34 protein-coding genes (1 of these 34 cut by a window edge) are annotated in these 57,671 nt (G+C 38.2%); 9 read left to right on the top strand and 25 right to left on the bottom strand.

Features of this window, described 5'->3' with window-relative positions; all coding sequences use genetic code 11:
* A protein-coding gene (locus tag QP953_RS03720; RefSeq protein WP_309554010.1) for a TIM44-like domain-containing protein crosses the window boundary here: on the top strand, nucleotides 1-286 show its end. It extends 1,265 nt beyond the left edge of the window; the window shows 286 of its 1,551 coding nt (coding positions 1,266-1,551); the start codon falls outside the window, past its left edge; its stop codon occupies nucleotides 284-286.
* Between the two features lie 23 nt (nucleotides 287-309).
* Nucleotides 310-1,446 (top strand): FAD-dependent oxidoreductase, encoded by a 1,137-nt coding sequence (locus tag QP953_RS03715; RefSeq protein WP_309554009.1) that lies wholly within the window; start codon nucleotides 310-312, stop codon nucleotides 1,444-1,446.
* On the opposite strand, the gene QP953_RS03710 is transcribed toward QP953_RS03715, so the two are convergent.
* On the bottom strand, nucleotides 1,441-2,175 hold the full coding sequence (locus tag QP953_RS03710; RefSeq protein ID WP_309554007.1) for a SprT family zinc-dependent metalloprotease: 735 nt from the start codon (nucleotides 2,173-2,175) through the stop codon (nucleotides 1,441-1,443). The genes QP953_RS03715 and QP953_RS03710 overlap by 6 nt on opposite strands.
* A complete protein-coding gene (locus QP953_RS03705) occupies nucleotides 2,172-2,600 on the bottom strand; it encodes a thioesterase family protein (protein WP_052593423.1) in 429 nt (142 codons plus the stop codon). Before QP953_RS03705 ends, QP953_RS03710 begins: the two co-directional genes overlap by 4 nt.
* A gap of 302 nt (nucleotides 2,601-2,902) precedes the next feature.
* On the opposite strand from QP953_RS03705, the gene QP953_RS03700 reads away from it, so the two are divergent.
* Nucleotides 2,903-3,619, top strand: coding sequence for a response regulator transcription factor (locus tag QP953_RS03700; protein WP_052593421.1), 717 nt, complete (start codon nucleotides 2,903-2,905; stop codon nucleotides 3,617-3,619).
* A gap of 92 nt (nucleotides 3,620-3,711) precedes the next feature.
* On the opposite strand, the gene QP953_RS03695 is transcribed toward QP953_RS03700, so the two are convergent.
* From QP953_RS03695 to QP953_RS03670, 6 genes are all read right to left on the bottom strand, one after another.
* The gene (locus tag QP953_RS03695; protein ID WP_309554006.1) at nucleotides 3,712-6,612 is read right to left on the bottom strand and encodes a T9SS type B sorting domain-containing protein; all 2,901 of its coding nucleotides are present in this window, start codon (nucleotides 6,610-6,612) and stop codon (nucleotides 3,712-3,714) included.
* A gap of 296 nt (nucleotides 6,613-6,908) precedes the next feature.
* On the bottom strand, nucleotides 6,909-8,591 hold the full coding sequence (gene ftcD, locus QP953_RS03690; protein ID WP_052593460.1) for a glutamate formimidoyltransferase: 1,683 nt from the start codon (nucleotides 8,589-8,591) through the stop codon (nucleotides 6,909-6,911).
* 426 nt (nucleotides 8,592-9,017) lie between these two features.
* The gene (locus QP953_RS03685) at nucleotides 9,018-9,641 is read right to left on the bottom strand and encodes a hypothetical protein (RefSeq protein WP_052593416.1); all 624 of its coding nucleotides are present in this window, start codon (nucleotides 9,639-9,641) and stop codon (nucleotides 9,018-9,020) included.
* Nucleotides 9,642-9,728: 87 nt separating this feature from the next.
* Nucleotides 9,729-11,321, bottom strand: coding sequence for a sodium:solute symporter (locus tag QP953_RS03680; protein WP_309554005.1), 1,593 nt, complete (start codon nucleotides 11,319-11,321; stop codon nucleotides 9,729-9,731).
* A gap of 17 nt (nucleotides 11,322-11,338) precedes the next feature.
* Nucleotides 11,339-12,853, bottom strand: coding sequence for a hypothetical protein (locus QP953_RS03675; protein WP_309554004.1), 1,515 nt, complete (start codon nucleotides 12,851-12,853; stop codon nucleotides 11,339-11,341).
* Nucleotides 12,854-12,908: 55 nt separating this feature from the next.
* The gene (locus QP953_RS03670; RefSeq protein WP_052593411.1) at nucleotides 12,909-13,898 is read right to left on the bottom strand and encodes a hypothetical protein; all 990 of its coding nucleotides are present in this window, start codon (nucleotides 13,896-13,898) and stop codon (nucleotides 12,909-12,911) included.
* 617 nt (nucleotides 13,899-14,515) lie between these two features.
* Between QP953_RS03670 and QP953_RS03665 the strand changes: the two genes are divergently transcribed.
* On the top strand, nucleotides 14,516-27,166 hold the full coding sequence (locus QP953_RS03665) for a gliding motility-associated C-terminal domain-containing protein (protein ID WP_309554002.1): 12,651 nt from the start codon (nucleotides 14,516-14,518) through the stop codon (nucleotides 27,164-27,166).
* A gap of 288 nt (nucleotides 27,167-27,454) precedes the next feature.
* On the opposite strand, the gene QP953_RS03660 is transcribed toward QP953_RS03665, so the two are convergent.
* Together QP953_RS03660 and QP953_RS03655 are read right to left on the bottom strand one after the other, a co-directional pair.
* Nucleotides 27,455-28,651 carry an FAD-dependent monooxygenase gene (locus QP953_RS03660; protein WP_309554000.1) on the bottom strand — a complete coding sequence of 399 codons (1,197 nt, stop codon included), beginning with the start codon at nucleotides 28,649-28,651 and terminating at the stop codon, nucleotides 27,455-27,457.
* Nucleotides 28,652-28,700: 49 nt separating this feature from the next.
* On the bottom strand, nucleotides 28,701-29,225 hold the full coding sequence (locus QP953_RS03655) for a TetR/AcrR family transcriptional regulator (RefSeq protein ID WP_052598455.1): 525 nt from the start codon (nucleotides 29,223-29,225) through the stop codon (nucleotides 28,701-28,703).
* A gap of 297 nt (nucleotides 29,226-29,522) precedes the next feature.
* Between QP953_RS03655 and QP953_RS03650 the strand changes: the two genes are divergently transcribed.
* Together QP953_RS03650 and QP953_RS03645 are read left to right on the top strand one after the other, a co-directional pair.
* Complete coding sequence (locus tag QP953_RS03650; protein WP_052598456.1) at nucleotides 29,523-30,035, top strand: RNA polymerase sigma factor; 513 nt, start codon at nucleotides 29,523-29,525, stop codon at nucleotides 30,033-30,035.
* Nucleotides 30,028-31,452, top strand: coding sequence for a hypothetical protein (locus QP953_RS03645; protein ID WP_309553999.1), 1,425 nt, complete (start codon nucleotides 30,028-30,030; stop codon nucleotides 31,450-31,452). Before QP953_RS03650 ends, QP953_RS03645 begins: the two co-directional genes overlap by 8 nt.
* A 326-nt stretch (nucleotides 31,453-31,778) precedes the next feature.
* Here QP953_RS03645 and QP953_RS03640 read toward each other — a convergent pair whose 3' ends face one another.
* Together QP953_RS03640 and QP953_RS03635 are read right to left on the bottom strand one after the other, a co-directional pair.
* A complete protein-coding gene (locus tag QP953_RS03640; protein ID WP_052598458.1) occupies nucleotides 31,779-32,456 on the bottom strand; it encodes a glycoside hydrolase family 25 protein in 678 nt (225 codons plus the stop codon).
* Nucleotides 32,449-33,672 carry a macrolide family glycosyltransferase gene (locus tag QP953_RS03635; RefSeq protein ID WP_309553998.1) on the bottom strand — a complete coding sequence of 408 codons (1,224 nt, stop codon included), beginning with the start codon at nucleotides 33,670-33,672 and terminating at the stop codon, nucleotides 32,449-32,451. Before QP953_RS03635 ends, QP953_RS03640 begins: the two co-directional genes overlap by 8 nt.
* A gap of 411 nt (nucleotides 33,673-34,083) precedes the next feature.
* Here QP953_RS03635 and QP953_RS03630 point away from each other — a divergent pair, with 411 nt between their 5' ends.
* A complete protein-coding gene (locus tag QP953_RS03630) occupies nucleotides 34,084-35,358 on the top strand; it encodes a hypothetical protein (RefSeq protein WP_309553997.1) in 1,275 nt (424 codons plus the stop codon).
* Between the two features lie 3 nt (nucleotides 35,359-35,361).
* Here QP953_RS03630 and QP953_RS03625 read toward each other — a convergent pair whose 3' ends face one another.
* From QP953_RS03625 to QP953_RS03580, 10 genes are all read right to left on the bottom strand, one after another.
* Nucleotides 35,362-36,666, bottom strand: a complete 1,305-nt coding sequence (locus tag QP953_RS03625; RefSeq protein WP_052598461.1) for an NAD(P)/FAD-dependent oxidoreductase — start codon at nucleotides 36,664-36,666, stop codon at nucleotides 35,362-35,364.
* Nucleotides 36,667-36,767: 101 nt separating this feature from the next.
* Complete coding sequence (locus QP953_RS03620) at nucleotides 36,768-37,976, bottom strand: macrolide family glycosyltransferase (protein ID WP_309553996.1); 1,209 nt, start codon at nucleotides 37,974-37,976, stop codon at nucleotides 36,768-36,770.
* Nucleotides 37,977-37,994: 18 nt separating this feature from the next.
* Nucleotides 37,995-40,136 (bottom strand): methylmalonyl-CoA mutase, encoded by a 2,142-nt coding sequence (gene scpA, locus QP953_RS03615; protein WP_309553995.1) that lies wholly within the window; start codon nucleotides 40,134-40,136, stop codon nucleotides 37,995-37,997.
* A 234-nt stretch (nucleotides 40,137-40,370) separates the two neighbouring features.
* The gene (cysS, locus tag QP953_RS03610; RefSeq protein WP_309553993.1) at nucleotides 40,371-41,906 is read right to left on the bottom strand and encodes a cysteine--tRNA ligase; all 1,536 of its coding nucleotides are present in this window, start codon (nucleotides 41,904-41,906) and stop codon (nucleotides 40,371-40,373) included.
* Nucleotides 41,907-42,325: 419 nt separating this feature from the next.
* The gene (locus tag QP953_RS03605) at nucleotides 42,326-43,675 is read right to left on the bottom strand and encodes a cytochrome c peroxidase (RefSeq protein WP_309553992.1); all 1,350 of its coding nucleotides are present in this window, start codon (nucleotides 43,673-43,675) and stop codon (nucleotides 42,326-42,328) included.
* 273 nt (nucleotides 43,676-43,948) lie between these two features.
* Entirely contained in the window at nucleotides 43,949-44,749 is an 801-nt protein-coding gene (locus tag QP953_RS03600; protein ID WP_309553991.1) for an alpha/beta hydrolase, read from the bottom strand.
* 172 nt (nucleotides 44,750-44,921) lie between these two features.
* Nucleotides 44,922-45,707 carry a hypothetical protein gene (locus tag QP953_RS03595; protein WP_309553990.1) on the bottom strand — a complete coding sequence of 262 codons (786 nt, stop codon included), beginning with the start codon at nucleotides 45,705-45,707 and terminating at the stop codon, nucleotides 44,922-44,924.
* 293 nt (nucleotides 45,708-46,000) lie between these two features.
* Nucleotides 46,001-47,329 carry a dihydrolipoamide acetyltransferase family protein gene (locus tag QP953_RS03590; protein ID WP_052598470.1) on the bottom strand — a complete coding sequence of 443 codons (1,329 nt, stop codon included), beginning with the start codon at nucleotides 47,327-47,329 and terminating at the stop codon, nucleotides 46,001-46,003.
* Between the two features lie 281 nt (nucleotides 47,330-47,610).
* Nucleotides 47,611-49,992 (bottom strand): TonB-dependent receptor, encoded by a 2,382-nt coding sequence (locus QP953_RS03585; RefSeq protein WP_052598471.1) that lies wholly within the window; start codon nucleotides 49,990-49,992, stop codon nucleotides 47,611-47,613.
* 371 nt (nucleotides 49,993-50,363) lie between these two features.
* Nucleotides 50,364-51,629, bottom strand: a complete 1,266-nt coding sequence (locus tag QP953_RS03580; protein ID WP_309553989.1) for a CinA family nicotinamide mononucleotide deamidase-related protein — start codon at nucleotides 51,627-51,629, stop codon at nucleotides 50,364-50,366.
* Between the two features lie 605 nt (nucleotides 51,630-52,234).
* Between QP953_RS03580 and QP953_RS03575 the strand changes: the two genes are divergently transcribed.
* Nucleotides 52,235-52,825: a D-sedoheptulose 7-phosphate isomerase gene (locus tag QP953_RS03575; protein ID WP_309553988.1), complete on the top strand. Its 591-nt coding sequence runs from the start codon at nucleotides 52,235-52,237 to the stop codon at nucleotides 52,823-52,825.
* Nucleotides 52,826-52,879: 54 nt separating this feature from the next.
* Here QP953_RS03575 and QP953_RS03570 read toward each other — a convergent pair whose 3' ends face one another.
* Nucleotides 52,880-53,749, bottom strand: coding sequence for a hypothetical protein (locus tag QP953_RS03570; RefSeq protein WP_156039835.1), 870 nt, complete (start codon nucleotides 53,747-53,749; stop codon nucleotides 52,880-52,882).
* Between the two features lie 62 nt (nucleotides 53,750-53,811).
* Nucleotides 53,812-55,071, bottom strand: a complete 1,260-nt coding sequence (locus QP953_RS03565; protein ID WP_309553987.1) for a pyruvate dehydrogenase complex dihydrolipoamide acetyltransferase — start codon at nucleotides 55,069-55,071, stop codon at nucleotides 53,812-53,814.
* A gap of 223 nt (nucleotides 55,072-55,294) precedes the next feature.
* Between QP953_RS03565 and QP953_RS03560 the strand changes: the two genes are divergently transcribed.
* The gene (locus QP953_RS03560; RefSeq protein ID WP_052598476.1) at nucleotides 55,295-55,933 is read left to right on the top strand and encodes a hypothetical protein; all 639 of its coding nucleotides are present in this window, start codon (nucleotides 55,295-55,297) and stop codon (nucleotides 55,931-55,933) included.
* A gap of 84 nt (nucleotides 55,934-56,017) precedes the next feature.
* Here the strand turns inward: QP953_RS03560 and purF are convergent, their stop codons facing one another.
* Complete coding sequence (gene purF, locus QP953_RS03555; RefSeq protein ID WP_052598477.1) at nucleotides 56,018-57,463, bottom strand: amidophosphoribosyltransferase; 1,446 nt, start codon at nucleotides 57,461-57,463, stop codon at nucleotides 56,018-56,020.
* Nucleotides 57,464-57,671 lie beyond the last annotated feature (208 nt).

Raw genomic sequence — 57,671 nt, 5'->3', positions numbered from 1 at the left:
TATTTTTGCGGCAGCCATTGATTATACAGAAGATAAAAATGGTCGTTTAATTGGAGGAAACAAACGAACGCCCCGAAGATTTACCGAATACTGGACATTTATTCGAAAAATAGGGGTCGAAAAACCAGAGAGTGAATTTGATACTGCCCAATGCCCCAACTGTGGCGCTCCTGCTGATAAAATGAGCGACACTTCTGTTTGCGGCTATTGTGGCACCAAGACCAATCAAGGTGATTTTTCTTGGGTACTAAGTAATATTGCACAAGACGAGGCTTATCAAGGGTAACCTAAAGAATAAAAAACAACAAAATGACAAACTTAAGTTACTGGGAAAGAGAGACCTTTCTAAAAAATGTAGATGTGGTCATTGTTGGCAGTGGTATTGTTGGTTTAAGTGCCGCTTTGCACCTAAAAGAAAAAGCTTCTAACCTCAATATTGTTGTCGTAGAAAAAGGAACATTTCCTTCTGGTGCTAGCACCAAAAATGCGGGATTTTCTTGTTTTGGCTCTGTGTCTGAACTCTTAGATGATTTGGAAGACCAAGACGAAGACACTGTCTTTGGAATCTTAGAAAAACGATGGTTAGGTTTGCAACGGCTACAACAGCGAATTGGTGTTCAAAATATGCACTATTTTCAGCATGGGAATTATGAGATTTTCAAAGCATCTGATCAAGAACTCTTCCAACAATGTTGTTCCAATATAGCTGCACTCAATCAAAAACTAAGAGACATTGTAGGTCTAGACAATACATTTAGTATTGCTAATCAAGCTATTGATACCTTTCAATTTGGGGGTGTTCAACAACTTATCTGGAATAAAGCCGAAGGACAAATACACACAGGGAAAATGATGCATAATTTACTAAAATTGGCACAACAACAAAACATTACGATTCTAAATGGCGTAACCGTTCAGGCTATACAAGACAATGGCAATCAAGTTGAAGTAATCACCCAAAACTCTTGGTCTATTATTGCAAAAAAGGTTTTAGTTGCCACCAACGGTTTTGCCAACAAATTATTCCCTCAACTAGAAGTATTCCCCGCTCGCAATCAAGTCTTGATAACCAAACCCATTCCTCAACTTTCGATTAAAGGATGTTTTCACTACCACAAAGGGTATGTCTATTTTAGAAATATTGACAATAGAATTTTATTGGGTGGCGCAAGACACTTAGACTTAACAGGAGAGACAACCGCTGAATTTGGTTTTTCGGAAACCATCCAAGATTATTTAACCAACTTTCTCAAACACACCATACTCCCTCACCACCCAGTAGAAATAGACTATTGGTGGAGTGGTATTATGGGAATTGGTGCTGCAAAAAAACCTTTGGTTCAAACTATTAGCAAAAATGTTGTTGTTGCCGTAAGAATGGGTGGTATGGGCATTGCGATTGGTTCTTTAATTGGCGAAGAAGGTGCCGAATTATTGGCTTTATAAAAATGGGATACGGTAACCATTGAGTTTTTTATCCAACTGCTTGGCTCCTGGCAATAAATTCTCTAAATGACTCCAAAATGCCGCGCTGTGATTTTGGTGTTTTATGTGCGCCAATTCATGCAAAATAACGTAGTCTATCAAGCTGTCGGGCAGCAGCATTAGATACAAAGACAAATTGATGTTACTTTTAGAAGAACAACTCCCCCATCTCGTCTTGACATTTTTTATTCGGATCGTATTGATGGCAATTCCCTTTTGCGTTGCCAAGGTTCTAGTCCTATTGGGCAAGTAATATTTCGCTTCTTGTCTCAAAATTTCTATCATAGCTTCTTGAAGTTGTTCTTGAACTTCTGATGAAGCAATCTTCCACGTTTTAGGCACTAATAAATCAATTTTATCCTCCCTACCTTTCGCCACCATGGTTGTTTGGTCGTGAGGTAGAATGCGAAGTACTTTTGTGCGAACTTGAAACCTGCTATCAAAAGACAATAACTTCTTTTTTTGGCTTTCCTTGACTTTTTTCAATTGAACTTTGACCCAAGCAATGTTTTGATGCAAAATAGGTTCTGCCTTTTTGTACGGTAAGGATTGAGGTAGTGTTACGATGATTGAGCCATCGACTTTTACTTTTAATGTAACGCGTTTGGAACGAGGATTTTTTTTAAGAATAACTTTCCCTACTTCGGGATGCATCAATACCTTTTGGTTCGGTTCCAATTTTTTGATCATAATAATGCATTGATTTTAGCTACAACTTCTTGAGGAAGACTTGCAATTTTCTTTTCGCCATAATCAAAACATAAAATACCTGTTTTAACGCGAGCAACCTCTCTGTTCGTTTGAGCATTCGTAATTTTATAGTACAAATCAAAACCAATACTAGTTAAGTCATCAATACCAATTTCAATTTTTAATTCATCTCCCTCATGCGACTCTGACTTGTACAAAACAACAGCATCTGTCATAATAATTCCCTTGCCAGCTAAGGTCAGTTCTCCATATCCCCAACTTTTTAGGAGATCAACTCTTGCCTGTTGAGCAAAAATTAACATCATTTCATTCCCAACATGCCCTCCATAATTCAAATCAGTAATACGAACCCTTACACTAGTTGTAAAAACATACTGTTTGCAATCTTTTAGCTTTGCTCTCATTCTTAGATACCTTATTTATGATAATTAATTACAGCCAAAAATACATGAAAGTTAATAACTTTTGTACCTATTGCTATAGATGAATTTTGAAACCCAATTATTTTTTTTCAAAATAAAGACAATATTTTGCTAGTGAAAAGCGTTTTTAAGGCTTTTTTTCAAAAATAGTCTTAACAAAATCCTAAGAAATGCATTTTTTTTTGTCAAAACACAGAACTCGCACTCTTTTTGTAGAGTACTTAGAATCCCATATATTATAATTTAAGAAACATTACTACTCGCAATAAAAACATAAATGTATTATGGACACAAAAGGTAAAATTCTATTAGTAGAAGATGACAAGAATTTTGGAGATGTGCTTTGTTCTTATTTAGAAATGAACGACTATGATGTTATTCTAGAAATGGATGGAGAAGCAGGTTTAAACCGATTCCAAAAAGACACCTTTGATTTATGTATTTTTGATGTGATGATGCCGAAAAAAGATGGTATTACTCTAGCCAAAGATGTACGTGAAATCGATCAAGCAGTGCCGATTATTTTCTTAACTGCTAAAACAATGAAGGACGATATTATCAAAGGCTTCCAAGCTGGAGCTGATGATTATATACCCAAACCATTTGCCCCCGAAGAATTGTTGTATCGTATTCAAGCAATTCTTAAAAGAAGCCAAAAACCCGAACGAAAAAAACAAGAAGCCAAAGAATTTAACATTGGTAAATATCATTTTAATTATCCATTACGTATTCTTACTTATGATAATAATGAGACTAAAGACAAGCTTTCACCAAAAGAATCAGAGTTATTGCGTATGTTTTGTCTTTATATGAACGATATTTTACCAAGAAGTATTGCCTTGAAAGAAATTTGGGGAGAAGACAATTACTTTACAGCACGTAGTATGGATGTATTTGTTACCAAACTTCGCAAGTATTTAAAACAAGATGATAAGATTGAGATCATCAATATTCATGGTAATGGTTTCCAATTGAGAGTTAGTGAAGAACAAGCTGTTTAGGTCTTCTCAATACTTTCTATTGCAAATAAAGAATGCAGGTATAACATTTTAGTTACACCTGCATTTTTTTTAGAAGTTTTACAACCAACTGATTATCGAATCAATGTGAATTCCCCTTTTCTTACTTGAGGCTCTGCGTTAGCTCCTAGTTGATACTCTACTATAAATAAGTAGACTTCTGCTGGTTGTTCAACGCCATTAAAACGCCCATCCCATCCCTGATTGTCTAAATTATCTCCATTGTAGATTTCTTGCCCCCAACGGTTGTAAATTCGGAATGTAATAATATCATTGCCATCTAAACCTGCTGGTCGATACAAATCATTTACACCATCACCATTAGGTGTAAACGCCGTTGGCATTCCATGATAAACCGACTCTACATTTAGATATACACTTGCCGTGTCTTGACACGCTGTGCTATCACTTGCGGTCGCTGTTAATGTCAATACATATGCCCCTGTTTCTCCCGAAACAGCAGTAGTAGCATGTGCTGTAGGCATAGCAAATGTTACGCTGGTACTTGGGCTAGACCAAAGATACGTTACTCCTTGGAACGATTGATCATTCCCTCCATTGATGTTAACTGCTGTTCCTGATGTTATGGTTGTTGTTATTTGTCCTATATTAGCTATAAATGGATTAATTGTCGGAACAAGTGGGCTCTTAATAACTCCTGTTTGTACATGTGTACATCCCAAAGCATTGGCTACCGTTACAGAATATGTTCCTGCCGCCAAACCAGTAACACTTCGACTTGTTGCCCCATTACTCCACAAATAACTATAATTGTTAGGAGTGTTGATTTCCATTGCTCCAATAGGATTCAATGCACAATCTACTAAATCCGTCAAAATAACCAATGGCACATCATTGCTATCTACTGGAATACCTGGGTTAACAAAAATGCCATTCGCTTCAGCTTCACAACCTGCTAAGTCAGTTACCGTAACAGAATAAGTACTTGAAGCCAAATTCGTTGCTGTCGCCGTCGTCTGGTTATTGGCGGTTACATCCCAAAGATAGGTATATCCTGGCGTTCCTCCTGTTGGCGTTACGGTTGCCGTTCCATCATTTGAGCCACCACAACTAACGTTTGTTGTGTTATAAGCAATATTAATCGCCGAAGGCTCTGTTAAAACTGTGGATAAAGAAGCAGTACAGTTATTGTTATCGGTCAAAGTCAAACTATACCCTCCCGCAGGCAAACTATCTAAATCTTGAGTTGTAGCCGTATTCGACCACAAATACGTATAAGGCGTTGTTCCTCCTGTATTATTAATAACAATTGCCCCTGTACTATCTCCATTACAACTAGGGTTGGTAGAATTAGCTAAAGTTAACGCAATTGCTGCTGGTTCATTCAATACAGTAGATAACGTATCTTGACAAGCTCCCGAAGAAACCGTCAGTTGATACACTCCTGCTCCAAGGTTTATCAAGTTAGCTGTCGTATCTCCCGTATTCCATTGATAAGTATAATTGCCTCCCGCAACTGAGCTAATCGTTCCTGTCGTATCGCCATTACAAAGGGGATCGACTGAAACTAAATTAATGCTCAAACTATCAACGATTACAACAATAGAATCCATAGTTGTACAAGCTGTACCTACTGTTGAAACTATATATGTTGTCGTACTTGTTGGGCTTGCAAATGGGTTCTGAATCGTATCATTACTTAGCGTTCCTGATGGTGCCCAATTAATTGTTGTAATATTGGTATTAACTTGAAGTTGTACAGAATCACCTGCACAAATAGTAAATGTATCTACTGGTATAGTAAAGAAAGGTTCCTCTATTGTATCACACAAAGTTACCTCACAAGCATTTGAATCTGTTACGGTCACACAATAGCTACCGCTCAACAAAGAATCTAAATCTTCGGTTGTAGCACCAGTTGACCAATTAAATAGATATGGAGCAGTTCCTCCCGTTATGGTCAAATCAATAGCACCTGTTGTATCTCCTGTACAAGAAATATCTGTACTAACAGTATTGGCAATTAATGGTGTCGGTTCTACTAGTGTATAACTTACGGTATCTGCACACCCACCACTAGTTGTCATAATAACCGTATAAGTTCCTGCTGGAATTCCTAATAAATGCTCTGTCGTATCGCCCGTATTCCAAAGGTAACTCACTGTAGTACTATTGTTTGAAACATTACAAGCGTTTAAGGAACCTCCAACTTGTGGAACCCAAGCTCCAGAACCGTCGGGGTCTCTTATCAAAGAAATATCATCATTGACTACAGCAGGTGCTGTCTCAAAAGCCGTTGCGCTAGGTAATACAACAGAACTTGGACATCCTGGTGCGCCGATTGTGTTAATTACGGTTCCTGCAGAAGGATAATTGTTGCCCGTAGTAGATGGATTTCCATAAATGACTCCTTCCAAAAAAGTCCCCAAGGCATTATATAAGGCAATGTACTCTCCACTATTACCTAAGATTAACAATCCACTTCCACTAGATCCATCTGTAAAACAATTACAATTTTCGGCATCCAAATCAAATGTTCCTGTTCCCCATATAGAATCATTCCCAATGGTAAATAATCCATCGGGTGGAATAATCGATCCAGCAGGAAAGGTAATTGTCCAATCTCCATCTGTTAGGACATAACAACTAATATCTGTTCCAGGAGGTCCAATCAATTCTATATACTCGCCCGTGTATGGATTGCGCCCATCTTGAACAGAAGGGTCATACAAAAACTCATTGATAGCGACAACCGCAGACGAACAAGCCGAAGTATCTACAACTGTTTCTGTATAAATGGCTCCTGTGCTATCTCCATTACAATTAATAGACACAATACTATCAATACTTATGTTACAACTATTTGCTGTTGTACTTTCTGGTATTGGCAATTGTGATGGATTGTCAATTGTTGTAGAATTAAGTGCATTGTGGGGAATTTGTAAAGGGGATTGTGCCATTAAGTATGCGGTGCAAAGCCCCCATACCCAAATCGTCAAGAATAGACATTTCATATGATGCATTTTTGTAGAGATAATGGTTTGTTGTGTTTATGAATAGTTCCGCAAAGATAATAAGAGTCTATTAATTTTTTGCCTATTTTTTAAGATAAAGCAAGGTTGGGATTTTAAGTCGTTTGAGGTCATTTACTTAAAAAATATTATGGTAGAATGAGGCTCTATCTATGAAAAAACAAGGGTTCTGTAATACAACAAGAGCCTAAAACAAGTCTCTATTTTCTAAAAAAAAGACTTATTTTAAGCTCTCAACACCTAATTTTTAAACCTTACTTAATGTACGTTTAAAGTTGTTATAACTTGCTATCTACAATTTCTAAAACACGTTTTTCGGTTTCATTAGCCTCCTTCAACAATTCATTGGCTTTGTCTAATGTAGTAGTTACATAGGTTTTGTCTTTCAGTCCCCCTAAATTGATTTTGACATTTAGGTAAGCACCATACACTGCCGTTCGAGCACACAAAGCGCCTACCCCTGCATCTGTTACAGAATTAGGATTGCCAATTTCTGCCATTTTTTGAATCATTTGCATACTTTTAAGAGCCGTTTCCATTACTTTTAAGGGAACTTCTACCGCATATTTTGTAGCTTCTTGAATTGCTGTTTGGCGAGCTGCTTTTTCAGCATCATTGCCTTTGGGCAAACGGAAGGCATCCATAATTCCGTTAAAAGATTTGGTATCTTCATCCACCATACGCAACAACTCTTTTTTGATTGCTTGCCCTTCTTCTGCATAATTGGAGAACTCTTCCCAACGATCATCCCAACCACGTTTGTGCGAAGACAAATTGGCAACCATGGTCCCCAAAGAAACACCTAGTGCTCCTACATAAGCGGAGATAGAACCACCTCCAGGTGCAGGACTTTCTGAAGCTGTTTCGTCTGCAAATTCAGGCAATGTCATATCTAACAAAGGCGTATCTTCTTCCGCTGCTAGTAAATACTCTATAATTTTTTTATTAGGATCAAATGGTGTCAACTCATCCAATCCCATTGTTTTAACCGCTATTTTGATAATCTCTGCTTCTGAGATACCTGTAGAACGATTTTGTTTTTTTAAGAAATATTTTCCAGCATCCAAAATGACATTTAAAGGCATCAAACCTACTAGCTCAGATCCAGTTACACGCAAACCTCTTGCATTGGCAGATTTGCAGCATTCCTCAAACACAATGTGAAATGGGGTTACTTTTATGTCTGTCAAGTTCATAGAAACTTGAGCAATGCCATATTCTTCGATATACCAACCAATGCCTTTTACCGCTTTACAAGCTCCTGGCTCACGCAGTGTTTCGCCATTTTCATCGGTCATAATTTTTCCAGTAATTGGGTCTCCCTCTCTTTTAACACGACCAGCCTCTCTAACATCAAAGGCGACAGAGTTGGCTCTACGAGTAGAAGTGGTGTTCAAGTTAACATTATAAGCAATCAAAAAATCACGAGCACCAATAGCAGTAACACCTGCTGTGACATTTAAGCGATTGGGACCATAATCAGGATTGTAATCATCTTGTTTAAACTTAGACTCCATTTTTTCATATTCTCCTGCTCGAATATTTGCTAAGTTTTTCCAGCGACTATCGGTCGCCGATGCCTCATACAAAAAGACAGGGATATCCAAGTCCGCTCCAACACGTTCACCCAACTTTTTGGTGTAAGTTACGGTTTCTTCCATCGTGATATTGGCAATTGGAATAAAAGGACAAACGTCGGTAGCTCCCATTCGAGGATGTTCTCCGCTATGTTGACGCATGTCAATCAATTCAGATGCTTTTTTAATTGCTTGATATGCGGCTTCTACGACAGCGTCAGGCTCTCCAACAAACGTCACTACAGTTCTATTGGTTGCTTTCCCAGGGTCTACATCCAACAACTTTACGCCTTCTACGCGCTCAATTTCGTCCGTAATTTGTTTGATAATTCCCATATCACGCCCCTCGCTAAAATTGGGGACACATTCGATCAGTTGTTTCATTCTAAAGTTTTTATGGTTGTCTAATTTTTGAGGTTTGAATTTAACATATTCAAATGTAGTAAGTCCTATTTGTTTTTCACTACTTTTAGTATAAAAAGTATTTTGTGTGTTGGCATATAATGGTAGATATCTAATTATTTTGCAGCCCAAACTTTATGATAAAAAATTAACGTCGTAATTGTTTTTAATCTTTGGCTAGAGAAATACTATAGGTACTTTGTTCTTATTTAGGTTCTGTGCTATTCAAAAAAACAATTCAAAAAGGGTTGGGTCAAATAGAAAAGAAGCCATATCTTCAAGATAAGACTTCTTCTCATTTCACTGAACGATAAATCTAAATTGTCAGACCACATCGTGACTATTACACATAAAACGCACAAAATTTGTAATTTTAAGTTTTGAGCTACAAACCCTATCTTTTAGAAATCATTCTATTGTTGACAAGCGTAATTCCCATATTCTTCGGATTCCTTTTGCAACTACAAGAAATTCATTTTCGTCATATTCATCTGTTTTAGCATTATTACACCAAAAACAGCTGGTAACACAATTTTCATTAGAATATTCTAAATTTGGCCATTTTCGATCAATTTCGAACGAATAACCTCTAGTTTCGTGTTTATTTCTAATAAGTCGATGTTTTCGCAGGAGTTCTATTTCATTTTTAGACACTTTGCAATAATGGCATTTACTTCCATTTTTTAAACGCTCAAATACATCTTCACTAAAAATAGTAGGAAAGCTTTTTACATAATCTATTTTTAGTTCTTCAACCAGTCTAGAATTAATACTTTCCCATTTTTTAATTTCATTATAGATTTGGTTTACCGTTTTTTCTTGTACAACAATATCATCATAATCTTTTTGCCAGTAAGAGCTTTCATAATCACGAATAATTTCACAGTTTTCTTTTAAGTCAAATCTTATAAATTCTAATTTGATATTAGCCTCACTAATCGTATTAAGAGTACCCTTTACACTAAGTGAGAATAAAAAGATATTCTTTTTTGTATTAAAACTTTCCTTTGCCTTCTGTTTATAATTACTCATTAACATTGTTTTATTTATTCAATTAATTATACTAAACTTACAACATACTGTATATAAAACCATCACTTGCAAAAAACTAAGCCACCACTACTTCTTTTTTGTAATCATCATCAAACCAACAACCGTCAATGCTCCATTCACCAACAACAACTCAAAACCAAACTTATACCCCCAGAACAATACCTCTGAATAAGTGGTGATTAAAAAAGTTAATACAGGAGCTACCAAACAAACCCAAGGCACCAATTTATCCCTTACCTTTCTAGTCGTAAATAAACCAAAGGCATACAAACCCAACAATGGTCCGTACGTATATCCCGCAAATTTAAACAAAGCCACTACAACAGAATCGTCATTAATCAGCCAAAAAACAACAATAACGCAAAAAAGCACGATTGAAAATCCAATATGTACCCAATAACGTGTGCGTTCGCTAGGAGTAGCTTGCGCAATAGCAGCAGCCTTAGTAGGACTGTCCAAAATATCTTCTTGGTTTTCTAAAGAAGCATTCGTAGCAATATTTTTATTGGTTTTAAGTCCCAAAAAATCGACACAAAAAGAGGTCGTGAGGGCTGTCAAGGCGGAGTCTGCACTCGAATAGGCAGCCGCTACCAAACCAACAATAAATAACACGCCTACTTCCCACGGCAAATATTCTAAGGCAATGGTTGGATAGAGACTATCTGCTTTTTCATAAGAGATACCATTTTGCAAGGCATACATTGCCAATAAAGCCCCCAACATTAGAAAGAAAAAGTTAACAAAAACCAACACAATACTAAAGCTAAACATATTCTTTTGTGCTTCGCCAATATTTCGACAAGTCAAGTTCTTTTGCATCATATCCTGATCCAATCCAGTCATGACAATGGCTATAAACATTCCTGCCAAAAATTGTTTAAAAAAGTTGTTAGGGTCAGACCATCCTCCTTCAAAAAAGAAAATTTGCCCCAAACCTTCTGATTGAATGTTTGACCATAAATTCCCTGCTGAAAGCCCCAATGCATCGGTCAACTCTACCACCGTCATTGTTACCGCAATGAGCATAAACAAGGTTTGCAAAGTATCTGTCCAAACAATCGTTTTTATCCCTCCTTTAAATGTATAAATCCAAATTAATACAATGGTCAGTAAAGAAACCATCCAAAAAGGGATTCCCCAAGGTTCAAACACAAACAGATACAAGACCATCGCTACTAAATAAAGTCGAAACGATGCGCCTATTATTCTAGATAACAAAAAAAATGCAGCTCCTGTCTTGTAAGAAGCCTGCCCAAACCGTTGTTCTAAATAAGTATAGATAGAGGTTAGTTGCAATTTATAGTACAACGGCAACAACAATAAAGCTATGACAGCGTACCCTGCCAGATAACCTAGCACCATCTGCATATAAGAAAATTCCATGTTAGTGGCTTGGTTGATGTCTGCGCTCAAATAAGCAGCGCCAACCATCCCTGGCACAGAAATAAAGGTAACTCCCGACAATGAGGTGCCTATCATTCCAAAGGCAACCAAGTACCATGGCGAAGCACGATTGGCATTAAAAAAATCTTGGTTGTTGGCTTTTCTACCTGTCCAAAAGGCAATTATCATCAATAAGGCAAAATAGCTTCCTATAATTCCTAAAATTAAGCTTGGCGTTAGACCACTAGTTAACTGTCCTCCTATTACTTCATCCATTATTTTACGTTTCAACGCTAAAAATTCCGATTCAATGCGGCAATTGTACAATCTTGCAATTTGCTATCAAACCAATCTACAAAATTAAATAAGATAAAGAAACCTTTTTGCCCTTCTTGCACAGCTACTTTTTCCATTTTCTTTTTGTATTCTAATAATAATGCTTCTTCTACAACAACAGAACGATTAATTTTTTTCTTAAAAAATTTTAAAAACAAACTGGCTACCTCAAAAAATGCATGCTTTCTGTATAAACGGATGCGAGTTGATTCTAAGACATTTTGAATGTATTGAGAAGCACCTAAACCATCATGAATTAACAAATGAGCAATTTTTCCCATATTCCGATAGGGTAATAAATCTGAGGGTGGAATTTTTCGTTCTAGCCACTGCAACCAATCAATAGTCTCGTTGTATTTCCCCAAACAAAACGTCGTGTTCATAAATACAATTAAAGCATGTACCAACAAATTGCTATCCCAGTGCTTCTCTGTCTGCTGATAAAAAGACCATAGTTGATCTATTTGATGATAAGCAGGTCTATAATGTCCCTGTTCTACACGAGCATATAATTGCGTTACTTTCTCGGCTATTTCTAATTTAACGGCATAAAAATTGGAAGTAAATCGTCCTTTCCAATAGTCATTTTCTTGCATTTTTTGCACCAATAATTGATGGGCAGCATAGTTTTTATTACGCAATAAAATCCACAACAAATTACGATGATAGGCATACACTAAAAAGGGCGATATATGTGCTCCAAAGGCATCTTTATCCAATAACCCCAAACGTCTTTTTTCTGTCAATAATAACGATTTGTAATCTTGCAAACCATAGTACACATAAACTAAGATGGTCAATAACAATCGGCGTTTCAGTTGGTTTTGTTCCCTCTTTAATTCTCTTTCACAAGGAGATAAATATTGTAACAAGAATGCTTTGTGTTCTGCTGTTCGGGCAAAATTATGTTCTAAAAAAAACAAGCGCAATTCGTATATTTTTTCTTTTAAATCGGCAATATGACTTGTATACGTCAAATGCTTGACCATGGAGTCTTGAAGCTGCTGCTTATGCCCTAAAACCTTATTGTAATTCATTTCCTCCGTAATCCAATCCTCCATCAAATCATAAATTTCCAACATTAAGCCATAATAATTGTATTGCTGAGCGATCTTTAAAGCTTTTTGTAGCAACTGCCTTCCTTGATGATGCAGTCCTCTATCTCTCAACATTATATATTGTTGAATAGCGTGCAGTACAGCATATCGTGGGTGTTTATTTTTTTGAAAAGCAGCTAAAGAAGCCAAAACTAGTTGATACAAATGGTGCTGAATTCTCGTTAATGGCGATTTTATCTTTTCTTGCTCTAGGCACTGTCTCAAAGCACCGCTATCGTAGGTAGACTGAGTACAAATAAGATCAAAAAGCCGCTCGTAAATAGAACATTCCTTGTTGCTATTCACTTTAAAATAACGTTTTTCACTCTTACTCATAGAGTGTATCAATTCGTGTAATTGTTGCCCTTTTTTCATGATACCAATTCCGTTAAACAAGCAAAACACCACCTATTTTAATCCATCAAGCCACTTAAATCAGACCGTGGAATACATCTTCTAAGATTAACTTAGCCATATTATGTGTTCGTCTTTCTGAAAAAGTATGGTGGTACCAATATGGTTCCCCATTGATTTCCAATGCCCAAGCTGTTTCTGGGCTAGGGGCTTGAGTGTGATCAAACGTCAATACATCTAGAGCAAAAATACTTAGATTCAAATGAGTGGTAATACGAGCAATCCATTCATTGTAAGCAGGATGAATTTCATCTGTTATATCAATAGACGTTGCTCCTTGCCCCATATTCGCAACATATTTTAGTTGCACCTTTTGCCCCTCTTTAGGAATTGTTTTCAGATTTAAGTTCTGCGCTTTTAACAGTTCAAAAGAAGCCACATCTAATTCAAGCTTATTTAGTGGATTTTGAGCTTTGATTTCTGCTTGACGTAGGGCAACTAACTCTTCTATTGTTAACCGACCATCTCCTGTCACGGTTGCAGGCTTTCTGACACAAGCTGCCACAATTTTTCCACCAATAGCTTGGAGTCTCAAATCACTTCCAGCAACTTGCTCTTCTACCATAAATTGAGCGTACTTATGTTTCCACAAATTCCAAGCATCAATCACCCCTTTTTCAGTCTTAATATTCATAGTAACCCCTTCCCCCTCTGCACCATTTAGAGGCTTACAAACATACGTTTTGTCTTGCTCCATAAATGCCTTAATTTGGTTCTTTTCGGTCACCCCATCCCCAAAAACTAGGCTTTTAGGGTGCGATATCTTCAATCGTTCAAATAAATACTTCGAATACTGTTTATTACTGGCTGCAAAATAGGCTTGATAACTTAATTGATCTAGAGGTGTTGCACAATTACCAAATACAACTTCTTTTTTGCCTTTAATCAACAGCAAGTTTTCTGTTGCACAATCATTTAGCAGGTTTACGGTGATACCTAACTTACGAGCTTCTTTGATTAACTCTTCTTGAATCCGTTCCATATTTTGTTTCTTATTGAGGGGCATATAAAAATACTTTAATATCAAAAGTAAAGAAACAGAAGAGTTTAGAATATTCTATAAATTTTTACATAAAAATTGTACTTTCGTAAGTCTGCTGTCACTTTAATTGTACAATTAAAATAATTTAATAATTTTTTAAACTAAAAAAAACAGCCCATTTAGTCATTCAGCAAAGCCAATCAACCACACTCAAACAACTGATAAACAAACTAATAACACCCTAAATACTTATTAAAAAAAATCTAATTGTTATATAAATCATAAAATTTAACTACTTGATTGAAAAAAAAACCAAAAAAGCTACAAATTATTATCTTAAATATCGTTACCTTAATAGCCTTGTAATGATATTTTTATAAAACCAAAAAACTTATTTTAACTGATAATATCCCTCCAGTTAAAAACGTTAAAATTAAGTGAAATAAAAAATCATACTCCCCCTTCCGTATGCGACTTATAACAAACATCACCGAAGAACATATATTTAATAAATCCGAAAATCATTTAAATTCCAAGTTACCCAACCCATCAATTAAAAAAAACACATTTTCACACCAAGAATCTAAGCTTCTTAAAGACATCAAAGAAATTATTTGTTAGTCAAGACAAAATTTTAATCTATGCGATTTCATTTACACTTCTTCATTCAACGTTTATGGTTGATTGGAGCACTATGGCTCGGAATGAGTACCTTCAGTTCCGCCACACACTATACAGGCTTTGTCATAGAGTACGACTGTATAGGTCCTAACCAATATTTGGTTACACTAAATGTTTATAGAGATTGTAATGGCGTTAGTGTTGGAAACACTCAAATTGTAAACTACAGTTCTGCTTCTTGTGGAGTGTCTTCCAGTTTAACTCTTACATCTCAATCCGTTACAGACATTACCCCACTTTGTCCATCCCAGACAAGCGCATGTGGAGGAAGTGGCAGTATTGGAGTAGAGCTACATGTTTTTCAAGGCACTTTGACGCTTCCTTCTGGCTGCAATGATTGGGTGCTTTCCTCAACTTCTTGTTGTCGTAATAATGCGATCACCAATCTAAGTGGTCCAGGTAGCAACAGTATCTACGTACAAACAACGTTAGATAATACGCTTAACCCTTGCAACAGCTCTCCTTCATTTGCCAACAACCCACAACTATTTGCTTGCGTAGGTCAAACAGTCAATTACCAACAACTAGCATCAGATGCGGACGGAGACTCTTTAGTTTACTCTATGACCAACTGTTTACAAGGTGCTGGTTCTTCTGTTACATACGGAGGTGGTTTCAGTGGAACCAACCCATTAACCGTTCCAATTACTTTAGACCCACAAACAGGAGAAATTCAATTTACAGCGAACCAACCTCAAGTAGCTGTTTTGTGTGTACTTGTAGAAGAATATAGAAATGGTGTTTTGATCAGTACAATGGTTCGAGATATCCAATTCAATATAACCAACTGTAGTAATACCATACCCAATGTTTCTGGTATCAATGGCAGCCCCACCGTTTTTGATACAACAGTCTGTGAAGGTGGTTTAATTTGTTTTGATATCAATGCTGCGGATACAGACGCAGGGCAAAATATCACGATGACATACAGCAATAACATACCTGGTGCTACGTTTACACAAACGGGCTCAGGGGCTTCAACAACAGGAACTTTCTGTTGGAACACCTCCATCGGAGATCAAGGAACCTATGTTTTTGTCATAACAGCCGAAGACGATGCCTGTCCTATCGTTGGGCAGAATAGCCAATCTTTTACCATTGTAGTAGGGCCTAACCCCAACCCTCCTGTCAATGCAGGACCTGATGTCCAGATATGTGAAGGAGATACAGCAACTTTAACAGCAACCACAACAGCTCCAGGCGGAATGATTAGTACCTTTTCGTGGACACCTACAGCTGACTTGACAAGCCCTAGTACAGCATCAACAGGTGCTCATCCTTCTGCTACTACTAGCTATACGGTTGCCTTAACCTATACCGATGGCTGTGTATCTATGGATGCTGTGAGCGTAATGGTTGCAGATGACCCTACAGCTTCTGTATTTCCTACTACAGCAGAAGTATGTGGAGGGGCAAACTTTGTCTTAACAGGAACAACCGATCAAACAGGCATGAATTTTCAGTGGTTCGACCCTAGTTCGGCTCCTTTAGGGGCAGGAACTGTTACTGGCACTTCTTCTTCTATCCCTGTTTCTGTGCCTACTGCTGCAGGAACTTACCCTTATGTTCTTGAAGTTACCAATCCTGGTACGGGTTGTATTACTACAGATACAGCATTCTTGGTCGTTGGGACTCCCCCTGCACTGCCTAGCTGTGTTAATATATATGTTTCTACAACTGGTGCGGTCGCTAATCCAGGAACCCAAGCAAGTCCTACGACCTTAGCAGAAGCCTTGAGTCGTGCGGCTTGTAATAATGCTGTTATAAAAATAGCAACAGGAACTTATAATATTAATAATCCACTTACCATAGGAAGCTTTGTTACTTTAGAGGGTGGATTTGACCAAGGAAATGCTTGGACAAAAACAAGTACCCCTGGTGCTACAATTATCAACAGAACAACAGCTAATCCAGAAGGTGTCGTTAACGCACAACGTCTGGTAGCCTTTTATGGAAATGGTGCAACAGGTTTCCGTTTCCAAGATTTAACGATTAGAACAGATAATGCCAACCAACCAGGAATGTCTACCTACGGTATGCACATGACATCCTGTTCCAACTATGATATTGTTCGATGCCAAATTCAACCTGGTAATGCAGCGGCTGGTAGAACAGGAAATGCAGGTACTAATGGAGCCCCTGGGGCCAACGGTATTAATGGTCAAAATGGTGATAATGACGACGAAAACCGCAACGGTGGTGGTGGTCGTGGTGGTGCTGGTGGTGGCGGTACTGCCTTTGGTAATGGTGGTGGTTGTTGTACAACTGGTGCCAATGCAGGGCAAAATGGTGCTGCTCCCACTGGAATCAACGGTGGTGGTGGTGCCGGAGGAGGTTCTGGTGGTGGAGAAGATAGAGATGGAGCTAGTGGTGGTAATGGTGGTGGTGCTTTAGGTGCTCCTGGTGCTGGTGGTCAAGAAAGTGGCTGTAACAGTAGCTTAAACTGTGGTTCAAGCGAATCAGGACGCGACGCTCAAAATGGAGCAGACGGTACAAATGGTACTGGTGGTAGTCCTGGTCCTGTGGGTTCTCATATAGGAGGTTTTTGGGTTCCTGGCGGTCAAGGCGGTGCAGGAACAAATGGTACTGGTGGCGCTGGCGGCGGCGGCGGTGGCGGTGGTGCTGGTGAAGGTGGCTTCTTCTGTCGTGATGGAAAAGGATCCGGCGGCGGTGGCGGCGGTGGCGGCGGTCAAGCCGGTACTGGTGGATTGGGTGGATTAGGTGGAGGTTCATCTTACTCTATTTACCTGTTCCTAAATGGTACTAATGGCAATTTCACACAATCAAACTTAAACGCTGGTGCTGCTGGTGCCGGTGGTGCTGGTGGTGCTGGTGGTAATGGTGGTAATGGTGGTAATCGAGGTTTGGGTAGTACTTACCATGGTGGTGAAGTTGGTTGTGGTGGAGACGGCGGAGATGGCGGAGACGGCGGAGACGGTGGACAAGGTGGTAGTGGCCAACCTGGCGAAAATAATACTATTTTCCAGTCTGGTGGCTCTGCTCCAGTATCAACAGACATCACTTTTAACTTAGCTGCTCAACCAGTCATTCAAGTTTCTAATATCAATTGTACCGATGTCAATGTACAATTTCAAGATATGGCAACAACAGGAGCTACTTGGGACTTTGACGCTACTACAAATTTTGCTACCCCTGCAACAAGTGGCACCAATCCTGCAACAACAATCTATTCAACCATAGATCGTTATACAGTAGGATTAGGCTCTAACACTTACGCTGGGTTTCATAATATTTCATTCGAGAATACTATCGTTCCCAATATCCTAAGTAATGCTACTGTTGTTGGACCTGATACATTCACCGTTTGTGAAGGGGATTTCACCAATTTCGAAAGCCAATTCTTTGCAGATGATTATGCTTGGAATTTTAATGGTGCTATTCCAAATCCAGGAAGCATCCAGACAGTTAATAGCCAATTTAACACACCTGGATTCTATCCTATAACGTTGTCGATTATTACAGATTGTTGTGGTTTATCGCCTGAAGATACGGTTTACTTATATGTTACTCCTCGCCCAAGTGTGACGGGTTCTGGCGATGTAAGCATTTGTGATGGAGATACGACTACGCTAACACTCACAGGGCTAACAGCAACCGATTCAGTTGTTTGGACACCGACTACAGATATGATCTCTATGACACCGTCTGCAGTTATAGTCAACCCTTCAACAACAACGACCTATACAGCTACAGTTTACTCTGTAACGCCGACACCTAGTACACCTATTGTTGCTTGTCCTGTCGTTATCAACTTTACAATTACAGTTAATCCAACTCCTTCGGTTAGCTTTACAACTGTAGATCCGACTTGTAATGGCAATGGTTCTGCAACAGCAACAATTACAAATCCAACAGGGCTATACAATTTCAACTGGTCTAATTCCTTTAATACCAATGCAGCGGTAACCTCAACCAACTCAGGTTTGTCAGTTGGTGCTTACTATGTAACGGTCACAGAAACGGTTACAGGCTGTTCTAATGTTGATAGCGTTTCTCTTTTCCCTGGAATTGGTGCTCCTAATGTATTTGTACAAACAACTAGCCCTGCTACTTGTGGCAACACCAATGGTAGTGTTACGGTTAATACCAATGGAGGAACTCCTCCTTTGACATATACATGGTCTGATATTGGAGTTGGTCCTCCAACAAGAACAGGATTACCTGGCGCTAACTATAGTGTAACCGTAACAGATGGGTTGGGTTGTACTTCAAGTGTGAATTTTGATATTACACAACAACCTGCGCTGGCTATTAATTTTGTAGACTCAACCAACCCAGCTTGTATCAACTCTGGAAGTATCGAAATAGAAGCAACTGGAGGAACACCATTTGTTACTTACTTATGGAATAACAACGAAACAACCCCTCTAATTAATAACTTAGGAGCAGGTAATTATACCGTTACAGCAACAGATGCCAATGGTTGTACTGCAACAGCAAGCTTTGTTTTAAGCAGCATTACACCTACCATGAATCCTGTTGCCAATGGTACGCTACTATGCCCTAATGACACAACAGGAATTACTGTCAATGCTAATGTGGGTGCTCAACCCTATGTGTACAACTGGTCAGGCGGTAACTCTGCTACCTTCCCTACCAACCAAGATGCTGTTACAGGAGTGACCGCAGGTAACTATACTGTTACCGTGACAGACGCAACGGGAACCTGTACCATTACAGGGGGAGTTAATATTGCTGCTCCTCCAACATTTTCTATTGCAGTAGATAGTACAGATATTGACTGTTTTGGGAATGCCAATGGAACGGCTACAGTTAGTAGCACTGGTGGCAATGCACCAATTGGTTTTGTCTGGAGTGCTGGTGCTCAAACAACACCAACTATTACAGGACTAACACCAGGTAACTACATTGTTACAGCTACTGATGCTAGTGGTTGTACCCTAATTGATAGTACAACTGTTAATCAACCAGCTAGTCCTTTAACGGCAACAATGACAGATTCAACCAACGTAAGTTGTTTGGGCGGATCGGATGGCGATGCCACTGTTACACCTAGCGGGGGCACTAGCCCTTATAGTATTTTATGGTCTACAAATGCTACTACCAATCAAATTACAGGGCTAACACCAGCAACATACACCGTCACAATAACAGATGCCAATAACTGTACAGCAGTAGCTACAGTCACCATTACAGAACCTGCCACGGCGGTATCTGGTACAATCACCATAGATAGTACGGTAAGCTGTTTTAGTGGCAACAATGCTGGTATTCACATCACGGCTTCAGGAGGTACACCTTCTACCATTAACCAAGCTAATGGAACAGGATATACCTACACTTGGACCAATGGTTCTAACGATACTTCCTCAGTTAACCTAGCTGCTGGACAACATTGTGTTACCATTACGGACTCTCTAGGTTGTTCAGAAATTGTTTGTGTGACCTTGACAGAACCAACTGCCATTGTGGCTAATTTGGACAATACTAATAATGTTTCTTGTAATGGCGGAAATGATGGTAGTGCTACGGTTTCCGCTTCAGGAGGTACGCCTGCATATAACTTCGTTTGGAGCAACACACAAACAACTGCTGCTGCTAATAACCTTACAGCTGGAACATACAGTGTTACTATCACAGATAATAATGGTTGTCAAGATTCTATTACCAACATATCAATTACAGAACCTACTGCTATTACTTTAACTGTTACTCCTACCAATCTTGCATGTAATGGCGCTTCCAACGGGTCTGCTTTAGCCAACGCAACAGGAGGTACAGGGGCATTTAATTACTTATGGGATGCTAATACAGGAAATCAAACGACAGCAAATGCAACCAATTTAGCAGCCAATACCTATAGCGTAACAGCAACCGATGCGAACCTTTGTACGGCCGTAGCTACAGTTACCATCACAGAACCAACAGCCGTTACAGCGACAATGGTTGATTCTAACAATGTAACTTGTTTCAACACCAGTACAGGTGATGCTACTGTTTCAGGAAGTGGAGGCGCTGGTGGTACCTATAACTTTATTTGGTCAGATGGACAAACAACAGCACAAGCCGTTAATTTACCAGATGGCTTCTATAGTGTTACAGTGACCGATTCATTTAATTGTGCAGCAGTAGCTACAGTCACGATCACAGAACCCACCGCAGCAGTATCTGGCACAATCACCATAGATAGTACGGTAAGCTGTTTTGGTGGCAACAATGCTGGCATTCACATCACGGCTTCAGGAGGTACACCTTTTACCATCAATCAAGCTAATGGAACAGGATATACCTACACTTGGACCAATGGTTCTAACGATACTTCCTCAGTTAACCTAGCTGCTGGACAACATTGTGTTAACATTACGGATTCTCTAGGTTGTTCAGAAATTGTTTGTGTGACCTTGACAGAGCCGACTGCCATTGTACCTAATTTGGACAATACTAATAATGTTTCTTGTAATAATGGAAATGACGGTAGTGCTACCGTTTCTGCTTCAGGAGGCACACCTTCATACAACTTTACTTGGAACAATACACAAACAACGGCTATTGCGAGCAACCTAACAGCAGGAACATATAGTGTTACCATTACAGATAATAATGGTTGCCAAGATTCTATTACCAATATATCAATTACAGAACCTGCTGCTATTACTGTTACCATTCCAACACAAGTCAATGTTTTATGTAATGGGGAATCAAATGGTGCAGCAACTGCTTTAGCTACAGGTGGTACTGGCTCTTTCTCTTATATTTGGGATGCCAATGCCAACAATCAAACAACGGCAACAGCCTCTAACCTATCTGCTGGAACATATAGCGTTACCGCAACGGATGCCAATGGCTGTAGTGACTCTACCAATGTAATTATTACTGAACCTTCTGCCGTTACCGCTTCTATTGCTAACTCTACAACCATTACCTGTAATGCTGGGAATGATGGTACCGCTACCGCTGCGGGTGCAGGTGGTGTAGGAACTTATAGTTTCAACTGGTCAGATCCTAGTAATCAAACAACTGCAACAGCTACTGGTCTAACCGCAGGAACTTATACCGTTACGGTTTCTGACATGAATGGATGTAACGACACTATTAGTGTATCCATTATAGAACCTACGCCTGTCTCTGTATCCATCACAGCGCAAACTAATGTTAGTTGTAATGGTCTAAACAATGGAGATGCTACTGCCTTAGGCACAGGAGGCATTGGAACAATTGGCTACTCATGGAGTATTGGAGGACAAACAACAGCAACAGCAACCGGTCTAACCGCAGGAACACATACTGTTACGGCAACCGATGCTAATGGCTGTAGCAACTCTGCTAGTGTAACAATTACTGAACCTGCCCCTCTCACTGCTACCATTAGTAGTTCAACAAGTATTACTTGTAATGGTGGTAATAATGGTGCAGCGACAGTCTCTGCAACAGGCGGTACAATTGCTTACAGCTATCTTTGGTCTGATGCTAATGGACAAACAACTGCAACAGCTTCTAACTTAACTGCAGGAACTTATACCGTTACAGTAACAGACGCTAATAGTTGTGCTACAACAGCTTCTGTAACAATCAGCGAACCTTCTGCAATTACTTTAACCAGTAGTGTAACATCTAATTACAACGGCGTTTCAATTAGTTGTCATGGCGTTTGTGATGGAGAATTGACTGCAAATGCGACAGGAGGTACAGGTTCCATAAACTATACTTGGGGAGCAGCAGCAGGCAATCAAACAACAGCTGTCGCTACTAATATTTGTGATGGAGTCTATTCTGTCATTGCAACAGATGCAAACGGTTGTACAGCAAGCTCTGTTGTGACAATCACCGAACCCAATGCGGTTTCTGCTTCAGCAACTAGTACTCCAACATCTTGTAATGGTTCATCTGATGGAACCGCTACAGCTATTGGTACTGGAGGAATTGGCTCATATACATTCGTCTGGGACAATAATGCAATGAATCAAACAACAGCTACAGTAACTGGATTAAATGCAGGAACCTACTTAGTGACGGTAAGTGACTTAAATGGATGTAACGATACAGTTAGTGTTATAGTAACTGAACCAAGCCAATTAACAGCATCCATAACTACTGCACAAGTAAGCTGTTTTGGTGGTAATGATGGAACAGCCACAGCTGTTGTAGCTGGAGGAACTCCTGGTGTTCCTTCTTATACTTATAATTGGGGCTTTGGAGCAACAGCTTCCGCAACAAGTCCTGGGCAAGCAATTGGTTCTTATACCGTAACTATATCAGATGCCAATGGTTGTTCGATTACAGAAAACTATACCATTACACAGCCATCTCCATTAAACTTTACAACCGCTCGTACCGATGTGTCTTGTAATGGTGGTATAGACGGAAGTGCCACGATCAATGTAAGTGGAGGCGTAGGAGGCTTTAGCTATGTTTGGAATAGTAACACACAAACTACTGCTACGGCAACAGGTCTATCAGCTGGTCTACATTGTGTAACAGCTACTGATGGTAATGGCTGTACAGTAGATACTTGTATCCAAGTAAACGAGCCAGCCTTGTTAACCAACATGAGTTTTGCTGTGACTGACGTTCGTTGTTTTGGTGGTAACGATGGTCAATTGACCGTTAGTGCTACAGGAGGAACACAACCCTACTCTTACGCTTGGAGCAACGGACAAACTTCGGCTACTGCTACAGGCTTACTTGCGGGCGTTTATGGAGTTACAATTACGGATGATAATGGTTGTACTTTAATTGGTACGGGTACCGTGAATCAGCCTACTCAACTCACATTAAGTTTCACGTCTGATTCTGTGGCTTGTCTTGGTGGTAATGACGGAAGCTTAACGGTGGCAGTAGTGGGGGGAAATAGCCCTTATACTTATCAATGGAATCCTGCTGCCAACAGTCAAACTACCGCCACCGCTAATAATCTAGCTGCTGGTAATTACACCGTTACCGTTACGGATTTTACAGGTTGTACCATTACAGGTAATGGAGATGTCTTTGAACCAGCGACAACATTAACTGCCGCCATTATCAACCAATTAAATCCATCTTGTTATGGAAGTTGTGATGGTAGCATAGAAGTAGATGCACAAGGAGCAACACCAAATTACACCTATCAATGGAGCAACGGACAAAATACAAGCATCGCCACCAACGTTTGTGCTGGAGCACATACCGTAACGGTAACCGATGCCAATGGTTGTAGTGTGAGCACAGGTTCTGTCTTAACCGAACCAACAGCTATCACATTAAATCCACAAGTTCTAAGCAACTACAATGGTGCTGCCATTAGTTGTACTGGAGCTGCCGACGGATCGGTTGGTGTGGTTGTGGCTGGTGGAAGTGGTGGTTACAGCTATGTTTGGAGTCCACAAGGACAAAATACCGCCAACATCAATGGTTTGGTAGCGGGGACTTATTGTGTCACCGTCACCGATGTAGCCGGTTGTCAAATGGATACTTGCATTACCATTGCTGACCCAGTACAATTAGCAGCCACCTACACCGCTGTTGATGTCTTGTGTCATGGAGATGCCAACGGACAAATCTTAGTCAATGCCACTCCTGGAACAGGAACCTTAGGAGTCAATGGTTATGAATATAAAATTACAGGACCAGGTCAAACAGGCAATGTCTTTAGCAATATCAATACTTACAACAATTTAGGAGCAGGTTCTTACACCGTTTTTGTACGAGATGGAAACAACTGTGAGATTGCACTGCCCATCTCTATTGGAGAACCCGACTCTGTTTTAATTGATTCCGTTATCGTGACAGATGTTTCTTGTCACGGGACGGCAACAGGAAGTGCGACAGCTTATCCAAGTGGTGGTGTTGGCAACTATACTTATACTTGGTCAACGACTCCTGTTCAAACAACCGCTACAGCGACTGGTTTAGCAGCAGGCGTCTACTCCGTGACGGTCGCCGATGCCAATGGTTGTGATCGAGTGGATGTGTTTAATGTCAACGAACCAACCGTTTTAACAGGAAGCATTAGTGCTGATCCTATCGACTGTTTCGGTGGCACCACCAGTGCTACAGCACAAGGTAGTGGTGGAACACCAATTGGCTTGACCGCTTATGTGTATCGTTGGTCGAATGGTAGCAGTGCCGCCACGACCATAGGATTAAGTGCAGGCGTACATTGTGTGACGATCACCGATGCCAATGCTTGTACACATGTAGAATGTGTGACGATTACTCAACCCTCAACGGCAGTAAGTGCTAGTATTAGTGCCCAAACCGATGCTAGTTGTAATGGCACGGCAACAGGAACAGCCACGGCTCAAGGAACTGGAGGAACCAGTCCTTACACTTATCAATGGGATGCCGCAGCAGGCAACCAAACCACAGCAACAGCAACAGGTTTGAGTGCAGGTATTTACACAGTCGTGGTGAGCGATACGAACAACTGTACGGCACAAACAACCGTCACGATTAGTGAACCTTCGGTTGTTTTGGCAACCATCAGCAGTACAACTCCTGCCACTTGTAATGGACAAGGGACAGGAAGTGCGACAGCCACCGTTAGTGGTGGTGTTGGACCATACACCTATCAATGGGATGCTGCGGCAGGCAGTCAAACGACGGCAACAGCGAGTAATTTAGCTGGCGGTACTTATGTCGTTACGGTAAGCGATGCGAATGGCTGTACTGGAATGGCTACGGCAATAGTAACACAACCAACCGCTGTGCAAGCAACCATTATTAATACAACCGATGTTTCTTGTCATGGTGGTAATGATGGAACAGCCTCCTTGGCAGTACAAGGAGGAACACCAACGAGTGGGTACACCTTCCAATGGAGTGGTGCTCCTGGACAAAATAGCCCGAATGCCACAGGCTTATCGGCGGGTGTACAAACTGTTACGGTCAGTGATGCCAATGGTTGTTTTGATATTGATACCTTTACCATCAATGAGCCAAACGATGCTTTGAGTGGTTATATTACAGCTGCCAATGCGCTTTGTTTCGGTTCTTCTACTGGAGAATTGGGAGCGGTTATCACAGGAGGAACAAGACCTTATCAATACGCATGGAATAGCACACCGGTTCAAACAACTGTTGTTGCCGATAGTTTACCCGCAGGCACCTACAACCTAAGCGTGACGGATGCCAATGGTTGTTCTTTAGAACTAACCAGTACGATTGGAGAACCCACAGAATTGACAGTTAGTGCCACCGTTCTACAACATGTTTCTTGTTTTGGAGGAAGTAATGGAGCTGTTGCCGTAAATGCTACCTCTGGTGGAGTTGGACCTTACACCTATGTTTGGACTGATCCAAGTGGACAAGTAGGATTAAATGCGTCGAATTTGAGTGCAGGAGCTATTTCGGTGCTTGTTACAGATGCCAATGCTTGTACGGCAATGGCAACGGTAACCTTAACAGAAGGAACGCCCATCACGGTAACAGAAACAGTGAGCAACATCAGTTGTCATGGTTTGACCGATGGTTCCATCAACATTACGGGTTCGAACAAAGTATTGGTGAATTACAGCTGGTCAAATGGAATGGTGAGCAATCCTGTGACAGGCTTGGGTGCTGGTAATTATACGGTAACGGTAACGGATGCCGATGGTTGTCAAGAAACGTTTAACTACACGATTACAGAGCCTGCTCCAATTAGCTTGAGCATAGCTTCAACGAATAGCATCTTGTGTTATGGAGATGGCAATGCAGCTGCACAAGTGACAGCAACTGGCGGAACGAGTCCTTACAACTACAATTGGTCCAATGGTGCGACAACACGTACAGCGAGTAATTTGACACCAGGGACTTATGATGTAACAGTGACCGATAGTAGAGGTTGTTTTGAAACGATTACTATTTCAATTACGCAACCAGATGAATTGACCATCACAGGAAACACCTCAGGCACGTTGTGTGCAGGGGATCAAACAGGAACCTTGACCGCATTTGGATCAGGAGGAACAGTGACAGTTGGTTTGTTAGAATACAGTATTGATGGTAGTACGTGGCAAAATGGCAATATCTTCTCTGGCTTGGCGTCAGGAATTTATACCTTGTCGGTTCGAGATGAAAATGGCTGTGTTGCCGACACCATGTTGGTGGTAGAAGATGCAGATCCATTCTTTATCACAAGTATGACAGGCGATACAACCATCGAATACTTGGATAGCTTGACGATAGCAGCTAGTTTGAACGATACGGTTGGAGTGACTTACAGTTGGCAACAAATTTCTGGGGCAATGGGCTTGGTAACAGACAGCAGCTTTAGCTTTGGAGTTAGACCACAGGATGCGGTACAATATCAATTTACAGCAACAAATAGCAATGGCTGTTCAGTGGATAGTATTGTCATGATAGAAGTAACCAAACTAAGAAGAGCGAATGCTCCAACAGGCTTTACGCCAAATGGAGATGGGGTGAATGATTACTTCTTTATTCAAGGTGGAGCAAAAGTTCAGACCGTAACGATCTTTAGAGTGTACGATAGATGGGGAACTTTGGTCTTTGAGGGCAACAACTCAGAGATTAATGTACCAGAGCAAGGATGGAATGGAATCTATCGTGGTCGTCCAGCTCCTTCTGGAACATATACTTGGTATGCTGATGTCTTGTTTAAAGATGGACATACAGAACAACTTAAAGGTAGTGTTATTCTACTTAGGTAAAATACTTGCCATATAATTTTAGAAATTAGCGCCCAAAACGATTTTCGTTTTGGGCGTTTTTATATATTAATATACCTATCTAACTCTCATTGACAAAAATTAATATATTATAAATAAAAATAATAAATAAAAGAACCTTAAAATAAAGTCTTTGAATAAAAACGCATCTTAAAATATCTTTATAATATCATTTTTACTCTGTAAGAATATTTGCTAATAATTACTAAAATTCATAGGGTTTCATTTTAGTGTGAAGGGGTTGTCTTGTGGGGAGGCAATCCTTTTTTATTAAATTTTCGTCTCTTCAAAAAAATTCACGGCACCTAATTGTTTTGTAACTAAAGGAACAAATGGTTTTTTGAATAACATTGGAGCCAATAAATTTCTAATCCACATCGAAAATTTAGAAGAAGGCAAATAAGAGCCTATATTCTTGACGGCTTTCTTTTGTAATGAGTGAATCAATGGTCTTAATTCTTCTTCAAATTTTTGATATGCCACCTTATACGCCCCATTTGATTCTACTAATTTTTGAGCCAATAAATAAGCTCCTGTCATTGCCATGGAGGCTCCTTGTCCAGATAATAGAGTGACACAATATGCAGCATCTCCAATTAATACCGTTCGCCCTTTTGCCCAACTTCCATTAATTCTAATTTGAGCAACTTCATCAAAATAAATTTTATCTAGTTTCGCAGCCGTCTCTAAAATTTCAGGTACTGGATGGGAAAAGGTTTTAAATTCGTTTTGGAGTAATTTCACTTGTTCTTGATGATTCATGCGAGGTAATCGCTCTTCTTTTTTGAAAACGAAAACACTAGAATTCTGCTCCAAAGTAGCTTCATCTATAGTATACGTCATAACCTGTAAGTTAGGAACCATCATTGCCAAAACCTCTTCTTTTTTTATTTCCAAAGGCACATTATGTTCTAGTGCAGCTACATAATATCCCAAGAACAGTTGTTCTACATTCTTAGCATCAAACACTAAGTTTCGAACATTTGAATGAATACCATCTGCCCCAATTAATAAATCAAACTGCTCTTTTTTTCCTCCATCAAAAGTTACCCCAATGCCATTAGTATTTTCTTCTACTTCATGAATGGATGTCTTGTAGCGCAAATCAATTACTCCCTTCACTTTTTGGTACAACACATCTACCAAATCCGTCCTCAAAAAATTGAATAGTTTGCCTTTTTGAGAATCTCTAAAAGCTGAAATATCCAATGTCATACTTTTCTTGCCTTTATCTGTATATTGTTTGACAATGGAAGAACCATGATCTTTTTCTTTCAAGGCATCCAACAATCCCATTTGTTCAATTACATGTACTCCAGATGAAAAAAAGTCAATCATATACCCACCATCTCTCAAACCACTAGCCTTTTCTACAACAGTAGGTTTGAAACCATTCTCTTGTAAAAAATAAGCCAGCGTTAATCCAGCTATACCTGCACCAGAAATTAGGATTTTTTTATTTTTCATTATTATTAATATTTAGTAGTTAGCTACACTCCTGCATGTTTTTAATAGACTAATGACTATACTTGCTCACTAAGTATTTTTCCATTTCACCTAACAAAACATCATCTTCTGTTGTAATATATTCTAATGTAATTCCATCCAAAGTAGCGAGTAAAATCCTAGCCTCTATATCTGATACTTGCTGAGCAGGATTCATTAAGAGATGTGTAAAAGTATCTAACAACTCTACTTGCTGTTTGCCTAGCATCTCTTTGACAATTTGGGGAGTTTCTGGATGTACCACCAATAAGGTGCATAACCGTATAAGATCCTTTTTAGACTTCAACATTTGGAAATAGACTTGTAGTAATTGATCCATTTGTAAAGTTTCTAGATCCATCAAAGATTGTGTCATCTCCCCCAATGTTTCACCAACAACTGCCCTTAATAGATCTTCTTTGTTCTGAAAATGATTATAGGTAAGACCTTTGGATACCCCTGCCTCTTTTGCAATTTTACTTATAGATGTCTCTGTATATCCATGCTTTGCAAATAAATTCAAAGCTGCGTGTATGATTTTTTCTTTTTTTGTCATGCTTATTATTTTTATGACCGACCGTTCATTTATAAAAATAAAACAAAAATAGAAAGAAGTCAAGTTAGTTCAATTAAAAAATAAAAAACCCAATTACTAGCCCATCACAAAAACATCAAAATCAAACTATTACAAGCTAAAAAAAGTACACTTTCAGGTTTCCTAACGAATTATTTTGACTTTTTATCGAAAAAATTTGATTGCGATGTAACTTTTGAGCAATCTTATGGCACTTATAGATGTACGGACTTATGAAAGAGCATAAGTTCTTAAACAAAAAACTGTTCAATTCGCTACATGAATCATCACCAAAAACAACAATACTTTTTACGGCTTTATGAGCCGAATCATACCAAGTTGTTGCGTTACTGCGAGTCTATTTTGAGAGACCCTGTTAATGCACAAGATTTGGTTAGTGAGACAGTATTGATAGCTTATGAGCAATTGGACAAGTTAAAAAAAGAAGCATCCTTTAATTATTTTTTGTTTGGTATTGCGCGCAACCTAATTCGTCGTCTGCAGCGACGCAAAAAATTTTGGGGTTTATTTAATACAGAACAAGCTGAAAAAATTGTTGCACCTACTAGCCCAGAGCTAAATGAAGATGTACAGTTATTATATCAGGCATTAGATCGCTTACCAGCCGCTCAAAAAGAAGCCTTAATTTTATTTGAGATATCTGGTTACAACATCAAGGAAATTGCTGAGATACAAAACAGTAGTATTTCTTCTGTCAAGGCAAGACTGGCACGAGGACGACAAAAATTAGGTAAAATTCTGTCACCAAAAACAACATTAGCTTATGAATAAGAATTTGGATCATTTGTTTGAGCAAGCTCGGAAGTCTATGCAATCGGAGATGCCACTCGAAGAGGTGCAACAACTTATTCATGCCCAAGCGTCACCATCTTTATGGACTAATCAAAAAATTTGGATTATGAGTACATCGATTATAGGTATAATAACTATTGGCATTGTTTGTTGGTTCAACCCTTCTAATACACCTACGCCAATTTCTGAAACGGAGACCACAACTAAGCCTCCTCGTGTAGCAGAACATCACATATCTGCGCCTACTCCCCCAAATACTATTGTATTGCAAGATGCTATTCCTGATAATATCCCCCTGCCTATTATTACTAAGGTGGACCATTCGTCAACTCCCATTCAACCTATACAATTAACTTCTCTAGAGCAGACTCCTGAAATTCCATTGTTGGCTCAAAAAGTTGATTTCCTAGATTCTCTGGGACCGAAAAAAACGTTTACAGAATATACATTGGAAATTCGGAAAGAGAATTCTGAACAAGAAATTCAAAAATTAAAAACAGAGCTCGCTAATTATGGGATCCATATGGATGTAAAGATTCTGAATTATGATAATAATAACAAAATCAAACGATTCAAAGGGCAATTTAAAACGGATAGTTTGTTTTGTGGTTCTAGCATGAATAACTATGAATTTGATATTAGTGGTTCTTTTAAATCCATGGAATTTATCTTTAGAGTTGCTGAAAATAAAAATTTAAAATACTTGAAAATTCAGTCTGAGAATTTTGAGGAAACAATAGAATGCTATGACGATGAAGTTATTTCTAGTACACAAGAAGCTCGGAAACTAAGACATCAAATGCACGAAGAAATGGCTAGAGCCCAAAGAGAGATGGCCAATGCTCAACAAGAAATGGCCAATGCTCAAGTTGAGATTGCTAGAGCAAGAGAGGAAGTTGCTCGATTGAGACATAGAGAACATTCTAAAGCAAGAATAAGAGAATTGGAACGCCTAGAAAAAGTAGATTGGGATAAAATCGAAGCTGATATTGAAAAAGCAATGCAAGAAGTAGAACTTGAAGATATTGACGATGAAATCAAAGACGCTTTGGATGATTTGGATGTTATTATCCTTGATAAAAACTTCAAGGATGACATGAAAGCCCTACAAAAGGATTTAGCTAGAATGCGCATTGACCTTGATCGAGAAGTTAGAGAAAAACTAAAAGAGCGTCTCCATAATCACAACCGAACACGAGTCTACACAGTACCTAGTCCTGATGAGCCAGTTATTATTGTTGAAAAAGAAAAAGCACCTGCGGCTCCAAAATTGGAAAAACGTACTGCCAAAGAATTAAAAGAGGAGGCTAAAGCGATGGAAGAAGCGGCTAAAAAATTGCAAAAAGAAGCTAAAGAAAGACGAAAATTGGCAAAGAAAAAAGCCAAAGAAAAATAACCATAACCAACCAGGGATTGCCCAAACCAACTCAATCCCCCAAATAAAAACCGTACTTTAATAACAGTTTTTTGAGTGAGGAAATGTGAGCTATTCCTTGATTTTTGTACCATTCTGTTGAGTAATTGCAGGAACTTTAGGGTTTATTTTAGCGGATTGAGCACCTAAAGAGAAGGAAGATTATTCTACTAAAATTAATCAAGATAATAGCTCACTGCTCCTTTGGTAAACGGAATATTTTACTTCAATTAAAGAGTAATGAATTCGCTTCAAGCAAAAGAGAACCACAATTTTGCTAGAAGGGCAACAAAAGGTTGCCCTTTTTTTTATGGTATGCACAAAGCTTGTAATTCTGCTCGTGTCCCCACAAATACATTTTTATCTACATAACCTACAATTCCTTCGAGTTCTTCCGTATTGCTATATTGCCAAAACAACCAATTTATATCTTGAGGTGGTTCTTTTCGATTATAACGAGCAATCCAAACAGGATGATCAGGGAATGCTCCTTTTAGATGTTGTTCATAAACTTTTAAGGAAGTATATATTATAGGTCTTACTTGATAATGTTCCTCTACAAAACTTAACCAAAGTCGCACTCGTTCAATCAAAGTCGGCATACTCACATTCTTAAAATCTTCTACATCCAAAACTGGTGGCAAATCCCCCTTGCTTAACTGTACTTGTTGCGTAAAATTTTTGATTTGCCATTCAATACTAACATTTGGTCTAAAAAAATGATACGCTCCTCTTATTAAGCCAACTTCTTTGGCTTTTGACCAATTGTTTTCAAAAATTGAATCTTGATAATCTGTACTTTCAGTAGCTTTTATAAAAGCAAAATGTATCTTATCTTGCTGTGCAACTGTTTCCCAGTCAATAATTTTTTGATAATGAGAAACATCAATTCCTTGTATTTTATACTGGTCGGCATCGTGCGTACAGGATATCAGCATAAAAAAAACGAGGCATAAAAAAGAACTATATACAAGTAATTTAAACATTCTGAAAAGGTGGGGTTATTTGAATTAATGACTGTACGTGTTCAGCAGCAGCTTGATACCCTCCCGCTCGCCTAAGAGCAAGATTCATCTTTTTTAGGTGTTGGGGTATGATCTTGTTTTCCATTAGTTGTGCCGCAGCCTTTCTGAGTTTGGCTGCCGTCAACCAATATTTACTTAACCAAATTCCTAATTGTTGCTCATGTATGGCTTTCGCAACCATAAATTGATCCGATACTTGAGGAATGACAAGCATGGGAACTTCAAAATAGATTCCTTCGTGTGCACTATTCATCCCTCCATGAGTTACAAATAAAGAAGCTTTAGACAAGACCTCTAATTGAGGCGCATAGTTACAAATAATAAAGTTATCTGGAGCCTCAAAATCTTCTATTCTCAACTGGGTACTAATATTCATCACGACCATGTAGTCGGTTTCTGCAAAGGCTTGAATACACTTTTGATAAAATGCTTTATCGGATAAAATGGATCCTAGAGAAATGTATATTATGGGTCTGTTTTCTTTTTCTAATTTATCATAAGGAAAGCTTTCCTCTTTTGGGGTGCTATGCACATTTATGGTAGCTCCTGAAAAAAAATAATTATCAGGAAACAATTCTATTTGAGGTTGAAATTCTTTTGCTGTAAACACCACACAAGGGAGTTCTAAATCTCCTACTAGAAAATCATCTAATTGATGAATCTTATAAGGAGTATAGGTCTCTTTTAAGACTTTCATACTACGCCCTATCCTTTTAATCTGTCCAAAGGTTTTAATAGGTGTTCCCAACATTTGGAGTTTAGAATTAGGTGGATCTTTTACCCCCCTACGAATAGCAAAGCAAGGACAAAACACAACGATTGGCAACGCTACTTGCTCTGCCACCAAACGCCCCCATACAGCGAATAAATCAGTCAGTACATAATCGTATTCTTGCTGTTTTATCTCTTTTAATAAGTAAGGCATTACCACTTCTGTCGCCTCTAATAGATCTGCAAAAAAACCTAACAAGCTAAAGTTCTTTAGAGTCGATTCAGCTAGTAACTCATGAGGCATTGCTCTAAAATTGGCTCCTGTGGCTTCTATTTTTTCTCGAAATTCCTCAGTACAATAATAATCAATTACAGCTCCCTTTTCTATCAACTCCTTAACAACAGCCAACGTTGGATTGACATGACCATGTCCTGGGATGTTGAAAAATACTCCTTTAGATTTCATATTCTATTTAATATTAAATTAATACGTGAAGTCGCATTAGATATTGGGGTTTTAGTATTTTGCGTTTTCCCTTTTCTTCTTTCTAGCACCTCTACAAGATCATTTTCACAAAACATATCAACCTAATTATCAACATTATACAAAAATGACTTCTTTTTTAAGTTATTAATTCCAAAGCACTCAAAAATCTCTAAATCAATACTCATTTAGAATTTGAAAAATGCCCTCTTGCACCTCATGACTTAACTCTGCTAGCCCCTTTCTATAGAACAAAAGAAAATATAAGACTAAAACTAAACTAATATACGACTGTTTTTAGGTCTGGTCTTATATTCCCTCATATTTTATCTAATGCAAATTTCTTTCAAGAAAAGAATCAACCATTATTACAAATCATCAAACCATACAGCTATGAAAACGCTATTAATTTCCCTTATTGTAGGAATTTCCCTCGCTACCTTCTCTAATGCACAAAATGTTGGAATTGGCACCCATACACCTGCCCCTAGCGCAAAAGTACATATCTCAGATCCCAATAGAGGTCTCTTATTACCTCACGTTTCTCTGGTTGCTGTTACGAATACGACCACACCTATTAATATGCCTGCTACGGGGCTCTTGGTTTGGAATACAAATCCAACGGTAACGGGTGGTAATGGCACTGGTTTTTATTACTGGAACGGCAGCTTATGGACACCTTTGAAATCTAATGCAGGAGGTAACAATGGGCTTAGTTTAGTTGGCAGTAATATTGAATTAGGAGGAAACTTGACGCATGGAACCACTGTCAATTGCAATGGAGAAGCACTTACCTTTGAAGATGCCTCTGGAGACTATGGATTTAACATTACCAATGGTGCTACTATTTTTGCTTTGATGTATGGAGATAACGCTAGTATTTGGTGTGGCTTAAATGAATTGAGAATTGCCACTCCTGACATTGGTGCCAGTGCAATGGTAGGTCAAGTTTTACAACTTCGGAATGCAACAACAGGAGAAGTTCGTTATACCTCTTATCAGTTCCCTATTGGGAATGGTAGTAATGGACAAGTTTTGACAACTGACGGTTTGGGCAATCTTACATGGCAGCATATAAGCAGCACTACAGGGTGGCAATTAACTGGAAATACAGCCACCAATCCAAGCCTCCATTTCTTGGGGACTACAGATGCCAATGACTTGGTGTTTCGAACCAACAATACAGAACGAGTACGTATCCTCGCAACAGGAAGGGTCGGTATCAATACTACACCTAATTTTTCTGCTCAATTACATGTAAATGGCAATATCATGATTAACAGCGACCAACGCTTGATTGTCGATGGTAGCAATTTTGATAATTGGTTATACCACGATAGCGGTTTGAATGAACTTCGCCTAGAATCTCCTTCCGAAACGGTTCATGTAACAGGAGATGTTGCGAGAATTTCGACAGGTACTGAAAGTATTTATCTATCAGGCGGCTTGGGTGGTCGTTCTTCTATTGGTGTTAATACGCTAACTCCAACTTCCTTATTCGATATTAATGGTAATAATGGTTATAACCAATTCAGATTACGACAATCGTACACCCCTACTAATTCCTCTGATCCCAATGGCAATACAGGGGATATTAGTTGGGACAACAATTATATCTACATTAAAACAAATTTAGGTTGGCGAAGAAGCTCATTAACAGCCTTTTAGTTTTTAAGCAGGAACCTCATCTTCCAAACAATCTACTACCGCCTTATTTTTAACTTTTCTAACGATAAGGCGGGTTCCTTTATCATAAAAGAAATAAGACCATGCCCAATTCACAAAAACAACTAATCTAGAACGAAAATCAACCAATAACATCAAGTGAACAAACATCCACATTAGCCAAGCAAACCAACCTCCAAATTTAAGCCGCTTCATATCGACAACGGCTAAGTTTCGCCCAATCGTTGCCATTGTTCCTTTATCTTTATAAACAAAGGGTAACATCTCCTTTTCTTTGGCTAAGCGGTTGAAGTTTTTGCCAAGGTGTACTCCTTGTTGTACAGCAACAGACGCCAACATTGGATGCCCATAAGGCAACTCTTCTGAAGTCATCGCAGCCACATCTCCTATCGCAAAAACATCTTTATAACCATTTATTTGATTCCATTCATTGACCAAAACGCGCCCCATGTTTGTAGTTTGACTAGCATCTAACCCAGCTGTTGGTGCCCCTTTAACTCCCGCTGTCCAAATCAATGTCTTCGCTTTAAACGTCTCTTTGTTGGTATATACCGTTGTTCCATCATAATCTTGGGCTCGTATGTCCAACCAAACATTGACCCCCATTTTTCTAAGGAAACGTTCTGAATCTGCCGATGCTTTTTCGCTCATACCAGGTAGCAAACGATCGGCTCCTTGGACTACATGAATTTGCATTCTTCTAATATCCAAATCAGGATAATCCTTGGGCAAAATATACCGTTTTAGTTCTGCCAAAGCACCAGCTAGTTCTACCCCAGTTGCGCCCCCACCTACAATAACAAAATTCATTAAGGCATCCTGTTCTTGTACATCCGAACTATTCAACGCTTTTTCAAAATTTTGCAGAATAACCGAGCGCAAATTTAAGGCCTCTACTAAGCTTTTCATAGGCATCGAATGCTTCTCTACATTCTCCATTCCAAAGAAGTTAGAAACGGCACCTGTTGCCATCACTAGATAATCATAATCTAATGTCCCAACGGAGGTGTGCAATAGTTTTTTTTCGGCATCAATCTCATGGACATCTGCCATCCTAAAATGGAAGTTTTCTTTTTTGTTGAATACTTTCCGAATGGGATAAACAATAGAATCAGGTTCTAAACCAGCACTGGCTACCTGATACATAAGAGGTTGAAAGGTATGGTAATTATTTTTATCAAAAAGAACTACTTGATATTGGTTGGTATTAATACTCTTGGCTAGTTTTAGCCCTCCAAATCCACATCCAATAATAACAATTCGAGGTAAATCTCTGTGTGGTACATTCATGCTCTTGCAATTTATTTTAGTGGGGATTAGGGCTGGCTATTTTCTTTTCTTAGAGAACAAAAGATGGTGCTTTTTAGTTCTTTTGTAATGCTGAAAATCAATTAATTTTTAACCAAAACACACTTTTGTATAAATGCCTGAACTTCGTCTGCTGCTTTCTTAAAACCGCCCGCCGTTCTCAAAGCCTTACTCATGCGTTTTAAATTGCTTTTAATCACTTGATTTTCCATTGTTTCCTCTACCGTTCTCAACAGTTTTTTTGCCGATAGTGTCTTGTGATTTAACCAAACGCCCAACTGTTGTTCAACCACTTGTTGTGCTACTAAAAACTGGTCACCAAATTGTGGTAATACTAATAACGGCACTTCAAAGTAAATCCCTTCGTGTGCACTATTCATACCTCCATGCGTTATAAACAAATCTGCTGCTGCCAACACTTGCAATTGGGGGGCAAAATTACAAAGTATAATATGTGACGGAACCTGAAAGTCTGAAGCATTTAAATATTTACTAATATTTAAAACAATCAAAAATTTAGAAGTTTTAAATGCTTCTATACACATTTTAATAAACTCCTTTCGGACAACCACTGACCCTAAAGATATATAGATGATTTTTCTATTCTCTGGATTGTTTATAGAAAAATTAGAATCGGATATTCTTGCTTCTATGTCAATATTAGGTCCTGTAAAAAGATAGTTAGAAGGAAAAAGTTCGGACTGAGGTTGAAATTCTTTTGCGGTAAATGTAATACAAGGTTCGCTTACTTCTGCACTCAAAAAATGCAATACATTGACAGAAGGTACGCCATATTTTTTTTGTATTTTTTTATAAATTGCAAACAACCGCACGCCATTCTTCAATGATCGCCCCAGACTCTTTATTAATTGTAATTTAGAATTGGGCGGTTCTTTCATTTTTGGGTGCAATGCAAAGGAAGGGAAAAACAAAATTAAAGGCAAATTCAACTTTTCTGCCAACAAACGTCCCCAAGGCGTGTACATATCTACCAACAGGTAATCATATTTCCCTTTTAGAATAATGGCTTCTATTTGTGGCAACACCTCATAACAGGTCTCAATCAAATCTGCAAAAATCTCCAACAAATTGACGTTATCATTGGTAACATGTACCAATTCATCAGGGAAAGGGATAAAATTAGCTCCTGTGTGTTCTATGGCTGGTCGAAACTCCTCTGTACAACAGTAATCAATTTGTTCCCCTCTCGCTACCAATTCCTTTACCATTGGTAAAGTTGGGTTTACATGTCCATAGCCTGGTATATTAAAAAAAATCCCTTTCGCCTTCATCGTATTTTATGGTTATAACTATTCTTCCACAGACTCTATCAAAATATCCAAAATAGCACTAGCCGCTTTAGCAATGACAGTTCCTGGACCAAATACCCCTGCTACACCTGCTTCGTACAAATAATCGTAATCCTGTGCAGGAATAACACCACCAGCAACTACCAAAATGTCTGGGCGTCCTAATGATTCTAGTTCCCCTATAATTTCAGGAACCAATGTTTTGTGCCCACCAGCCAAAGAAGATACGCCTAAAATATGAACATCATTTTCTGCGGCTTGTTTTGCGGCCTCTTTAGGTGTCTGAAACAAAGGTCCTATATCTACATCAAAGCCCAAATCAGCAAAACTAGTAGCGATGACTTTAGCACCTCTGTCGTGCCCATCTTGCCCTAATTTAGCTACCATAATACGAGGACGGCGCCCTTCCAAACTAGCAAACTGATCAGCCAAAGCTTGTGCTTTTTTAAAGTTATCATCCATTGCAATTTCTTTAGAGTATACACCAGAAATAGATTTAGTATTGGCTTTGTAACGACCAAAAACGACCTCCATGGCATCTGATATTTCTCCCAAGGTAGCACGGACACGCGCAGCCTCTACTGCCAAGGCAAGAAGATTGCCTTTTCCTGCTTTTGCAGCAGCAGTAATTTTTGCTAAAGCCGTTTCTACCGCCAGAGTATCTCTTGTTGCTTTAATTTCCTCCAAACGCTTGATTTGAGACAATCGTACGGCCTTGTTGTCCACCTCTAAAATATCTAACGGATCTTCCTTCTCTAATTGAAAAACATTGACACCGATAATTTGATCTTTTCCACTATCAATGCGAGCTTGTTTACGAGCAGCAGCTTCTTCGATACGCATTTTAGGAACGCCAGTTTCAATTGCTTTTGCCATTCCCCCCAACTCTTGCACCTCTTGAATATGCGCCCAAGCTTTGTGTACCAACTCATTGGTCAAATATTCTACGTAATGAGAACCTGCCCATGGGTCAATTGCCTTGGTTACCTTTGTATCTTTTTGTATATAAATCTGCGTATCTCTAGCAATTCCAGCTGAAAAATCAGTTGGCAAAGCAATCGCTTCATCAAAAGAATTGGTGTGTAATGATTGTGTTCCTCCCAATACAGCAGCCATTGCTTCTATACAAGTACGAGCTACGTTATTAAATGGATCTTGCTCTGTCAAACTCCAGCCCGATGTTTGGCAATGCGTTCTTAACATCAAGGATTTTAAATTTTTAGGCTCAAATTGTTGAATCAATTTTGCCCACAGCATTCGTCCAGCACGCATTTTAGCAATTTCCATAAAATGATTCATCCCAATTCCCCAAAAGAAAGACAAACGAGGCGCAAAATCATCTACTTTTAATCCTGCCTTTAACCCTGCTTGGATATACTCTAGCCCATCCGCCAATGTATAAGCCAATTCAATATCTGCTGGCGCACCAGCTTCATGCATATGATAACCACTAATAGAAATAGAGTTAAACTTCGGCATGAATTGAGACGTATACTCAAAAATATCAGCAATGATTCGCATTGAGTGAGCAGGTGGATAAATATACGTATTACGCACCATAAACTCTTTTAGAATATCATTTTGAATCGTTCCTGCCAATTTCACTTGATCCACACCTTGTTCTTCTGCTGCAACAATATAAAATGCCATAATAGGCAATACAGCTCCATTCATCGTCATGGATACGGACATTTGATCCAAGGGAATTTGGTCAAATAGAATTTTCATATCCTCAACGCTATCTATGGCTACTCCTGCCTTTCCAACATCACCAACAACACGTTCATGATCAGAATCATAACCTCTATGAGTTGCCAAATCAAAAGCCACCGACAAACCCTTTTGTCCCGCAGCTAAGTTTCTTCTATAAAAAGCATTACTCTCTTCTGCTGTTGAAAAACCTGCATATTGACGAATAGTCCAAGGACGTATGGCATACATCCCTCCATAAGGACCTCCTATATACGGAGGCAAGCCCGAAGTAAACTGATGGTGTGGAATATCTTTAGTATCCTTTTCCGTATAAATTTGTTTGAGGTCTATTTTTTCAGACGTTTCCCACTGCTCTTTTCCTTCAACAGTAGGGTTACAATATTTAGACGGCTTGGTAATATCTATTTTTGAAAAATCTGGTCGATCCATATCCTTGATATTTTTTTTCCAAAGGTACACTTTTTTATAGAAATTTGAATGGGAATTCTCGTCTTGCTTGTGCAATTATTTTAACCTCAATGCTTGGCAACACAGAGTACAACAACTACCTATTTATAAATAGAAAAACAGCACACAATTTACACTGCATACTGTTTTTCCTTTATAATCTATTTTTTTGTTATAATCCTCCTTTTGAACGCTGCTTTGGCAGCATTACTGCTTTTAATTTTTAATCCAAGAAGCACCTTCTTTGGAATCTTTGATTTGAATACCGATTTCTTGCAATTTATCTCGAATCAAATCGCTTGTTGCCCAATCTTTGTTGTTACGTGCTTCTTGACGCAACTCAATGATCACTTCCATTGCTTGATCCAACAAGTTATTTTCATCTTCACTTTCTCCTTCTTTATCCTCATCTAATAGACCAAATATTTCAAAAATAAAATCATGGAAAACTTGCTTCATTCTAGCTAAGGTAGCTTTGCTAATATTGCTCATCTTCATGCGACCATTTTGAATGGCGTTAATCTTAGGAATCACAATATTTAGTTTTGCTAAAGCAGCAGCTGTATTAAAGTCATCACTCATAGCTTCAAATGCTAGATCCAACATTTTGTTGATTTGATCATCATCATCCGTCAATGCTTCCTCAACAGTATATTCTAAATCATTTAAAATATGATATGCTTCCATCAAACGATGGTATCCTTTTTCGGCAGCTTGTAATCCTTTATCTGTAATATTTAAGGTACTCGCATAATGCGCCTGTAACATAAAGAAACGAACGGTCATTGGGCTATACGCTTTGGACAAAATATCGTTGTTGCCAGTAAATAACTCCACAGGCAAAATTGAATTTCCTTTGCTTTTGCTCATTTTTTTACCATTCAAAACCAGCATATTGGTATGCAACCAATACTTAACAGGTTGGCATCCACAAGCCCCTACATTTTGAGCTACTTCGTTCTCATGATGAGGAAATTGCAAATCCATTCCCCCTCCATGTATGTCAAAATGCTTTCCTAGATACTTTGTACTCATAGCTGAACATTCCAAATGCCAACCAGGAAAACCCAAAGACCAAGGCGAAGGCCATTTCATAATATGATTTTCATCTGCTTTCATCCAAATAGCAAAATCCGAAGGATGGCGTTTTTCGCTTTGATTTTTTAAATCATCTCTAGTCTCCGTCAACAGATCTTCTTGTTTTTTGCCCGATAACGTACCATAATCATATACGCCCGTATCCTCTTTAATCAATTTCTGAGTATCAAAATAAACAGAACCATTCATTTCGTACGCATAACCATTGTCTATAATAGCTTTGACCATTTCAATTTGTTCAATCAAATGCCCTGTAGCAGTAGGTTCGATACTTGGGGGCAAAGCATTTAGTTGACGCATCACATCGTGAAAACCATTGGTGTATTTTTGTACAATTTCCATTGGTTCCAACTGTTCCAAACGCGCCTGCTTCTCAATCTTGCCCTCTCCTTCTTCGGCATCATCTACCAAATGCCCCACATCTGTAATATTACGAACATAACGAACCTTGTACCCTAAGTACATCAAATAGCGGTAGACCAAATCAAATGAAAAGAACGTACGACAATTTCCTAAGTGCACCTCATTATAAACAGTAGGACCACAAACATACATTCCGACATAGCCAGGTGTTAGTGATTCAAATTTTTCTTTCTCACGTGTCAACGTATTGGTTACCGTCAACTCATACTTAGGTTTAAATTCTTGTTCCATCGTACTTTTTGTTCATTGATAATTATGATAATAATTGTTTAGACCTATTGTCTAGTGGTTAGCAAAGCTAAAAAAAACTGTTTAGAAATTAACGAAACAGTCTTTAAACATAGTAGTTCGTTGATTAGCTCCCTGCGGTCGTGAGATCGCTATCGCTTAGTTGTTTACTTTTTTACCAAAAAGATAAAAAAGCACATTTATATTAGTTTGATAATCAAAATTTTAAAGTTTAGCTTCGCTGCTACTGCGTGGTTTCAACGAACTATTGTAAACAAAAATAGTTTTCTAAATTGTAAAATTCTAATTTAACCTTAGAATGTATTCACTAGTCCATGAATTCTTTTAGTCTATTATGCCCATTAGAGCGTAATTTTTTATGTTGTGGCTCTCTTCATTGTTACAGCTTTTGTACTTCTCCATTAATTACAACCCAGATCTATTTTTGACTGTGCATCGGCATTTGGGAAACAAGCACCTGTAGGTAGGCTGCTAGGTACATAACGATCCAAATAATCGTCGTGCAAAGCATTGTCAATAAAATCGGCAATCTGATCAACTTGTTCCTCTGTCAATCCTAAAGGGACAAACATAGGAGACAATCTATTGGCAGGCACATTAGGGTTTTCGGCTATGCCTTTATTTTTATAATCAACCATTGCTCGCACAGAACCAAAAGAGCCGCCATGTCCTTCAAAAGGCGAATCTCTAACATTGTAAAGTTGAGGAACTTTAAAACGATACATATCCGCTGCGTTCCCTGTAAAACCACCACGTCCCAATGTTTCTATACTATCTATAGATGTATTGTATATCGGGGCACTAGTATTTTGATACAAATCTTTTGTTCCAAAAGCATGAAAGCCTTCTGTTGCTAAGGATGGTCCATTGTGACAACGGTAACAACCTGCTTCTCCAAAAAACAACAACGCACCTTGCTTCTGTTGATCGGTCATAGCCGTATAATTACCTCTAACCCATTCTTGAAAAGGGGCTTTGTTTGCCATAACAGTGCGAGAATAAGCAGCTATTGCCAATCCTGCCATCTTATTAGTATAACGCTCCGCAACTGGTACGGTAGGAAAAGCAGCATCAAACAAATCTTTATAAGTGGTTCCTTGAATGACCGCTGGGTCCATATTTTGGCGATGTCCTTTTAAGGCGACAATACTTTGAGTTTCGACCCCTTCAAACCCCAAGTGATTTTTAGAAAAAGCAGGTCCTACCCATCGTGCCTCTGTTCCCAAATTAGAGCCAGTAGCTCCCATCGAACCGTTCCATCGCATTACTTTTTGATACGCAACATTAAGCAACGAAGGAGTTCTGGTTTCTTGTACATCTATAGAATCCAATGGGCAAAGTGGGTCTACTACTCGACCTTCTCCTTGTACTCCAAAACCTGTTCCACCATCAGCAATTCCCTGTGCCATTCCCGCTTGAAAACCAGCCGCTGCATGGTGACAAGTAGCGCAAGAAATTGCCTTCATGCTTCCTGAAAATTTTACATCTACAGCAAAAGCAGTTTCATGATAAATGAGCTTACCCAATTCTATTTTCTCTGCTGTTAACGGGTTTTTAGGGTCTTGGGGAATATTTTCCAAATCATCACTATCTGGAAGTTGATAATAGCTAACACCTTCACCATAAGATGAGGTTTTCATTTGCTGAATCAACTGTTCATCTAATGGATTAAGTGTTTCTTGCTGACAGCCTATTTGGCTTAGTAGTATAGGTAGTAGCAACAAAGCAGCAAAACTGTATGTCTTTTTCATGTGTCCAGTTATTTAAAGTCTTTTAACTCCTTTGAATGGACGTACAAATTAGAGGGGGTCTATATTTAATCCTTACAAAGGGGTCTTTTTAATGAGTTAATTAATAATTATTTTGTGTTGTTTTCTAAAATCATGACTTCATCCAATTTACATTGTATGTATAACGTGCTATCCTGCTAATATATAAGCAGTCAATACTGATTTACTAAAAATTTTAATATAGAATAATTGCTTGGTAAAAATTAGATCAAAAAATAAACGAACCCAACAGTATCAATTCTTCAACACTAAAATATGTTCTTTGATAAAACATTTTAGTTTCTCTAAAAAACGTTGTTTCGCTTGAATATGTGGAGCATGCGCACAATTGTCAATTTCCCACACTTCTGTTGGGGCTTCCAAATAATCGGCAATTAAGTGCAGTTGTTTCAAAGTTGCATATTCATCCTCTTTTCCTTGTACCAATAAGGCAGGACAGTTTATTTTTGGCAAATAATGCGTAACATTCCAAGACTTAAATTCTGGATTCAACCAAGTATTGGCCCATGCCCAAAACAAATCATTTGCTTTGTTGCCATGATATCGTTCCAATTTAGCTCGAATATTATTTTTATCGTAATTAGAGACAGCCTCTTGTATTCCTTTTATAGTTATTTCTTCTACCAGCACGTGCGCAGCAGCTGTTATCACCATTGAAACAGGATAAAGAGCAGCATAAATTAAAGCAATTGTAGCCCCATCGCTATGCCCTATCAAAATAGGACGGTCAATTTTTAATTGTTGCAATAATTGAGAAAGATAAACCTCTGCTTCAACCTCTAGATAATTTAAAGGTCGTGGACTGTTTAAAGGATCAGATTCTCCATGCCCTTGTCGTTCGTACATTATTATATCTAGTCCCGTTGCTTCTGCCACCAAATTGGGAAAGTCTTTCCACAAATCAATGCATCCTAGACCTTCATGCAAAAATACAATGGTTGGTGTATCGTTGTTGGTTCTCTTCTGTTTTAAATGCCTTACACGAAGTTTTTTATCCAATATGGTTACAAAACGATCTATTCTTTCCTGCTTCATTTTTGAATGCTTGTTGTTAAATTTTTGGCAAGATAGAGAAAATGCAAAAGCGACACAAACAAAAGGTCTGTATCGCTCTTTATTCTTGTAAGCCACTTATGGCTTTTAATGTTTGTCTATTGTTTTAACGTATGAAATTCCCTTACAACACAAAATAGTCTAGTAAGTGATGTTAGTTCATTGTAATATTCATAGACCAAAGACCATAGGATACGGTTGCTGTAGCATCACAAGTGTTTGGACCGTAATCAATTTTTCGAACAACGCCACCACCAGCAGGCTGTACCTCTACAACGCCTTGTTGTACCCAGTTACAGCTATTCGCTTTGATAACGGGAGTTGTAATTTGTGCGGTATATGCATTTCCATTTCTAGTAGTCCCATTGGCACTTCCTGTTAATTGCCAAACATCATCTGTAATATCCAGAGGCGTACTGGTACCATCTATCCATGCATACTCTTTTACTGCGTCACGATGTATGACATCTCCAGTTGGGGTAGTTACTTGTCCATTCGTTACTGTAGAACGAAATGTTGGATTTCCATTCACAGTACCTAAGTTTTCAATAACATTTGTTCCCGCAACTTTATACCCATTTACGGTATAATCTGTTGTAGTAATCGTCACCGTAGTACCTGTAGCATTCCAGCGACCACTATACACCGCTGTGATTACTCCAGAACGCACACGACCATCTCCACATCCTGTTGAGGCATTAAAATCGGCCGTTACTGTTATTGGAAATGTTGTGCCACTAAGCGTCAAGTTAGCACAAGCTCTTAAATTATTATTATCATTAGATTCACCACTCATAGCATTGTAGACATCATCAAAAGCCAAATCAGCCATTGTATCATCTGTAGAGTATGTCCAGTCTGCGGCTTCTTGTTTTTCGCAAGCAGTTGTTACTAACAAAAGCGTAGCAATGCTCAAGGTAAAATAACTCAGTAGTTTCATAATATTACTTTTTTTTAAGATAGGGATTAAATAATGCGAATGTGGTTCAAGTTTTTCGGGGAGGAATATAGTTTTCCCGTTTAGGTTAGACTATTGAGATGTCTATAAGTTTAATTTTTTTTCTAGTAATTTCTTTTTTTTTCTTTAAAATAACAAATTCAATACCAATCGAAGCATTCAGGGGCTTAATTATTCACAATGAGTTTTTTATGCGATTTACAATAAAAAAAGCCTCATCATTAATTATTAAATGACGAGGCTTGTAATTCTTTAACTATAAAAGTTAATTATTCTTAGATGCTTCTATTCACATCGAATTTTTCTAGGTAATCTGCTACTCGGCGCAAGAAAGAACCTCCTAACATTCCGTCTACTACTCTATGGTCATAAGACAAAGACAAGAACATCATGTGGCGCACAGCGATGACATCACCATGTGGTGTTTCCATAACAGCTGGTTTTTTGCGGATAGCCCCTACCGCCAAAATGGCTACTTGAGGTTGATTGATGATTGGAGTTCCCATTACATTACCAAATGTTCCTACATTAGTTAAAGTAAATGTTCCTCCCTGAATTTCATCAGGACGTAGTTGGTTGTTTCGAGCACGGTTTGCTAAGTCGTTAACATTCTTTGTTAATCCAACCATATTTAGGTTTTCTGCATTTTTAATAACAGGTACAATCAAATTACCAGTAGGCAAAGCTGCAGCCATCCCTATATTAATATCTTTATAACGTACAATTTGATCGCCATCAACAGCAACATTGACCATTGGGAAATCTTGAATGGCTTTCACGACAGCTTCCATAAAAATTGGAGTAAACGTGATTTTTTCGCCATGACGCTCTTGGAAATCTTTTTTGATGCTATTTCTCCAGTTAACAATGTCCGTTACATCTGCTTCTACAAAAGAAGTAACGTGTGGAGATACATGTTTAGACATCACCATATGATCGGCAATCAAACGGCGCATACGATCCATTTCAACAATCTCAACATTTCCGCTTCTATTAACAGGCGGTGTTTTGAATTGAGGAGCTGCAACAGTATTATTAGCAGCAGTAGGTTGTGACGTTTTAGCTGTAGTAGTTGGTGTCGTAGCAACAGGGGCATTGCCTCTATTTTCGATGTAAGCCAACATATCACTTTTAGTAACTCTACTGTTTTTGCCTGTTCCTGTAATTTTTTCTAGTTCTTCTAATCCAATGCCCTCTTCTTTTGCCATACTCTTCACCAATGGAGAATAAAAGCGATTAGAAGAAGAAGTATCTAAATTAGCAGAAGGAGTAGCCACAGTACCGTTATTTTGTGCGGCAGGTTGTTTTACCTCCTCAGAAGTTGTTTCCACGACCGCAGGAGATGCTTGAACCTCTGCTGCACTATCTGTTTCAATCATAGCAATAGCAGCACCAACAGCGACGGTATCACCTTCTTGAAATAGGATTTCTACTAGCTTACCCTCTACTGGAGAAGGTACTTCCGTATCTACTTTATCTGTTGCAATTACCACCACATTTTCATCCATCTCAATCGTGTCTCCAACCTGTTTTTCCCAAGTAAGAATGGTTGCCTCCATAACACTTTCGCCCAGTTTGGGCATTATTAGCTCGACTTTTGCCATTGTACTAAAATATTTGGTGTAAAAATCCTAATTCAAGCGCAAAAGTAACAAAAAACATGAATTTATAATAATAAATACCGAGCTTTTATCAAAAGCAGTTCAAATAAAAATAATTTTTAGATTTTACAAAACTATACTTTTACCGAACATTACCATTTTTTGCTACTCTCAAAATCTATTTTTCAGAATTTTATTTGGTTCTTTTGTAAAAACAAGCTGTATAAGGCATGTATCGCTATTGCATCAATATTTTTAAATACCAAATACTAAACGCATACTTATTAAAAATAAACTTGATAAAATAAGTTGGGAATAATACCAAACTGTTGTGTCCTAACAATTTCTTCTGTTGTAGGGTTGTAACGAACTTCAAAATCATTGCGAAAAGCAGCTACATTTTGCACAACTAAAAAGATATGATGTGAAATTCGTTTTCTACGGTGATTAAATCGAGCACCAACACGTACATCGATTCGTTTGTATAATCCCAATTCTTGGCTATAAGCTTGATCTTCCAATAGTACTTCTCTACCTGCACGCTTAGAAGCTTCCAAATCTATTGGCGTATAAGGCAGCCCTCCATGCAAATTGAATCTAAAATCACCGTAAATTACATTTTGCTTTTCTTTTCCTATTTTAAATTCTTTCCCCATTACTAAAGAGGTTACATATTGAGCATCGAAAGCACTTCTACGCCATACTTCATCACTACCTTGGTACATGGAACGCTGATAAGCTGCTGACAACAACCCATACAGACCTTTGTTAAAGAATTTTTCTACTGAAATTTCGACACCATAATTTAAGGATTTACCTGTACTTTGTAGCCCCGTTGAGTCAGGGTAGATGGCAAAATTTCCATGATTAACTATAGAAAAACTATTACGTTCTCTATCTACCGCTAGATTTGTATTGTATGAGACATAGGCATTCGCTTTGATACCCCAGAAACGAGCTAAATAAGTATCATAAGACAATGCCAACTGATGGCTCCTATTTAATCCTAACTCTCGGTTACTATCATCATAAGTTCCATCCGCTTGTTTCTTTACCAAAAAAGCAACCGCAAAAGATTGAATTTTGCTTGTCCAGCCATATCCTAAGCTAATTCTATGACGTTTCCCCACTCGCCAATCTAATGCAAGCCTTGGTTCTATTGCCCATGAATTCTTATTCAAAGACCAATACATTCCTTGTACACCTAAAACAAAAGCAAACGCACTTGAAAATTTATATCGTGCCTCAGCAAAAGCATTTGCTAACACTTGAATATCATCCGCCATAGAATGCAATTCGTTTCGTCTACGCCACTCTCCTTTCACAGATATAAAGTGAACATATGCACTAGCCCCTCCTCTCAATACAAATTGAGGACTAAACTTTTTGCTCAGTAGTGTTGAGATACCTGCACGTTGACGGAAATTTCTAACAGTAAAAAATGGCACTAAAGTATCGGGAAAAATCGTATCACGGTGCAATTTATAATCTTCGATTAAATAAGATAGTGTTGTTTTGAGAGACACATCATTTTCAAAATGTTTTAGATGGTTCAACCCTGCCAACCCAAAACCAGTATTAATATAAAAGTTAATCCCTGCATTGACAAATGCATCCTCGTCTATTGCTCCTTCATCCAAAACGGCAATATCAGAAAGTCCTCCTACTCCAAACAAGGAAAAATGCCCTGCTTTCTTAGTAGGAATATCAATTTTAAAATTAACATCATAATACCTAGGCGTAGCATTGGTTCCCAAGCTTAATCCAATTTGCTGTAAAACGTCAAAAATACCTGCACGAGCAGCTATCGCATAAGAAGCACCTTTCTTTTTAAAAGGTCCTTCTGCAATAAATTCTGCTCCATACACACTCAACAAAGCCGAAAATTCATGACGTTGGTTATTTCCTCGACGCATATTAATATCAAACATTCCTGCATACACGTTGTTGTATCGAGCAGAGAAAGCTCCATTCACAAAATCCGAAGAAGCCAATAAATTGTTATTTAGCAACGGGAATAATGCCCCAGTATTTCCCATTGTAGCAAAATGATGAGGATTTTCTACAGGTACTCCCTCTATCATCCATTGGATACCATAAGGGCTATATCCTCTAGATACAATATAGTTTTGCGCATCGTCTGTATTTAGTAAGCCAGGATAATTAGTTACGGCTCTCGCTGGTCCTCCAAATCCTGTAATGTATCGATTCGTTTCTTCTATATTAAAGGGTCGAGCACTCACCACATTCATCTCATCAATGGTTATCATTTTAGCATTCTTGATTCGACCATCTGTTGTTGCTTCTATGGTTGCAATTTCAATCTCTACCTCTTCTTCCATCTTTATCTTCATAACAGACTGTTTACCTGCTATAACCAGCTCAGTATAAACTACATCATAATAACCGTAGCCATTAGCCCGAATTCTTTGATAACCAATAGGTACATTTTTTAGTTCAAATGAACCGTCCTCACTAGAGATTGCCGCAACCCTTGGCGTGTAATTTAATAACTCAACTAATACATTAGAGAGTCCTTTTCCTGTCACTTGGTCGACTACTTGACCTCGTACTGTTTGCAACTTAACAGACTTATCTCCTTGTTGAGCACAAAGCGTGTTCATCAAAAGAAAAAAGCCAAAAATAATTCCTAATTTATGATACATTGTTTATTTGGATTAATTGGTTTTACTATGAGACTTCTATTTTTGCCTTTTTTTAGTAAAAATAGATTGTATTTTAAGGGGTAAAATTTTGCGCTATTTCAATAAATAACGCAGCAAGATAATAAGATATATAGTTTTTTTTTAGTGCCAAAGCAAAAACCGCCTATCCTCTTCCTCGTTACAATACATCCTACACCAACACAACCCAATGTAAATAATTAATTAACAAACACTTAACACCAAATCAAACCAAAAAGTTAAAGTCGTTTCTATGCCCATAAAAAAACCATTTTAAATTAAATTTAAAATGGTTTATAATGCTTTCGATTATCAGCTATACCAGTAGGTGAATCAATCTATCAATATTATATTTATTCCGCTTCGTTAGACAAATCGTCTAGCAAAAAACGGCGTAATAAATTAAGCGCAATCGTTGTTGTTCTTTCTATATTCTGCAATCGATCCTTTCCTAATTGCAGTTTTTGAGTATAAATTCGCTCATTCTCCGTTACTGCAACCCAAATTGTTCCAACTGGCTTTTCTGGACTGCCTCCTGTTGGTCCAGCAACTCCTGATACAGCGATAGCACAATTTACATTCAATAACTTTTGTGTTCCTCTAGCCATTTCAATTACTGTTTGCTCGCTTACTGCACCATGCTCATCTAATGTCTCTTGTTTTACCCCTAGTAAATCTCGCTTTACTGCATTAGAATAAGCAATAACACTACTCTCATAATAAGCAGAACAACCTGCTACTGAAGTAATTTTATGTGCAATATTTCCTCCCGTACAACTTTCAGCAGTTCCTAATGTATATTTTCTTTTTAGCAACATTTGACCAATGACTCGTTCAAGTGTATCTTTGTGCTCTCCATAAATTAAGCTTCCCAACACTGGTGGCAATTTTCGAATATAATGATCTAATTGAGTTTCTAAGACCATCACATCTTCTCCATAAGCACTCAAACGCAAACGAACAACTCCAATCATAGAGTTAGGTAAATAAGCCAATTTGATATTTGAAGGCAGTTTTTGTTCAAATTCTGTCAACATTTCAGCCAAATCAGTTTCGCCCTTACCTGTTACATTTACAGTATAATGCATAATAGAAGGAAACTGAAATTGCATTTTTAAATTGGGCAATACTTCATATTTCATCAAGTACTTAACCTCTCTAGGTATACCAGGCATGGAAACAATAACTTTTCCATCTCGTTCAAACCACATTCCAGAAGCAGCGCCCACTTTATTGATTAAAACCTTTGCTCCGTCTGGCATTTCAGCTTGTACCTTATAGCGGTCATCAGGGGTTCGTCCAAATTGAGCAAATAATTGTTGTAGATTATTAAAACTAGGTGCATGAAACTTCAATTCCATTCCAAAATAGTCTGTTAATGTTCTTTTGGTAATATCATCTTTTGTCAATCCCAAACCACCGGTTATCAAGACAAGATCCGTACGAGCTATAGCCAACTCCAAAGCATCTACTATCGCCTCTTTGGTATCTGCAATTGTCAATACTAGATCAACAGCAATACCATTTTGGTTTAACTTTTCGGCCATCCAAGCTGCATTGGTATTCACAACTTGCCCTATTAAAATTTCATCTCCTATATTTATAATCGTTGCTTTCATATATACTTATTTAGTTATTTGTCGACATGACGGTACTTTGTTTTATCACAACCATCCCATAGCTACTCTCAAAAAAAATTGACAACCAATCTTTTAAGTGATTATCAAGACTACTCTTTTCAACAAAATCTTGCTAATTTTAATTTATTTATTTCTTTGTGTTTTTTAATCTAACAAACCAAGTTACGCAGGAATTTTATGGATTGCCAAATCTTTGGCGATTTTTTTGCATTTATTAAATATAGTAACACAATCGTTTGTTTATTCACAATACTAGACAATACCTTGGATAAATTCTATCAAATTGGCATATTATGTTCCGCCATTTAAAATGAAAGAATCATACGAGAACCAACCAGTTTATGGACGAATGTTATCTTTGATCCGTTGTAAGTAATCGTTTAGAAAAGTGCTCTATTGATGAACTACACTTCTGGAATTAATAAAAAACTTAATTCACTCTTGTTATTTTACAACGCCAAGCCTATTTGTAACGTCTTTATTCTCCTATTTGATTATTCTACAGAAATACATTAAAAGCTAGGTAATCCTTAATGTTTCTCGTATTCTTGTATTTATTCTTATGATTTGCACCAATTACCATAATGAAAGAGCAACAACAATCCATAAAAAATATCCTAGAAGCTTCTATTGCTGTTAAACAACAACTGCTGCAACAAGATTTGATTTTAAAGAAAATTCAAGAAGCAATCGAATTAATGGTTGATTGCTTTCAGTCTGATGGCAAGGTTCTTTTTTGTGGCAATGGTGGAAGTGCTGCGGATGCACAACATTTAGCAGCCGAGTTTTCTGGTCGATTTTATTACGATAGAGCACCATTATTTGCCGAAGCCTTGCATGTCAATGGCTCTTACTTAACAGCTGTTGCTAATGATTACTCCTTTGATGACATCTATGCAAGAATCGTTCAAGCAAAGGGTAAAAAAGGAGATATTTTAGTGGCGATTTCTACCTCTGGCAATTCTCCCAATGTGATCAAAGCATTAGAACAGGCTCGAAAAATAGGCTTGATAACCATTGGTTTAACAGGAGAAAAAGGAGGCTCAATGCAAACCCTATGTGACCTAGTTTTTAATGTTCCCTCTTCAGATACTCCGAGAATACAAGAGTGTCATATCCTAATCGGGCACACCATTTGCCAACTAGTAGAAGAACGTATTTTTAGAGATAAGTAGTTCGCTGTACTACGTGGTTTCAACAAATAATTGTTAGTATAAAATTCACTTCAATTAATTGGGAGTTTTCACTTTTCGATATTCTGAATGATACCACTCAACGCCCCAATCTTTGACTTCAATTAATTCTAAGTGTGTGAATCGATTCGTCGCTGTGATCGCAAATTTGCGAGTAGTACCTCTCCATCCAGTAGAATCAATCAATGTTAAATAAATAAAATTATCCACTGCTGTCCAAGTCCCCTTATAACGATTACAATAATGACAGTCACGTGTCGAATTTTCATATAAAAATGTCTGGTCTGAATTGAGCTGAATGCGTTCTCTTCTTGCCCTTGAAGGCGTTGGTGTAAACACATACCATCCAAACCCCTTTTTGTTTTGTAACAATAACTGAGTTTTATTGATCATTTTCAGCTGAGTCAAATCATACTGAGGTTTTAGAATCCCCATTACATACTCGGCATGCCATACTTCTTCTCCTTTTCGATTGTACAAAACCTGTAAACCATGAAATTCCCCTGTTGCATTATACTCTGTATCGCTTTTCATCGTTCCGTCAGCATAAAATTGCTGCCCATACGTTTGTGTTCCATTATTATAATAAACCAACGCCAAACGATTGGTATCCTTATCATAATATGCCTCGTAATATCCTTTGGGCACTCCTGAAGGCAAAATTAAAAATGTACTATCGTTCTTAATTGTTGTTGTAAATTGATAGGTGTGTCCATATCTAAAATCAATATCTTCTAGATAAATGTCATCACTACTTAGCGTATCTAAAATGAAATAGTTTTCTTGACCATACAATACACAAGAGAACCACAAGTTCATCCATATATAACAAGATTTCAACATAGCATAAGAAAAGGAAATACCATAAAAAATAGGATTGCTATCTTGGTGGTTTAGTTTAAGCACATGCTATCAACTAATTCACCATTAGACAACAACCCTATCTATTCTATATTCTTAGGACTTTCTTAGATAATCAAACGCATTGGTTCTTCTAAGATCGCTTTTAGTGTTTGCAAGAATTTAGCTCCAGAAGCACCATCTACTACTCTATGATCACAAGACAATGTTACTTTCATAAAGTGCGACTCTTTGACTTCGCCATCTACCATCACCAATTTAGGATTGATAGCACCTACAGCCAAAATACAAGCATCTGGTGAGTTGATAATTGCCGTAAACTCGTCAATACCAAACATTCCCAAGTTAGAAATAGTAAATGTATTTCCAGACATTTGTTCTGGCGTTAATTTACGATCTTTTGCTTTGCCAGCTAAGTCGCGAATTTCAGTAGCAATTTGAGACAATGCCTTTGTATCTGCATTACGAACAACAGGAACCACCAAACCTTCATCAATTGCTACCGCTACTCCCATATTAACATAGTTGTAATAACGGATTTTATCTCCCAACCAAGAAGCATTGATATTTTTGTGATCTTTTAATGCTTTAGCTGTTGCTTTAACAACAAAATCATTAAATGAAATTTTAGTATCTGTTAGTTCCTTTAGTTGCTTGCGAGTAGCCATCAACTTATCCATACAAATTTCCATTGTTAGATAGAAATGAGGCGCAGAGAATTTGCTTTCGCCCAATCTACGAGAAATAACCTTACGCATTTGGCTAACAGGAACGTCTTCGTAGTCGCCCTCTGGTTCAGGAACTTTAGTCGTCGTAGGAGCTGCTACTGGCTCTTCTGGCTGAGGATTTTTAAGGTATTCCTCTATATCTCGTTTCACAATACGTCCATCATCACCTGTTCCCTTAACCTTACTCAAATCAATTCCTTCTTCTTTTGCCATTGCTTTTGCCAAAGGAGATGCTTTGATCCGATCATCGCTCGAATTATTGCTAGTTCCTTCCTCTTTTTTCAGAGGAGCAGAAACAGTTTCTAAAACCTCCTCTGAAGGTTTTTCCTCTTTCTTTGGAGCCTCTTTTTTATCTTGAGTAGTTTCTTTTTTGGAAGTTCCTTGATCTGCGCCTCCTAGCAAGGCTTTGTAATCTTCCCCTTCTTCTCCAATTACTGCAATTACAGCATCTACAGGAACTGCATTACCTTCCTCTACACCGATATACAAAAGTACACCATCGTAGAAGCTTTGAAATTCCATAACTGCTTTGTCTGTTTCAATTTCGGCTAATAGTTCGCCTGATTCTACAGTATCGCCGACTTTTTTGTGCCATGCCACTAGTGTCCCTTCTTCCATGGTATCACTAAGTGCGGGCATATGTACCACATTTGCCATTATAGTTGTCTTTTTCGGTAGTTTTTTAGATATTTTTATAATCTCACGATAAAGATAGTAATGATTCTTTAATGTTATAAAATTGAATCGTTTTATTTGACGTTAAGTAATAGAGACTAAAAATTCATTAGTCCAAAATCGTCTTATTTTTCATAAATACCTTTACAAAGGCTAAAATATTAAAATCCTTAAAAATAGCACAACAATGTTAAAAAGACTAAGTTTAATTTTCTTACTACTTTCTGTTTATTTGTTTTCTTGCGACACTTCAAGAAGTTATACCTTAGAGGAGTTGGAAAGCAACACATTAAATACCTTAGATTTAAGAATTGACTCTTTAGATGCTAATGACTATCAAGATCTTTTTGATGAGTTTCAAAATTTGGATAAAGAGCAAATCTTAGAGCAATTGAATGCCAAGGGGCTAGAGTTGCATCGTGCCTCTTATGGTTTTTATTATTTGGCCAATCAGTATGCTATTGCTGGGGAGATGGAATCGGCAAAAAAATACCATTACATTGCTGCTGAAAACTACCTTAACCCTCAGTCTTTGCTCAAACTAGCTGAATTCAATTTTCACATAACCAAAGATTACAAAAAGGCGTATGAGTATCTATACCAATCGTTAGAAATTACAGTAGAAATTACAGAGAATAATCGCAGTCATCCTGTTGCTAAAAATGGAAAAGAGAGAAAAGAATTCTTGCGGCAAGAGTTGAAGCGTATGGGAGAAAAAAATCTTTTTGATGAAGCTGCCACAATAACACAGCTAAAAAAGGAATTACCTCCTTTGATGAAACAATATCGAGCGATGTATGATTTGAGTCCTAGGGTTGACTCTTAAGTCAAAATTAATTTATAACCATTTGGAGTTTGGGAAAAATTAGCTTCCCATCTCCAAATAGCTACAATTTTTAAGGTCTTATCGTTAACCTTGTTTCTTTGCTTCTAATCGTTCTTCTTCAATTTGGCGCAAAGCAAGTGCTGCATTGGCGGTAGGATAATCACCAGACAAGCAAGCCATACAAGTATTTAATCCCATCTCATTAAATTGCGCTTGCAATTCTTCCAAAGATTGATAAATCAGTGCATCTGCTCCAATGTAATCTCTAATTTCATCTACGGTCTTATTCGCAGCAATCAACTCTGTGGTAACAGACATATCAATTCCATAAATACAAGGATTGAGCAATGGAGGTGCCGCAGAGATGAAATAAATTTCGGCAGCACCAGCTTCTCTTAGAATTTGTACAATCCGCTTAGAAGTCGTTCCTCGAACAATTGAATCGTCTACCACTGCTATTTTCTTTCCCTCAACTGTTTTAGAAATAGGATTCAACTTACGTTTAACAATATCTTCTCGTTCCGACTGCTTAGACGAAATAAAGCTTCGTCCAATATAGTTACTTTTAACCAATCCCCTACGGTGTGGAATCTGTAGCTCTTCTGCTAGCCCCGAAGCAGCAAAATATCCCGATGTTGGAACATCAATTACGATATCTGGTTCTAACCCTGCTGCTCGAACTTTTTCTGCCAACTGACGTCCCATTTTTACACGTTGTCCAGCAACTAAGCGAGTATGCAAATAAGAATCTTCTCTAGCAAAATAGATAAATTCAAATACACAGAATCGTTGACCATTGCTATGTCCTTTTCTAGAATATATTTTCTTATTGTTATCAATAAAAATCATCTCGCCTGGTTCCAAATCACGAACTACTTCGTACCCCAAGTGGTCAAAACAAACTGTTTCAGAGGCAACACCATATATCACTCCTTCTTTAGTTTCTTTTTTGCCTAAGATCATAGGGCGAATTCCGTTAGGATCACAAAATGCTAACAAACCATGATTAGCAATAATAGCTACCGCAGCATAAGCACCATGCACTTTTCTCTGTGTAGCCTCTACGGCATCAAAAATATCATTGGGTGTTACATTTCCCAAATCTTTAGACGAACGCAATTCAGATACAAAAGTATATAAAATCAACTCCAAATCATTGGTTGTATTGGGCAAGATATGATGCTCTCTATACAAGTGTTCGCTGATTTCATTAAAATTAGTGATATTTCCATTATGTGCCATTGAAATACCAAAAGGATAGTTTGTCCCAATAGGCTGTGCATTTTTTAACTCATTGGAGCCATGTGTTGTATAACGCACATGCCCAATGCCAATATCCCCTAACAAGCGCTCTAAGTGCTTTTCTTCAAAAACATTATTCACCAAACCTAATCCCTTCTTCTCATGAAATAGTTTTTTGAACGTTGTTATCCCAGCTGCATCTTGACCTCTATGCTGCAATGCTGTTAAGCCCATCATCAAGTCGTATACTATTTTTTCACGACCTATAAAACCTACAATTCCACACATTTTTTTCTTTTTAAAATGATAGTTGGTAATTTTTTTACACTCTCCAATCAGCTCTTTTTTAACAAAAGCTTAGAAGTTGTTTAAAATTAAGTAATAATCAAATATGAAATCACTTTTTGTCCTACTTTGCGTTGGATTTTCGTCAAATAGCTACGGCTATTATTCTCAAATCCGCCTTAATTAGAACCAAAAATTGTACTCATATTTA

This window comes from Aureispira sp. CCB-E (assembly GCF_031326345.1).
In the GTDB taxonomy this organism is placed as follows: Bacteria; Bacteroidota; Bacteroidia; order Chitinophagales; family Saprospiraceae; genus Aureispira.
This window is presented reverse-complemented; position numbering and strand designations above follow the sequence as displayed.

Bases quoted from the DNA above. Each gene is read 5' to 3' on its own strand.
- QP953_RS03715 (WP_309554009.1), top strand. From the start codon at position 310: ATGACAAACTTAAGTTACTGGGAAAGAGAGACCTTTCTAAAAAATGTA.
- cysS (WP_309553993.1), bottom strand. From the start codon at position 41,906: ATGGAACAAGAATTTAAACCTAAGTATGAGTTGACGGTAACCAATACG.
- QP953_RS03670 (WP_052593411.1), bottom strand. From the start codon at position 13,898: ATGCCCCTCAATAAGAAACAAAATATGGAACGGATTCAAGAAGAGTTA.
- QP953_RS03695 (WP_309554006.1), bottom strand. From the start codon at position 6,612: ATGAAATGTCTATTCTTGACGATTTGGGTATGGGGGCTTTGCACCGCA.
- QP953_RS03585 (WP_052598471.1), bottom strand. From the start codon at position 49,992: ATGTATCATAAATTAGGAATTATTTTTGGCTTTTTTCTTTTGATGAAC.
- QP953_RS03665 (WP_309554002.1), top strand. From the start codon at position 14,516: ATGCGATTTCATTTACACTTCTTCATTCAACGTTTATGGTTGATTGGA.
- QP953_RS03600 (WP_309553991.1), bottom strand. From the start codon at position 44,749: ATGAAGCAGGAAAGAATAGATCGTTTTGTAACCATATTGGATAAAAAA.
- QP953_RS03595 (WP_309553990.1), bottom strand. From the start codon at position 45,707: ATGAAACTACTGAGTTATTTTACCTTGAGCATTGCTACGCTTTTGTTA.
- QP953_RS03625 (WP_052598461.1), bottom strand. From the start codon at position 36,666: ATGAATGTACCACACAGAGATTTACCTCGAATTGTTATTATTGGATGT.
- QP953_RS03635 (WP_309553998.1), bottom strand. From the start codon at position 33,672: ATGAAATCTAAAGGAGTATTTTTCAACATCCCAGGACATGGTCATGTC.
- QP953_RS03680 (WP_309554005.1), bottom strand. From the start codon at position 11,321: ATGGATGAAGTAATAGGAGGACAGTTAACTAGTGGTCTAACGCCAAGC.
- QP953_RS03620 (WP_309553996.1), bottom strand. From the start codon at position 37,976: ATGAAGGCGAAAGGGATTTTTTTTAATATACCAGGCTATGGACATGTA.
- QP953_RS03565 (WP_309553987.1), bottom strand. From the start codon at position 55,071: ATGCCCGCACTTAGTGATACCATGGAAGAAGGGACACTAGTGGCATGG.
- QP953_RS03650 (WP_052598456.1), top strand. From the start codon at position 29,523: ATGAATCATCACCAAAAACAACAATACTTTTTACGGCTTTATGAGCCG.
- QP953_RS03675 (WP_309554004.1), bottom strand. From the start codon at position 12,853: ATGAAAAAAGGGCAACAATTACACGAATTGATACACTCTATGAGTAAG.
- QP953_RS03580 (WP_309553989.1), bottom strand. From the start codon at position 51,629: ATGAAAGCAACGATTATAAATATAGGAGATGAAATTTTAATAGGGCAA.
- QP953_RS03660 (WP_309554000.1), bottom strand. From the start codon at position 28,651: ATGAAAAATAAAAAAATCCTAATTTCTGGTGCAGGTATAGCTGGATTA.
- QP953_RS03590 (WP_052598470.1), bottom strand. From the start codon at position 47,329: ATGGCAAAAGTCGAGCTAATAATGCCCAAACTGGGCGAAAGTGTTATG.
- purF (WP_052598477.1), bottom strand. From the start codon at position 57,463: ATGTGTGGAATTGTAGGTTTTATAGGTCGTGAAAAAATAGTATACGAC.
- ftcD (WP_052593460.1), bottom strand. From the start codon at position 8,591: ATGAAACAACTGATCGAATGTGTCCCCAATTTTAGCGAGGGGCGTGAT.
- QP953_RS03605 (WP_309553992.1), bottom strand. From the start codon at position 43,675: ATGAAAAAGACATACAGTTTTGCTGCTTTGTTGCTACTACCTATACTA.
- scpA (WP_309553995.1), bottom strand. From the start codon at position 40,136: ATGGATCGACCAGATTTTTCAAAAATAGATATTACCAAGCCGTCTAAA.
- QP953_RS03560 (WP_052598476.1), top strand. From the start codon at position 55,295: ATGTTAAAAAGACTAAGTTTAATTTTCTTACTACTTTCTGTTTATTTG.
- QP953_RS03685 (WP_052593416.1), bottom strand. From the start codon at position 9,641: ATGAGTAATTATAAACAGAAGGCAAAGGAAAGTTTTAATACAAAAAAG.
- QP953_RS03640 (WP_052598458.1), bottom strand. From the start codon at position 32,456: ATGTTTAAATTACTTGTATATAGTTCTTTTTTATGCCTCGTTTTTTTT.
- QP953_RS03655 (WP_052598455.1), bottom strand. From the start codon at position 29,225: ATGACAAAAAAAGAAAAAATCATACACGCAGCTTTGAATTTATTTGCA.
- QP953_RS03700 (WP_052593421.1), top strand. From the start codon at position 2,903: ATGGACACAAAAGGTAAAATTCTATTAGTAGAAGATGACAAGAATTTT.
- QP953_RS03630 (WP_309553997.1), top strand. From the start codon at position 34,084: ATGAAAACGCTATTAATTTCCCTTATTGTAGGAATTTCCCTCGCTACC.
- QP953_RS03705 (WP_052593423.1), bottom strand. From the start codon at position 2,600: ATGAGAGCAAAGCTAAAAGATTGCAAACAGTATGTTTTTACAACTAGT.
- QP953_RS03575 (WP_309553988.1), top strand. From the start codon at position 52,235: ATGAAAGAGCAACAACAATCCATAAAAAATATCCTAGAAGCTTCTATT.
- QP953_RS03645 (WP_309553999.1), top strand. From the start codon at position 30,028: ATGAATAAGAATTTGGATCATTTGTTTGAGCAAGCTCGGAAGTCTATG.
- QP953_RS03710 (WP_309554007.1), bottom strand. From the start codon at position 2,175: ATGATCAAAAAATTGGAACCGAACCAAAAGGTATTGATGCATCCCGAA.